Origin of the sequence: Acinetobacter sp. YH12023, from assembly GCF_013420135.1 — a bacterium.
GTDB classification, from domain to species: Bacteria; Pseudomonadota; Gammaproteobacteria; order Pseudomonadales; family Moraxellaceae; genus Acinetobacter; species Acinetobacter amyesii.
In genome coordinates, this window is record NZ_VOYU01000012.1 from 57,672 (window position 1) to 115,342 (window position 57,671).

General features: G+C 41.0%; 51 protein-coding genes and 1 tRNA gene (2 of these 52 cut by a window edge). 25 read left to right on the plus strand and 27 right to left on the minus strand.

Features of this window, described 5'->3' with window-relative positions; genetic code table 11:
• Positions 1–212 carry the 3' portion of a hypothetical protein gene (locus FTT92_RS13265; protein ID WP_180022426.1) on the plus strand. Its footprint begins 10 nt before the window's first position, so the window shows 212 of its 222 coding nt (coding positions 11–222); the start codon falls outside the window, past its left edge; the stop codon is at positions 210–212.
• A gap of 154 nt (positions 213–366) precedes the next feature.
• Here FTT92_RS13265 and FTT92_RS13270 read toward each other — a convergent pair whose 3' ends face one another.
• Positions 367–1,122 (minus strand): glycosyltransferase family 25 protein, encoded by a 756-nt coding sequence (locus FTT92_RS13270; RefSeq protein ID WP_180024549.1) that lies wholly within the window; start codon positions 1,120–1,122, stop codon positions 367–369.
• Positions 1,123–1,223: 101 nt separating this feature from the next.
• Between FTT92_RS13270 and FTT92_RS13275 the strand changes: the two genes are divergently transcribed.
• On the plus strand, positions 1,224–2,108 hold the full coding sequence (locus FTT92_RS13275; protein ID WP_180172344.1) for a hypothetical protein: 885 nt from the start codon (positions 1,224–1,226) through the stop codon (positions 2,106–2,108).
• A 1-nt stretch (position 2,109) separates the two neighbouring features.
• On the opposite strand, the gene FTT92_RS13280 is transcribed toward FTT92_RS13275, so the two are convergent.
• The 8 genes from FTT92_RS13280 to FTT92_RS13315 all read right to left on the minus strand — a co-directional run bounded on the left by FTT92_RS13280 (position 2,110) and on the right by FTT92_RS13315 (position 12,583).
• Positions 2,110–3,102 carry a glycosyltransferase family 4 protein gene (locus tag FTT92_RS13280; RefSeq protein ID WP_180172345.1) on the minus strand — a complete coding sequence of 331 codons (993 nt, stop codon included), beginning with the start codon at positions 3,100–3,102 and terminating at the stop codon, positions 2,110–2,112.
• Between the two features lie 11 nt (positions 3,103–3,113).
• On the minus strand, positions 3,114–3,758 hold the full coding sequence (locus FTT92_RS13285) for a YrbL family protein (RefSeq protein ID WP_180085526.1): 645 nt from the start codon (positions 3,756–3,758) through the stop codon (positions 3,114–3,116).
• Positions 3,742–4,761, minus strand: a complete 1,020-nt coding sequence (locus tag FTT92_RS13290) for a glycosyltransferase (protein WP_180085528.1) — start codon at positions 4,759–4,761, stop codon at positions 3,742–3,744. The genes FTT92_RS13285 and FTT92_RS13290 overlap by 17 nt, the downstream gene beginning before the upstream one ends.
• A gap of 179 nt (positions 4,762–4,940) precedes the next feature.
• Positions 4,941–6,419 carry a phosphoethanolamine transferase gene (locus FTT92_RS13295; protein WP_180094880.1) on the minus strand — a complete coding sequence of 493 codons (1,479 nt, stop codon included), beginning with the start codon at positions 6,417–6,419 and terminating at the stop codon, positions 4,941–4,943.
• An 87-nt stretch (positions 6,420–6,506) separates the two neighbouring features.
• Positions 6,507–7,400 (minus strand): mitochondrial fission ELM1 family protein, encoded by an 894-nt coding sequence (locus FTT92_RS13300; protein WP_180172346.1) that lies wholly within the window; start codon positions 7,398–7,400, stop codon positions 6,507–6,509.
• An 83-nt stretch (positions 7,401–7,483) separates the two neighbouring features.
• Positions 7,484–8,410, minus strand: a complete 927-nt coding sequence (locus tag FTT92_RS13305) for a branched-chain amino acid transaminase (RefSeq protein WP_078191262.1) — start codon at positions 8,408–8,410, stop codon at positions 7,484–7,486.
• A gap of 18 nt (positions 8,411–8,428) precedes the next feature.
• On the minus strand, positions 8,429–11,188 hold the full coding sequence (gene glnE, locus FTT92_RS13310; protein ID WP_180172347.1) for a bifunctional [glutamate--ammonia ligase]-adenylyl-L-tyrosine phosphorylase/[glutamate--ammonia-ligase] adenylyltransferase: 2,760 nt from the start codon (positions 11,186–11,188) through the stop codon (positions 8,429–8,431).
• A gap of 117 nt (positions 11,189–11,305) precedes the next feature.
• A complete protein-coding gene (locus FTT92_RS13315) occupies positions 11,306–12,583 on the minus strand; it encodes a sensor histidine kinase KdpD (protein WP_180066678.1) in 1,278 nt (425 codons plus the stop codon).
• Between the two features lie 1,122 nt (positions 12,584–13,705).
• Between FTT92_RS13315 and FTT92_RS13320 the strand changes: the two genes are divergently transcribed.
• Positions 13,706–15,940, plus strand: coding sequence for an NADP-dependent isocitrate dehydrogenase (locus tag FTT92_RS13320; RefSeq protein ID WP_180172348.1), 2,235 nt, complete (start codon positions 13,706–13,708; stop codon positions 15,938–15,940).
• Positions 15,941–16,121: 181 nt separating this feature from the next.
• Here FTT92_RS13320 and FTT92_RS13325 read toward each other — a convergent pair whose 3' ends face one another.
• Together FTT92_RS13325 and FTT92_RS13330 are read right to left on the minus strand one after the other, a co-directional pair.
• The gene (locus tag FTT92_RS13325) at positions 16,122–16,622 is read right to left on the minus strand and encodes a hypothetical protein (protein ID WP_180172349.1); all 501 of its coding nucleotides are present in this window, start codon (positions 16,620–16,622) and stop codon (positions 16,122–16,124) included.
• 297 nt (positions 16,623–16,919) lie between these two features.
• Positions 16,920–17,006 (minus strand) — tRNA-Leu (locus FTT92_RS13330).
• 178 nt (positions 17,007–17,184) lie between these two features.
• On the opposite strand from FTT92_RS13330, the gene queA reads away from it, so the two are divergent.
• The 8 genes from queA to secF all read left to right on the plus strand — a co-directional run bounded on the left by queA (position 17,185) and on the right by secF (position 25,446).
• Entirely contained in the window at positions 17,185–18,225 is a 1,041-nt protein-coding gene (queA, locus tag FTT92_RS13335) for a tRNA preQ1(34) S-adenosylmethionine ribosyltransferase-isomerase QueA (protein WP_180024560.1), read from the plus strand.
• Between the two features lie 21 nt (positions 18,226–18,246).
• Positions 18,247–19,275 (plus strand): hypothetical protein, encoded by a 1,029-nt coding sequence (locus FTT92_RS13340; protein WP_180172350.1) that lies wholly within the window; start codon positions 18,247–18,249, stop codon positions 19,273–19,275.
• A gap of 54 nt (positions 19,276–19,329) precedes the next feature.
• Positions 19,330–19,896, plus strand: a complete 567-nt coding sequence (locus FTT92_RS13345; protein WP_078191268.1) for a LemA family protein — start codon at positions 19,330–19,332, stop codon at positions 19,894–19,896.
• A gap of 80 nt (positions 19,897–19,976) precedes the next feature.
• Entirely contained in the window at positions 19,977–20,873 is an 897-nt protein-coding gene (locus FTT92_RS13350) for a DUF4303 domain-containing protein (protein ID WP_180085545.1), read from the plus strand.
• 80 nt (positions 20,874–20,953) lie between these two features.
• Positions 20,954–22,084 (plus strand): tRNA guanosine(34) transglycosylase Tgt, encoded by a 1,131-nt coding sequence (gene tgt / locus FTT92_RS13355; protein ID WP_078194179.1) that lies wholly within the window; start codon positions 20,954–20,956, stop codon positions 22,082–22,084.
• 106 nt (positions 22,085–22,190) lie between these two features.
• Positions 22,191–22,520: a preprotein translocase subunit YajC gene (gene yajC / locus FTT92_RS13360; RefSeq protein WP_078191271.1), complete on the plus strand. Its 330-nt coding sequence runs from the start codon at positions 22,191–22,193 to the stop codon at positions 22,518–22,520.
• A gap of 54 nt (positions 22,521–22,574) precedes the next feature.
• The gene (gene secD, locus FTT92_RS13365; RefSeq protein ID WP_111885819.1) at positions 22,575–24,473 is read left to right on the plus strand and encodes a protein translocase subunit SecD; all 1,899 of its coding nucleotides are present in this window, start codon (positions 22,575–22,577) and stop codon (positions 24,471–24,473) included.
• A 10-nt stretch (positions 24,474–24,483) separates the two neighbouring features.
• Positions 24,484–25,446, plus strand: a complete 963-nt coding sequence (gene secF, locus FTT92_RS13370) for a protein translocase subunit SecF (protein WP_180085547.1) — start codon at positions 24,484–24,486, stop codon at positions 25,444–25,446.
• Positions 25,447–25,508: 62 nt separating this feature from the next.
• Here secF and FTT92_RS13375 read toward each other — a convergent pair whose 3' ends face one another.
• From FTT92_RS13375 to cysM, 5 genes are all read right to left on the minus strand, one after another.
• Positions 25,509–26,159 carry a hypothetical protein gene (locus FTT92_RS13375; protein WP_180172351.1) on the minus strand — a complete coding sequence of 217 codons (651 nt, stop codon included), beginning with the start codon at positions 26,157–26,159 and terminating at the stop codon, positions 25,509–25,511.
• 80 nt (positions 26,160–26,239) lie between these two features.
• Positions 26,240–28,546 (minus strand): bifunctional (p)ppGpp synthetase/guanosine-3',5'-bis(diphosphate) 3'-pyrophosphohydrolase, encoded by a 2,307-nt coding sequence (locus FTT92_RS13380; protein ID WP_078194183.1) that lies wholly within the window; start codon positions 28,544–28,546, stop codon positions 26,240–26,242.
• Positions 28,547–28,579: 33 nt separating this feature from the next.
• On the minus strand, positions 28,580–29,968 hold the full coding sequence (gene rlmD / locus FTT92_RS13385; RefSeq protein ID WP_180172352.1) for a 23S rRNA (uracil(1939)-C(5))-methyltransferase RlmD: 1,389 nt from the start codon (positions 29,966–29,968) through the stop codon (positions 28,580–28,582).
• 6 nt (positions 29,969–29,974) lie between these two features.
• Positions 29,975–30,793 (minus strand): 3'-5' exonuclease, encoded by an 819-nt coding sequence (locus FTT92_RS13390; protein WP_180085553.1) that lies wholly within the window; start codon positions 30,791–30,793, stop codon positions 29,975–29,977.
• 32 nt (positions 30,794–30,825) lie between these two features.
• Positions 30,826–31,746 (minus strand): cysteine synthase CysM, encoded by a 921-nt coding sequence (gene cysM, locus FTT92_RS13395; RefSeq protein WP_078191278.1) that lies wholly within the window; start codon positions 31,744–31,746, stop codon positions 30,826–30,828.
• A gap of 153 nt (positions 31,747–31,899) precedes the next feature.
• Here cysM and FTT92_RS13400 point away from each other — a divergent pair, with 153 nt between their 5' ends.
• The 5 genes from FTT92_RS13400 to rsfS all read left to right on the plus strand — a co-directional run bounded on the left by FTT92_RS13400 (position 31,900) and on the right by rsfS (position 37,824).
• Positions 31,900–34,707, plus strand: a complete 2,808-nt coding sequence (locus FTT92_RS13400; RefSeq protein ID WP_180172353.1) for an ATP-binding protein — start codon at positions 31,900–31,902, stop codon at positions 34,705–34,707.
• 111 nt (positions 34,708–34,818) lie between these two features.
• Positions 34,819–35,607 (plus strand): crotonase/enoyl-CoA hydratase family protein, encoded by a 789-nt coding sequence (locus FTT92_RS13405; protein ID WP_180009005.1) that lies wholly within the window; start codon positions 34,819–34,821, stop codon positions 35,605–35,607.
• A gap of 32 nt (positions 35,608–35,639) precedes the next feature.
• Positions 35,640–36,509, plus strand: a complete 870-nt coding sequence (locus FTT92_RS13410; protein WP_180172354.1) for an NAD(P)-dependent oxidoreductase — start codon at positions 35,640–35,642, stop codon at positions 36,507–36,509.
• Between the two features lie 42 nt (positions 36,510–36,551).
• A complete protein-coding gene (locus tag FTT92_RS13415; protein ID WP_078191282.1) occupies positions 36,552–37,349 on the plus strand; it encodes a hydroxypyruvate isomerase family protein in 798 nt (265 codons plus the stop codon).
• A 73-nt stretch (positions 37,350–37,422) separates the two neighbouring features.
• Positions 37,423–37,824 (plus strand): ribosome silencing factor, encoded by a 402-nt coding sequence (rsfS, locus tag FTT92_RS13420; RefSeq protein WP_078191283.1) that lies wholly within the window; start codon positions 37,423–37,425, stop codon positions 37,822–37,824.
• 93 nt (positions 37,825–37,917) lie between these two features.
• Here the strand turns inward: rsfS and FTT92_RS13425 are convergent, their stop codons facing one another.
• The 5 genes from FTT92_RS13425 to FTT92_RS13445 all read right to left on the minus strand — a co-directional run bounded on the left by FTT92_RS13425 (position 37,918) and on the right by FTT92_RS13445 (position 43,144).
• Positions 37,918–38,535 carry a hypothetical protein gene (locus tag FTT92_RS13425; protein WP_180172355.1) on the minus strand — a complete coding sequence of 206 codons (618 nt, stop codon included), beginning with the start codon at positions 38,533–38,535 and terminating at the stop codon, positions 37,918–37,920.
• Positions 38,536–38,548: 13 nt separating this feature from the next.
• The gene (locus FTT92_RS13430) at positions 38,549–39,880 is read right to left on the minus strand and encodes an ammonium transporter (RefSeq protein WP_180172356.1); all 1,332 of its coding nucleotides are present in this window, start codon (positions 39,878–39,880) and stop codon (positions 38,549–38,551) included.
• Positions 39,881–40,226: 346 nt separating this feature from the next.
• Positions 40,227–41,681: an NAD(P)(+) transhydrogenase (Re/Si-specific) subunit beta gene (locus FTT92_RS13435; RefSeq protein WP_078191286.1), complete on the minus strand. Its 1,455-nt coding sequence runs from the start codon at positions 41,679–41,681 to the stop codon at positions 40,227–40,229.
• A gap of 3 nt (positions 41,682–41,684) precedes the next feature.
• Positions 41,685–42,005, minus strand: a complete 321-nt coding sequence (locus FTT92_RS13440; RefSeq protein ID WP_078191287.1) for a proton-translocating transhydrogenase family protein — start codon at positions 42,003–42,005, stop codon at positions 41,685–41,687.
• 11 nt (positions 42,006–42,016) lie between these two features.
• Entirely contained in the window at positions 42,017–43,144 is a 1,128-nt protein-coding gene (locus tag FTT92_RS13445) for a Re/Si-specific NAD(P)(+) transhydrogenase subunit alpha (protein WP_180024569.1), read from the minus strand.
• 939 nt (positions 43,145–44,083) lie between these two features.
• On the opposite strand from FTT92_RS13445, the gene FTT92_RS13450 reads away from it, so the two are divergent.
• Both FTT92_RS13450 and FTT92_RS13455 read left to right on the plus strand, forming a co-directional pair.
• A complete protein-coding gene (locus FTT92_RS13450) occupies positions 44,084–45,001 on the plus strand; it encodes a DMT family transporter (RefSeq protein WP_180172357.1) in 918 nt (305 codons plus the stop codon).
• A gap of 123 nt (positions 45,002–45,124) precedes the next feature.
• Complete coding sequence (locus FTT92_RS13455) at positions 45,125–46,321, plus strand: MFS transporter (protein WP_180172358.1); 1,197 nt, start codon at positions 45,125–45,127, stop codon at positions 46,319–46,321.
• A gap of 52 nt (positions 46,322–46,373) precedes the next feature.
• Here FTT92_RS13455 and FTT92_RS13460 read toward each other — a convergent pair whose 3' ends face one another.
• The 3 genes from FTT92_RS13460 to FTT92_RS13470 form a co-directional block, all read right to left on the minus strand.
• A complete protein-coding gene (locus FTT92_RS13460; protein ID WP_180022580.1) occupies positions 46,374–47,018 on the minus strand; it encodes a HEPN domain-containing protein in 645 nt (214 codons plus the stop codon).
• Between the two features lie 97 nt (positions 47,019–47,115).
• On the minus strand, positions 47,116–47,526 hold the full coding sequence (locus tag FTT92_RS13465) for a hypothetical protein (RefSeq protein ID WP_180010992.1): 411 nt from the start codon (positions 47,524–47,526) through the stop codon (positions 47,116–47,118).
• 194 nt (positions 47,527–47,720) lie between these two features.
• Positions 47,721–49,136 carry a methylenetetrahydrofolate reductase C-terminal domain-containing protein gene (locus FTT92_RS13470; protein ID WP_180094848.1) on the minus strand — a complete coding sequence of 472 codons (1,416 nt, stop codon included), beginning with the start codon at positions 49,134–49,136 and terminating at the stop codon, positions 47,721–47,723.
• A 284-nt stretch (positions 49,137–49,420) separates the two neighbouring features.
• Between FTT92_RS13470 and dusA the strand changes: the two genes are divergently transcribed.
• Entirely contained in the window at positions 49,421–50,452 is a 1,032-nt protein-coding gene (gene dusA, locus FTT92_RS13475) for a tRNA dihydrouridine(20/20a) synthase DusA (protein WP_180172359.1), read from the plus strand.
• Between the two features lie 118 nt (positions 50,453–50,570).
• On the opposite strand, the gene FTT92_RS13480 is transcribed toward dusA, so the two are convergent.
• Positions 50,571–51,092, minus strand: a complete 522-nt coding sequence (locus FTT92_RS13480; RefSeq protein ID WP_078191306.1) for an Asp-tRNA(Asn)/Glu-tRNA(Gln) amidotransferase subunit GatC — start codon at positions 51,090–51,092, stop codon at positions 50,571–50,573.
• Between the two features lie 391 nt (positions 51,093–51,483).
• Positions 51,484–52,755 (minus strand): bifunctional phosphopantothenoylcysteine decarboxylase/phosphopantothenate--cysteine ligase CoaBC, encoded by a 1,272-nt coding sequence (coaBC, locus tag FTT92_RS13485; RefSeq protein WP_078191307.1) that lies wholly within the window; start codon positions 52,753–52,755, stop codon positions 51,484–51,486.
• Between the two features lie 112 nt (positions 52,756–52,867).
• Here coaBC and radC point away from each other — a divergent pair, with 112 nt between their 5' ends.
• Together radC and FTT92_RS13495 are read left to right on the plus strand one after the other, a co-directional pair.
• The gene (gene radC / locus FTT92_RS13490; protein ID WP_180172360.1) at positions 52,868–53,569 is read left to right on the plus strand and encodes a DNA repair protein RadC; all 702 of its coding nucleotides are present in this window, start codon (positions 52,868–52,870) and stop codon (positions 53,567–53,569) included.
• Positions 53,570–53,644: 75 nt separating this feature from the next.
• Positions 53,645–54,556: a bestrophin family protein gene (locus FTT92_RS13495; RefSeq protein ID WP_078191309.1), complete on the plus strand. Its 912-nt coding sequence runs from the start codon at positions 53,645–53,647 to the stop codon at positions 54,554–54,556.
• 98 nt (positions 54,557–54,654) lie between these two features.
• On the opposite strand, the gene FTT92_RS13500 is transcribed toward FTT92_RS13495, so the two are convergent.
• Complete coding sequence (locus FTT92_RS13500; protein WP_180172361.1) at positions 54,655–55,506, minus strand: PHP domain-containing protein; 852 nt, start codon at positions 55,504–55,506, stop codon at positions 54,655–54,657.
• A gap of 44 nt (positions 55,507–55,550) precedes the next feature.
• On the opposite strand from FTT92_RS13500, the gene FTT92_RS13505 reads away from it, so the two are divergent.
• The 4 genes in view from FTT92_RS13505 to mnmC are tightly spaced (at most 37 nt apart) and all read left to right on the plus strand, a layout consistent with a single transcriptional unit that may run on beyond the window.
• Positions 55,551–56,162 (plus strand): inner membrane-spanning protein YciB, encoded by a 612-nt coding sequence (locus tag FTT92_RS13505; RefSeq protein WP_180172362.1) that lies wholly within the window; start codon positions 55,551–55,553, stop codon positions 56,160–56,162.
• Positions 56,163–56,190: 28 nt separating this feature from the next.
• Positions 56,191–56,493 (plus strand): YciI family protein, encoded by a 303-nt coding sequence (locus FTT92_RS13510; RefSeq protein WP_078191312.1) that lies wholly within the window; start codon positions 56,191–56,193, stop codon positions 56,491–56,493.
• A gap of 5 nt (positions 56,494–56,498) precedes the next feature.
• A complete protein-coding gene (locus FTT92_RS13515) occupies positions 56,499–57,014 on the plus strand; it encodes a hypothetical protein (RefSeq protein ID WP_180172363.1) in 516 nt (171 codons plus the stop codon).
• 37 nt (positions 57,015–57,051) lie between these two features.
• Positions 57,052–57,671, plus strand: the start of a protein-coding gene (gene mnmC / locus FTT92_RS13520) for an FAD-dependent 5-carboxymethylaminomethyl-2-thiouridine(34) oxidoreductase MnmC (RefSeq protein WP_180172364.1). It continues 1,336 nt past the right edge of the window; only the first 620 of its 1,956 coding nucleotides appear in the window; it begins with the start codon at positions 57,052–57,054; the stop codon falls past the right edge of the window.

Here is a 57,671-nt window from a genome sequence, read left to right on the forward strand (position 1 = left end):
GTCCTGAAGTCCGTCGTCGTGCAATCGTGTTGATTGTTTTTTCTGTCGTACAATGGTTGTTCATGCGCTACATTTTAGCCAATGAATTATTCAACTTAACCACCTATAACCGAATCGTTTTATTCTGTGTCAGCAGCCTTGCAGGTGCATTATTAATCTTTGTCGGTTTGATTTATATGGTGTTGAAAGGTAATGCGGAAAAGGACTCTTAAAACACTCTAAAGTCTCTTTTATAAAATTAAATAGTTTAGAAATTTTATAAACTGTTAACTAAAAATTTGACCTACTTTATATTTACATGAAATTTTATTTAGAAATAAAGTAGGATATAATTTTATAAAAACAGAATAAATTATTCTTATTCAATTATTTATACTTACTTAAGAATATTTTCATAATTTTCTTTTTATATTTATTTATATATCTTTTTTTCTTACGTATTGTTAATTGTATTTGCTGTCTTTCTTTTTGCAAGTGACTATCTTTATCTACATCTAATATAGGAGGATGTTCAAAAAGATAAGATGCATAAAAATTTACTTGAGGGTATTCAACAATTAAGTCTGCCCATTGATCAGAGAGGTTCGGTGATTCATGATATTTAACTAAAACTTCTGCCATTGCTCTATCTATAACATAAGCATATGCGGACGCCATATTTTCAATAAAAAAAGGATGAATCTTCAATATATTGCGCCCAAATATTTTTTGCTCAATAAATCTACCATAGACATTTTTAGAACAACTGAGCTGAATACCACCTAAACTAAGAAAAAATGTAGATTTTAAGCTCAATTTTTTTATATGTGAATAAAACTCATCAAAATCAATCTCACTTAATAGTGAAATTGCATCATCTTCAAATACAAATGCCAATTTAGCATCTGTATCTAAAAAGTCTTGATAAGCTTTTAAATGAGAAAGTGTACAACCTAATTCACCTGGCGTTAAAGGTCTAGTTTTTCCTAATACCCCCAAATGAAAATACTCATCAACTGTTAATTTTTTACCAGCAACGCCAATTTTATTAAATGAACTTGAATTTCTAAATATTCTTTGCTGAAAAAAGCCCACTAGTCGTTCACTATTTTCTTTCTCAATAGAAATCACATATTTTTTCATGAACTGTTTCAAAATAAATGCTAAATTTATAGCTAAATCATATCATTTGTCTGTTTAATTATTCAATTGTTCGAGAATCTTAATTAAAAATAGAGTTATATATGCGGTTTATTGTAAAAAAATGGTTTTCATTTCTACAAAAAAAAAGAGAGTTAAAATTTAACTCTAGATGGTATCTCCGCTTTGGCAAACTACACCAGCCTTTTAAACCACAGCAAATTCCATCCTTACATGAGATTCATGCACCAGAAGGGCACGTTTATGCCGATCCATTTATCGTAGAAGAAAATGGACGTACATATATTTTTATTGAAGAAATTTCACCTGAGCATCCTGTTGGTTATTTATCTGTCATGGAAGTTTTTCAGGATGGTCAATACAGTCCACCTACTCCAATTATTCAATGTTCTTATCATCTCTCTTATCCCTGTGTATTCAAACACGAAGATACGTGGTATATGATTCCTGAAAGTGCAGCCAATAAAAGTATCGAGTTATGGAAATGTACAAATTTTCCATTTTCATGGGAATTTGATCGCATATTAGTAAATGATGTAAACGCTGCGGATACTACCCCTTATTATCAAAATGGAATGTGGTATCTATTTACTGCAATCAAAAATAAATATTCAAAAAAGTATGGCAATGAACTCCATATTTTTTATAGTGACCATCTACTGAGCAGCGATTGGAAATCACATCCCCAAAACCCTGTTAAAAAAGGAATTGTGCAATATCGCCCAGGCGGTCACTTGACCACAATTAATGATAAGTTAGTCCGTCCATCACAGGATTCTCTCAAGCGCTATGGTGGGAGTTTAGACCTCAACGAGATTACCAAACTTTCCCCAGAGCACTATGAAGAAAAATTTTGGATAAAATTAGATAGTGAATGGCATCCAAATGATAATGGCTGTCATACCTTTAATATTTTTAACCAGCATATGGTGATAGACGCAATTCGTGAAACGCCTAAAGATTTGTAACTTAGTTTCGATACAGATTTTCAGTTTGTGCCAACATTGACTCAAATTTTAGGTTCTGTTCTGCTTTTATAAATGCTTTCTCAAATAGAGGAAGCATTTGTGCTTTTGGTTTTAACGCGCTAGAAATTAAACTCGCCATCTGTTCAACAGAGTCCGGTTCACATATAAACTGCTCATCAATAAAGTCGGCAACCATTCCCACATTAGAAGATAACACCGGTGTATGACTCAATAATGCTTCGGCCAGTGTAATCGGCCCCCCTTCTTTCAAAGAAGAAATCACTAAACAGTCTGCTTGCGTTAATAGCTCTGGAATGTCTGAACGAAAACCCAGTAATTTCACGCGGTCATTTAAATTAAGCTGAGCAATTTGAGTTTTTAAAACTTGATATTGAGTTCCATCCCCCACTATCCATAGTTCGCTATTGATGTTTCTCCATGCTTCAATCAGGATATGAAACCCTTTGACCGTTTCTAAACGTCCAATCGCTAAAGCAATAATAGGCTTATTTTTCTTTATAACTATATCTTTGACTGGGCTAAGGAGTTGATTCCCGCCATTCCAAATCACTTGAACCGACTGTGAAGCAGGAAACTCCTCTTTAATTTTTCCACTTACAGCAATGATCTGATCAAAGGCCATAAATGGTTTTAAATTACTCTTCATACCATGCACGGTCACAATATTTTTACACGAAAATTGCTTCAACCAAGGGGCTAAAATGCTTGCTGCTTTACTTGCCTGCACATGCAAAATATCGGGTTGCAGCTGTTTTATTTTTTCAACTAACTCATAAATAAGAAATGGATTCCATCGGCTTCTTGAAAAATCAACAGCGTGCAATGTAATATTCGCACTGAGCTTTTGCTGATAAGATTGATCTGCAATTAAATGAACTTCATGATGTTGTGCTAATCCATGACATAAATCCAGGGTATGTTTTTCAAGCCCCCCCATACCACCATTTGTTGCCATAACTTGTACAATTTTCATGGTTACCCCGACTACATAGTTTTTCGTATTAACTGTTTAAGACGCTCTGCACGACGACGAATTTTCTTATGCATCAATACTCTAGACCAGTAAGATAATGGAATAATTTCTTTGCTCTTGAATGTGGATTTCACATCAATACACTTTAATCGAATGCCTTCATGATGGTGTTGGACAACTAAATTACCCGAATTTAAGTCAAACAGAGGAATATTATATTGAATCAGCCAATCGGTTAATTGATCTATCGATTGAGATACGCCATCTATATTTAAAGGCATTTTATGCTTTAAATAATGATGTAGGCTCAAAGAAATTTCCCCATGTTCATCTCGAATTAATTCACAACTTAGAATCAGTTGATCTTCAATAACCTCCAGTTTTAAACACGCTGCAATAAATCTATTTAATTCATTCTGATCAATATGAGCTTGTAAACGTTGATAAGCGGACCATTCAATATAATTTTCATTAAACCGATAAAACTGAGTACTTAAAAAACGCTGTAGCCTTTGACGCCAATTCTTAATTTGACGGCGTTCTTTAGGCAAATCTATTTTCAAACATATCTTGGGGTCAAATGGAGAAACAACACAATAACGATTTGCACCTTCGCCCAGATACTGTGCAGATTCCAACTCAGCAATTGAAAACATGTGCCTTCCATTCATAGTCTTCAGTATAAGGCTGCTTAAAAATTGTCTCTAACATAAACTTTGTTACGCGTTTAGAGTTATAACTAGAATGTGTCCGGCTCCAACCTGCTTTTGCAACTTCTTGAGCTTCTGCCGGATGATGTGCAAAATAATTGATTTGATCTGCCAATTCATCAACATGACTAAAGTAGACCACTTCTTTATCCGAAAATAAAGTTTCAAATCCTGGAATACGAGGTGTAAAGGTCAACAGACCATTACCTGTAAGTTGCGTGATACGGTCTGAAGTATATAAGTCTAATGAATTAGCCCGTGAATAATTTAATCCCATACGAGACTGACTGAGGACTTTAAAATAGCCCGCCCCAAAAACCTTTGGATCTTGGTCAAATCCACAATAACGCGCCGGAATATGTTTAATTTTCGCTTGCAAACTACGGATAAACTTGGTTCGCTCTTGATCAGATGATGAACCGCAGAATACCAGCTCATTTTCAAATTCATTTTTTTCAAAATTTTTTAGGCTATCGATAGTATCTAGACTCATATTTGGCATATAAGCCACTGTATTTCCATGACCCAACGTTTTGAGGAGTTCACCACTTGTTGTCACAAAAATAGTATCTAAATATGGAGACCATTCTTTAATAAAATTCGCTTTCTTTTCCACACAAATCCAGTCCACATACCAAAATGCAATTTTAGTTTGTGGATAAACTGATTTGATTGTTTTTAATGTTTCACAGTTCAATAAAGAAGAATGTCCAATTAAAATTAAATCTGGCTCAAAGTTTTCAACAATTTTTATAACTTCTTCATTCGCCCACTTTTTCCCAATTTTTTTCGTTCTCCATACTGTTCCATAGTACGCCATATCATGAAAAGAGAAATCATAAACATGATGACCATTTAAAACCAAACCTGCCGAGATTTTTCGATCAGTATTGTAGAATTCTGCACCTGATTTTTTAAACGCAAAATTATTAATATGTAATATTTTCATAAATTAACTCAGTAATGATCTAACTGCATCGAACAACAGATTTCTAAAACTTACCAACAATAAAAAACCTAGACTATTTTACAAAAAAATCTTTCAAACTTTAATAAAAATTTATGTGTAATTTTCCTACGATCTAAACAGTAAGATTTTAATTTTATTTATTTTTATTTAACTCCAGATCATCTCATTTCATTTTCATCTAAATCTTGATAAGAAACATACTCATCCCAATCAAAAACGGTGACATTTTGATTATCTTCGATATTCGCCAACGATTTTTTAGGATCTAATAATGGTGTTTTCACCCCCAATAAATCTGCATAAATATGCATATAATCATAGGCACTCACAGTCTTGTTATAGTGGTTTTTTGCCTGTGCATCGCTACGTAATACAAAAAATGGAACCTGATAATTATCTTTAAAATCATTATCTACATGATATGAATCTTCATCCACGGTCATACCATGATCTGAAAAATACGTCACACTGAAACTACGCTGATCAGCCTTCAATGAAGTATATATCTGTTCTATAAAGTGATCCAACTTATTGATAGAAGATAAATAACAATTAATCGTTTCAGGTTTATTCGCATACATACGTGGTGCCTTAAACAGACGTTCACACGCATCCGGATGTGAACCCATCATATGAATAAAAATTACATTTTTTTGATTGGCATATTTTTTTAACTGGGCCTGTAATATTTCGACCATTTTGTCGTCATCAATATTACTCGACATATAGTTACCACTTTTCAGGAAGAACTGATGATCGGCATGAATCGCAATTTTAGAAATCGCCGTATCATTTTTCCCCATAAATCCCTGATTTGAAATCCACATGGTGTTATAACCCGCTTGTTTTGCTAGCGTTACAACATTTTTTGCAATCTGCGGTTCACGATTTTGATCAACCAAAGTCAGCGTACGAGTCAGACTAGTTACCGTATTCGGTGCAGTTGCGATGTAATGATCTACAACATCCAGCGGCATCTGATTTAAAAAAGGTGTGGTATCGTCTTTCGAACCGTAGAGTGATAAATGGTCTCGCTGAACACTCTCACCAATGATAATCACTTGATTATCATAGCTAGCATTCACCTGCTGAATTTGCCAATCGACATCTTGCACATTATCTTCAAGGAGCTTGGCCTCTTCTTGTTTATATTTAACCGTCGCCAGTGCAGTTTGAACACCAAACACACTGACGCAGTTAGCAATAAAGATAAGTGCCAAAATCAGCTTGCGATAATTTCCCTGATTAGCTTGATTAAAAAATAAAATATAAAAACAGAGACTTAAAAAAATAATTAAGGCAAAAACAATATATTTAGGATTAACTACAGATAAAAATTCAAAGGCTTCATTGGTATTGCTTTGGAACATCGATGCCACGATTCCCAAAGACATGTGCCCTTGTAAGAACCCCGTCCCACTTGCAATATACAGGCTAATGACAAAAAACAGCGCAAGGAAAATGTACTTAAAAATACGACTATGTAATTGTTTTACAGCAATGAAAAAAAACGTACTCGAAAGAACCAAAACAAAGAATAAAGGAGCATCTTTGATTTCAGATAAATAGTCCCAAAAACCTAAGCCAATACAAAACCCAATCGAAAGCAAAAGCGGAAACAAATAGGTTTTTAGCATGACCTGACAACCCTGTAATATTATTCAAACATTTCCAAGATAGACTGAAATGTTGGTAGAAATTTTTCGTCGGGTATTATCTATACTTTAGGGACCGAGTACAATCTTTTTGGCGATACGGTCAGTTTCTTTAAATTCGCTAGCGAGATTCAAGTCAGTTAAAGTCGTCTGTAATGACACCAAACCTTGTCTTAAAATTTCATCTACAGACTTGGTAATCCGGTCTTCCTTCAAGCGATCCACTTCAATCACCCCGACTTTACAACCCGCGGTGAGAGCCTCGTAAATCATTGAAACACTATCTTCAGTTACCCAAACCGCTTCGGCTTTTTGCATTTCTTCGAAAATCCAACCTTGCGGAGTGTCTTCAACTGGGAAAATCTGTACTTTTTCAATATTCTTTAACTGTTTTAATTCTGCTAAAAACGCTTTTGGTGTGCGCCGTGAAGTGGTCAAAATGATTTCTGAATTTGGATTCTGCTCGACTATCTGTTCAATTGCATGAAGTACTTTAGCTGCATTCCACTGATGGCGTTTTGAAGAGCCACCCAAAGCGATCAGGATTCGACCATGCTGATGCCGTTCTTCATTTACAATAGGATTTAACGCACCTTGTGTCGTTAGTACTTTATTAGATGCCTGAATACCATCGTGCTGTGGAATTACTGCATAATCAAACCATGCAAACGGCAAGCTTGGCTTCATTAAAATAATGGTTTTGGCTTTGTTATACACTTTGCCCAACAGCCATACTCGAAAATGTGTATGGCTGCCGACGCCAAAAATATAAGTTGGCTCGTGTTCTACGGCATGAAGCTGATGGCTAAATAGCGCAGAAATAAGTGTCACTATAGGCAAATCATCAATTGAAATTTCTTGAAATGTGACTGCTTCCTGAGATTGGCGCTGCATGGCCTTAAATAAACCCAAAGCTTGTGAGCGATGTCCTGCTTTACCATCACTGACATAAACAATATGCATAGTCACTTTCCCAAAAATTCAATGTCTTCAAGCCAATAAAAAAGGCGAAACTTAGTTTCGCCTTTTCATCTTAACCGATCAGCTTATTTTACGTAAGTTAACCAGTGCGCATATTTAGGGTCTTTACCCTGAACCGCATTAAAGAATGCAGTTTGGATTTGCTCAGTGATTGGACCACGACAACCTTCACCAATTTGACGGTCATCATATTCACGGATTGGCGTCACTTCAGCAGCAGTACCTGTGAAGAATGCTTCATCAGCGATATAGAATTCGTCACGTGTAATACGACGTTCAACCACTTCAAAACCAAGGTCTTTCGCAATCGTAATAATGGTTTGACGGGTAATACCATCAAGTGCACCACCCGCGATGTCAGGAGTATGAATCACGCCATCACGAACTAAGAATACGTTTTCGCCTGAACCTTGACATACATAACCTTGTGGGTCGAGTAACATTGCTTCGTCATAGCCAGCATGTGCCACTTCTTGGTGTGCAAGAATGGACAAAGTATAGTTACCAGATGCTTTTGCTTTACACATGGTCACGTTTGGATGATGGTGCGTAAATGAAGACGTTTTAACACGAATACCCTTCGCCATCGCTTCATCACCAAGGTAAGCACCCCAGCTCCATGCAGCAACAACGGCATGAATGGTATTGTCAGTTGCCGCAATACCTAATTTTTCTGAACCAATAAAAATAATTGGACGTAGGTAGCAAGAAGCCAATTTGTTTTCACGAACTACATCAATTTGAGCTTGTTCTAATGCTGCATGATCAAATGGGACTTTCATTTGATAAATTTTTGCAGAATTTAATAAACGCTTAGTGTGTTCTTTTAAACGGAAAATAGCCGTTCCATTCGGAGTTTCATAAGCACGGACGCCTTCAAACACACCCATGCTGTAATGCAATGTATGTGTTAATACGTGAGTTTTCGCCTCACGCCAGTCAACCAATTGTCCATCTTGCCAAATAAAACCATCACGATCAGCCAAGTTCATGGCACACACTCCAAATTTTTATACACAGTCATTTTTATCCAATGCAAACGTTGCAGTTGGATCAATTAATCTTTGCCATAGCTTGCAAACGACCACTCGGGTATCGTGCCAATCGTCAGCTGAAACTTGCATGGATTGATTCGCAAGTGCTAAACGGTGGCTCTCGGCTCGTTCACGGAGATAAGCTTGAATCAATGCTGTCGCATCGGCGCTGGATAAGCAATCCGTTCTTGCGGCATCCTCAAGGATTCGTACGTTGTCAGAGTAATGGGCGAGATCGGGATTCGACCCACTCCATGCTAATACTGCATACTGTGCCATAAATTCGATGTCAACGATACCACCTGCATCTTGTTTTAAATGAAAAATTCCATCTTTTTGCTGCTCTTTAGAAGAACCTAGATGGTCTTTCATTTTTTGGCGCATTTTGAGCACTTCTGCACGAACATTGTTCTCATCTCGTGGCTGCGTCAAAATATTGCAGCGCAAGTTTTCAATTTCAATCCGTAAACTGTGCTCGCCTGCAATGGTTCTGGCACGTACCAAAGCTTGATGCTCCCAGACCCAAGCATTTTTATGTTGATATTGCTCAAAAGCTTTTAAGCTGGTCACCAATAACCCCGCCTCTCCCGAAGGTCGTAAACGTGTGTCCACTTCATACACTCGACCATCTAGGGTTTGCGTGGTCATTAAGGACATAAATTTTTGTGCAACCCGCATGGCAAATTCAAAGCCACTAATTGGTTTCTGTCCATCGGTATCGGCTTGTTCATCCATATAGTGAATAAACACCAAATCCAAGTCCGAACCATAACCCAGCTCGATGCCACCCACCTTGCCATAACCAATCACCGCGAAAGCCGTGTGATCAATCGAACAACGCTGCCCTTCTGCATCAATTGGATAGCCATGTTTTTTGGCAACAATTTGATATGCCAAATGCAAGGTTGCATTCACTGACACTTCAGCAATATCGGTCAATGCATCCGACACTTTCATCAACGGACTTTCTGCCAAAACATCACTAGCAGCTACTGCTAAGACATTGGATTTTTTAAATAATCGAAGAACACGCATTTGGTCTTCGACTTGATCAATTTCAATTCGAAGCAGTTGTTGACGTAGAGAGTCTTCTAAATCTTTACGCTTTGGCAGCTCAAAATCCATCGACAAAAACTCGTCCAACAGCACGGGATAATGCGTCAATTCTTCGCAGATCCAAGGACTCACTGTTGCCATTTTCACTAATCGTTGTAATGCCCCTTTGCTCTCAATCAGCATCACCAAATAGACCGTACGGCGCAGCACCGACTCCACCAAAGGCATGAGACGTAGTAAGGCCACCTGAGGTTTATCTGACTGTAATATCGCCTCAATGAGATGTGGCCAAAAGGTTTTTAAGCGCTGTACAGCTTTGGCAGGTAATTTTTTCAGCGCATGTCCATACCAAAATTCGTGAATTAAATTTTTGGCATCATCATCTAGAACATCGTTCAACTGGGCTTCTAAATGACTAAAACTTTCCAATAACGGATCGGGTTCTTTTTCTTTAATAAGATGCTCAAATTGGTAAATGACTTTGGCACGTTTCTGATTGAGCACATTCAAAAAGTCATCCCAAGATGCAAAACCTAAAGTATCTAAAATGCGCTGGCGGGGTTCAGGCTCATGGGGCAACGATTGGGTTTGCTGATCATTTAGCGCTTGTATCGCATGTTCAATACGACGTAAAAATAAATATGCATCTTCTAGATCAGCAACTGCGGTTTTTTCTAATAATCCAACTTCACCTAAATGATGCAGACTCACTAAACATTGACGGTCTTGCAACTCGAGTTTTGAACCGCCATAGATGAGCTGAAAGACTTGAACAATAAACTCAACTTCACGAATTCCGCCTGCACCGAGTTTAATATCATCTTCGATATTACGACGTAGCACTTCACGTTCGATCATGGCTTTCATGTCACGCATAGCTTCGAAAGCGGTGTAATCGACATATTTGCGGAAGACGAAAGGTCGGGTCATTTCCAGTAACTCGGCGCCTTCTTTACCGCCCGTGACGATACGTGCCTTAATCCAAGCATAGCGCTCCCATTCACGTCCATGCTGGCTTAAATATTTTTCTAATGCCGCATGACTGATTGCCAAGGCAGAACCATCACCCCATGGGCGAAGGCGCATATCCACACGGAAGACAAAACCATCTGCCGTAATATGGTCAAGCAAGTAAATTAATTTCTGGCCCCACAAAATACAGAACTGCTGTACATCGATACATTTTCGACCATTGGTTTCGCCCTGTTCATCAAAGGCAAAAATAAGATCAATATCACTTGAAAGATTAAGTTCCTGTGCACCCAGTTTTCCCATGGCAACCACAATCAGGTCTTGAACTTTCCCCTTATAGCCTAGCGGTTCGCCATATTTCGCAATCAACGGATTCAGCGCAAAATCTTTTGCCGCACAGATGGACGCATCAGCAAAGTCTGAAAGCTCTCGAGTTAAGGTGACGACATCGGTGAGTTGATTGGCATCTTGCCAAATCCAACGAAACATCAGACGTGCGCGCAGCACACGAATTGCACGCATCCAACTATTTTCATCTTGGATATCGGCAAGGCTGCTTGCGACAAAATGTTGAATTTGTGCTGTACTGAGCGAGGTTTGAAACTGATCAATTGCATAGTCTTGTTCTAAACTGGCCTGATGGATTCCGAGCACCTGTTCAGCATATTGACTGGCACGTAATGTTTTCTGCAATTGCTCCGCATTCATTTCACAAACCCTAGCGTGATTTTTTTCTAGTTATAACAGTTGATAACGCTTAGGGAAAAGTATTTTTAGGCTTTTATACCAATAGATGCGTATTAAAGTTCACTTAAGGTTCCATCTTTATAAGGTCGCATCTTTCTGTGCACTGCTACTCTCGGTATTTAGGGTTTGATGCAGGCTCGTCGCCTGTGGCAACCAGACTTTAAATTGTGTGCCTTCACCTTCTTTCGAGTTCACTACAATTTCACCCTGATTTAAGTCCACAAAACGTTTACAAAGGACTAAACCCAACCCCGTACCACGTTCTCCTGCCGTACCTTTAATACTAACCGTCAGTTTTTGCTGAAATAAATCATCAATCTGAGCTTGGGTCATCCCCAATCCAGTATCTTGAATAGTGAATACAACCCGTTCTCCATCTCGATCGGCTGAAATCGTCACCACACCTCTACCATCGGTATGGGTAAATTTCAATGCGTTTGACACCAAGTTTTGCATCACTGATGTGATCATATTGATATCTGCATTGACTTTAATGCCTTCAGGCACGGCATTGATCAGTCGAATATTTTTCTTCACAGCCAAGCTATTTAAGACATCACTTACGATTTTTGCAGACTGATGTAAATCAAAATTAATCGGGTGATAAACAAAGCGACCACCTTCTGCCATGGCCCAGTTCAACAGGCTTTCTAAGAGGTTATACGTCGATTGTGTGGTGTCATATAAATAGTCTGCAATATTTTGCACACTCGAATCATCTAAGGTATGACGCTCCTGTGCCAAAACTTCAGAAAATCCAAGTAGACCATGAAAAGGTGCTCTTAAATCATGCGCAATAATTTGGAAAAATTTAGTCTTACTAAAATTCAGTGCCGACTGCTGTTCATAGGCTTCTTTTAATTCGGCATTTTCAACACGAAGTTGAATAATATTGACTAGACTTTGTACAAATTCTTCAACGATCTTTAATTGTTTGGCTTCAAATGCAGTAACTTGATCATCGAATAAAATAACTTTACCGATAGATTCTTGATCATATTTTAAATCAAAAGCTACTAAACGCTGATGCCCTAATCCAAGTTCTTGCATATAGTCGGAATAAGCTTGGTAATTTTCAGCGTCTCGGTCTATACGAGAATGTTCAGCAAAAAACTGATCTAGACGATCATCATCAGCTTCGGCCATAAAGGCCTTAAATATGTGCTCTGACGCATACCATATATAAGGTTCATTTTTAAATGCGAGGACAGCATTATCGACTTGCACAATACCACGCGCGAACTTTAAAAATTCTGCAATGCGGTTGTCGTCCGTATAAACCCCCATCAATAAAGACAAACGACAGGCAGTTAATAATTCGGTTTGTGTACCAATATCCAGTAAACGTAAAGCCATCCCGTTGCTCTCCTCAGGGTTTATCTTAAAGATAAAAACCAACTGTTATGTTCAAGATTAATAGCAAAAATAGCCCAAACACTCAATAACAAAACCCAACAAAAAGACAAACATCATTTACGAATACGCTATTTAATCGAACTTTCATCCAATTAGAAAATAAAAATATCTATAAAGAACATAACATTAAAGGTAAAACAAAAATTAAAACAATAAAATTAGAAACTTAAATTAATTTAAATTTTATTGACTGTTTATTTTAAATCGTACTTTTCGCGTTTTATTCAAACTAAAAACATGACCAAAAGAAATATTCATTTACATAAGACCTAAAAAACTGGGTTTAATTTTCTTTAAATACATCACAAAAAATAGTGAGTTTTATGACTATTCTATGACCAGATTACTCATCAGGATGCTCGTTTCAGTCAGCTACACTAAATGAATCTATTTTTAAGTTTTTCTATTAGACTAATTTATTAGTTTTTATCAGTTGTGTGTGTCATTTGAGCATTAAACCATACTTGCTCGCTTTTACTTTATTAAACTGAGCTAAAGATTCGTTTCATGCTTCTAATGCACATGAACTCATTCACCCAAATGACTGAAGCTGAAAAAGTGCCATGCCTTATTCATCAGATATATAAGTTATCGCATAAACATTCCGCGACCATTCAAAGTCAAACGGGGCATCAAACTCACGTCGTTCTTTAATAAAGTCCCCAATCCTGACTAATTTTCGAACTTTCGCACCAAATCTACACCTAAAAGTTAAGGCATTCGGTTTGACCTATCAAACGCTTTGCTTTACAACTAAAACTCGAACGAGCCATAAAGAACAGATCAGCCCCCAAAAAATGATATAAATTTAATCGTTCAATAGCTTTAAGCTATGAATAACAAGCTTTCAATATTTCCCTTCTCGGTTTTGCGCTAAAATTGGGCGTCAAACTGCACTTCTTTTGTATCATTTTTCTACGAAATGACCACATCACAGGATCTTGCGTTGACTGAAAAGCAATGAACCCCGATACTTTCATAGTTTTATTTAAGCAAATCGGTTCATAGAGGCGAGCCACAAGCTCGGACCTCAAAGACACAATCTAAAGCAAGGGGCTATATATGGCTGGTGGAAAGTCAACTATCATCTACACACTGACCGACGAGGCGCCATTATTGGCGACTTACTCTCTGCTGCCGATCATTGAAACCTTTACTAAACCTGCTGGCGTTGAAATCGTTAAACGCGATATCTCAGTTGCAGCACGTGTACTCGCTGAATTTTCAGACTATCTAAGCGAAGAACAAAAGGTGCCAAATAACTTGGCAGAGCTTGGACAATTAACCCAAGATCCAAGCACAAACATTATCAAACTTCCGAACATCAGTGCTTCAGTTGGCCAATTAACTGCTTGCATTAAAGAATTACAGTCTAAAGGTTTTGCAATTCCGAACTACCCAGAAAACCCAGCGACTGAGGAAGAAAAAGAAATCAAGGCACGTTATAGCAAATGCCTAGGTTCTGCTGTAAATCCTGTACTTCGTGAAGGTAACTCTGACCGTCGTGCGCCTACTGCAGTAAAAAATTACGCGAAGAAACATCCGCACTCTATGAGCGAATGGAAGCAGTGGTCACAAACTCACGTTTCTCACATGGATGAAGGTGACTTCTACCACGGCGAAAAGTCTATGACTTTAGACCGCGCTCGCAATGTAAAAATGGAATTGATCACTAAGTCTGGTGAAACTGTTGTTCTTAAGCCTAAAGTTGCGCTTCAAGACGGCGAAATCATCGACTCAATGTTCATGAGCAAAAAAGCACTTTGCGACTTCTATGAAAAAGAATTAGATGATTGTAAAGAAGCAGGCATTTTGTTCTCTCTACACGTAAAAGCGACCATGATGAAGGTGTCTCACCCAATCGTTTTCGGTCACTGTGTGAAGATTTACTACAAAGATGCATTCGAAAAACACGGCAAATTGTTTGATGAGTTAGGTATTAACATCAACAACGGTATGTCTGGTCTTTACGAAAAAATTGAAACTCTTCCGACTTCTCTTCGTGAAGAAATCATTGCTGACTTACATGCTTGCCAAGAACACCGTCCTGCACTTGCAATGGTTGATTCTGCAAAAGGTATCACTAACTTCCACTCACCTAATGACGTAATTGTAGATGCATCTATGCCTGCAATGATCCGTGGTGGCGGTAAAATGTGGGGTGCTGACGGCAAACAGTACGACTGTAAAGCTGTAATGCCTGAATCTACTTTCGCGCGTATCTACCAAGAAATGATCAATTTCTGTAAATGGAATGGTAACTTTGACCCACGCACTATGGGTACTGTACCTAACGTTGGTTTGATGGCGCAAAAAGCTGAAGAATACGGTTCACACGACAAGACTTTCGAAATTCCTGAAGCAGGTATTGCAAACATCACTGACCTTGAAACAGGTGAAGTGTTGATGTCTCAAAACGTGGAAGAAGGCGACATCTGGCGTATGTGTCAAGTGAAAGACGCTCCGATCCGCGACTGGGTGAAACTTGCAGTAACTCGTGCACGTAACTCTGGCATGCCTGCGATCTTCTGGCTTGACCCATACCGTCCACACGAAAACGAACTCATCAAGAAAGTTCAAACTTACTTGAAAGACCACGACACTACTGGTTTAGACATTCAAATCATGTCTCAAGTACGTGCGATGCGTTACACACTTGAACGTGTTGCTCGCGGCCTAGATACAATTTCTGTAACTGGTAACATTTTACGTGACTACCTCACTGACTTGTTCCCAATCATGGAGCTTGGTACTTCTGCGAAAATGCTTTCTATCGTGCCTTTAATGGCAGGTGGCGGCATGTACGAAACTGGTGCCGGTGGTTCTGCTCCTAAACACGTACAACAGCTTGTTGAAGAAAACCACTTACGTTGGGATTCTTTAGGTGAGTTCTTGGCTCTTGCGGTTTCTCTAGAAGAAATGGGCATTAAAGAAGACAACGCGAAAGCTAAACTTCTTGCAAATACACTTGATGCTGCGACTGGTAAATTGCTTGACAATGACAAGTCTCCATCACGTCGTACTGGCGAACTTGACAACCGTGGCAGCCACTTCTACCTTGCTAAATACTGGGCTGAAGAACTTGCTGCGCAAGACGAAGATGCAGAGCTTAAAGCGAAATTCGCTCCTCTTGCTCAAGCACTTGCTGAAAACGAAGAAAAAATCGTTGCAGAACTTGCTGAAGTTCAAGGTAAAGCCGCGGACATCGGTGGTTACTACGCTGTAGATACAGCAAAAGTAAATGCTGTAATGCGTCCAAGCGCAACTTTAAATGCTGCTCTTGAGGCTGCTCAATAAGTTGATGCAAAACTAACGCGAGTTAGTGATGTAAAAAACCAGCGCGAAAGCGCTGGTTTTTTTATCCCTGAATAAACCTTTTTTTAGGAACTGAGATTAATTTTCTCTAATTCCAAGAAATTCTTAGCTGCTTCAGGTTTTAGGAAATGCCATCAAACAAACATTGAAATGATAAAAAATGTCATAAAAAACAAATTAAAAGGTAATTCAATTCACTAGGTAACGTTGAGATACTCTCACTATAAACAAAACTAATATAAGTAATAACAATATATGGAGCACAACCAATAGCATTAATGAAAAAATATAAAATCGTCCCGCAATACCCATACCATTTTATCTTATTCTTTGTATATTTTTTCTTCAGCTCATATTTACGACTTACTTCATCTTTTTCCAAATACTCCTGCCCCCTTTTATATAATCTAACGGCCCTATCTTTATCACAGCAAGACAAAATGTATTTAAGCAAATCTATATCTTTATTTTTATTTTTATTTTTATTTTTATTTTTATTTTTAACATTTAAATAATTTGCTAACTTTGCGACTTTCAAATGATATTTCAACTCATTAGAAAACTCAGTTAAAGTATCTTCCTTGAGAAGATTTTCTTGTTCATCAATATATTCATTCTTTTTTCGCCGCTTGTAATCACTATAATCTCTTAACCCTGAAATCACGCCAGATTTAGCAAGAAATTAAATACTAGAGACCATCACCACAAGAAAAATAAGTACACAAATAAATTCCAACCCATAAATACTTTCCAATAATTATAATGCAAATTGATTCAAGTTTAGTTCTGCATTTAAATTTGCTGACATATACACCCCTATTTTTTATTAAAAATTTATTTCTCAAATCATTTATAAGTTATCCAAAAGCTTTAGAGCATAATTACCAAATATCTTATTTTTAATTTCCTTCAGACAATAAAAAACCCCAAGTCTTAATAAGCTTGGGGTCTTTTAGAATTTTGGTCCCGAGGGTCGGACTCGAACCGACACATCATCTCTGATAGTGGATTTTGAATCCACCGCGTCTACCAATTTCACCACCTCGGGAAGGTGTTGAAACGTATAATAAACTGTTTCAAAAACTTGTCAACGCATCATGTTCTCATTTGATTAAAAATAAACCGTATAAGAATTTTTAGATGGATAATCCATCAATTTCAGCGTTAAAACTCAAAAAAGCTTATACTAAGCCAAATTTCATTATCCCCTTTTCAGATTTTTTAACATGCAACTTTCTGACTTTAACTTCAATCTCCCTGACGAACTCATTGCCCGCTATCCGCTTGAAACACGTAGTGCATCACGCCTGCTCCATCTCGATCTCAATGGTGAATATCACGACCATCATTTCACTGACATTTTAGACTTGCTCAATGAAGGTGACTTATTGGTACTAAACGATACCAAAGTGATGAAAGCCCGCTTAAAAGGCAAACGAGCAACTGGCGGTGCAGTTGAAGTCTTAGTTGAACGTATTCTTGACCCAAAAACCGCACATTGCCACATTAAAGCCAGTAATACGCCTAAAGAAGGTGCAGAATTATTTATTGGTCCAGACGAAGTTAAAGTGACCGTTCAAGGCCGTCATGAAAACTTATTTGTTGTGGAATTTTCACAGCCTATTTTACAAGTTTTAGATTTATACGGTGCTTTACCGATTCCGCCTTACTTTAACCGTGAAGCAGAAGCGATTGATACCGAACGTTACCAAACTGTTTTTAACGATCCGACCAAATTGGCTTCAGTTGCAGCACCAACAGCAAGCTTACATTTTGATGAAGCGCTACTCAAAAAATTGGCGGACAAAGGTGTGAATAAAACCTTTGTCACTTTGCATGTGGGTGCAGGTACATTCTTACCCGTACGTACCAATGACATTGAAAATCACATCATGCACAGCGAATGGTGTGACGTATCAGAAGAATCTATGGCTTTAATCCGTGAAACAAAAGCACGTGGCAATAAAGTCATTGCTGTCGGTACTACAGCGACTCGCGCGACTGAAAGTGCAGCTCAAGCCAATGGCGGCGAACTCAAGGGTTGGACTGGTGATACACAGATCTTTATCTACCCAGGTTATGAGTTCAAAGTAGTCGATCGTTTAATTACCAACTTCCATTTACCTGAATCTACCTTGCTGATGTTAGTGTCAGCGTTGTCCAGTCGAGATAATATTTTGAATGCCTATCACCATGCCGTCGAGAGCCAATATCGCTTCTTTAGTTATGGTGATGCGATGTTAATTGATAATATTAACCACAAATAAAATTACGCCGAAATCATCCCTATGCCGATAGATTCTGTAAAGCACTCCATCCATATTCGTCGAAAAAAGAATGCTGTGGTTTTTCAGAATATCGCTCGGCTCTGGGATATAGGCCGAAACGCCAAAACACACCAAGAGCTCCTCGATGGACTGCATCCATGGAATGCTCCCATTACACTCAAATTTGAAAATTTACTCCCCCTAGCTTTAGCTGCGTTGGGTATCGGCTTCATGCTGTTCATCGTGATTCAGCCCGATCATGGCTGGGCACAGCTTTGCTTTGCTGCGGGGTTGGCCATGGTGTTCTGGGCTTATATTAGCTATGAAAAAGATGACCCGCTCGAAGATGTTATTGCGTTTTTGGAAACCGAATGCATCGCAAAAAAATACCAATTGGCTTTTAACCGACAGCCTCAATACATTTCGATGCCACTGAATAATCTACAATTTATTGGCAATCTTAAACGTATGTTCCCCGTGTTTAAACAAGGCAGCCTTTCGAATGATATTCAGACCTTCGCGAGCACTGTTTGGGAAGATGAAAATCAGCAACAGCATCAGGTCATGGTCTTTCATTATCACTATGTGAATGAACTGAAAGTACGTGACAAAGACGGTGATGAAGTCACGGTTAAAGAAATTCATAAAGACCTGTGGGGCGTATTTGTTTTTGATATTGGCATCCATGGACTAGCCGTATCTGCAACAGGCAAAAACTTTGGCTATCCCTATAGTTTTCCTTGGCACAGCAGTGACATTCAAACCAATCAAAAATTAAAGTTTTATGGCGAGAACCAAATGGAAATCGCTAAATTGCTCAGCCCGGGCTTTGTCCTCCGACTAGCGGATTTTTTTCAAAACCGTGAAGGTGATCTGCTATTTCATCCGAGCCACCGAGTAATGTGCTATCTTGGCTCTACAGATTTATTTAAAGTCAGTAGTAAAGCAAAACGAATTCAGGATGTTTCGGCATTGCGTGGACATCTCAGAACCTTTAAATTAAATGCTTTAGAAAATTTGAAAAACGATTTAACGCAGTTTTTAAAATAGATTTCATACAATAATGTTTTAAATTACGACCTTTTATCTTGAGGATAAAATTTTATGGGGCTTTTGATCTTTGTTTTAATCATCATTGCATTGGTGATTGGTGCAATCATGATTCGCAACAACATTGTCCGACATCACAATGCAACCATTCGTGCATGGTCAGATGTAGCCAGTTATGAACGTCAAAAAATCAAAATTTTAGATGGATTACAGCCTTTGGTGGAGCAATATTCCAATTTTGAACAAGGGACTTTGGCAAAAGTCACTGAACTCCGTCAAAATATTATGAATTTGAACGTAAACAGTACCGATGTCAGCCAATTACAGCGTATCGAAGCCTTAAATCAAGATCTGATGCGCAGTCTGAATGTTGTGGTTGAAAACTATCCTGAGCTCAAAGCCAATGATATTTATCTGAAAATGATGAATGAAATTGAAGAACAAAACGAAAATGTCGGTGCGGCGATTACTATTTTTAACCGCAACGTCGAGTTGTTCAACAACCACATTCAAGTGTTTCCTAACAATATTATTAATACGCTATTGCTGAGTAAAAAAGCGGTTCGCCCTTTCCGCGATCAAGCTGCCAGCCAAAATTTTGATTATCGTCCGAACTTTTAAGTTCGGGCTTTAATGCACAAAAGTAAAAAAATAATGATGAGGTGATCAAGCACCTCCAAAACTAGAAAGAAAAATAAAATATGCAAAATCAAATTAATGCACTGAAAAATGTGCTGATTCAGGCGTTTTTCAAACTCTATGAGCAGCACCAAGACGACCATATTTACGCATGTACGTTGGTGTTCAATCCCTATTTTTCCATGGACTATATCGCAGTCTCTACGCAGCGTAGTATTTTTGCCGAAGATGAAGATTCTGCTCAATATCTTGCAGCGCATGATCGATGGAATGTGTCGAAATGGCGCTATCGTAGCCTACTGGCTTTAAGTCAAGACTTGGCGCAGTTTAAACTGACATCTGTAAATGAAGTGGGCCATTTAAACCTTGATCCATCTTCTATAAAAATTACGATAAAGTCTGAATCGGCTAACCATCTTTCAATCTTGCTCAATGCCATACAACAAACAAAATTCGACTTGGTTCAGTCCTACGGCATAGAACTGGACAATATTCTGTTTTTTATCACGGTCCCGACACAGCCCGAAATAGAAATTTATTCAGCTCAGGTTTTAAATCCTCCAAGTACACAACTTGACGATTTTCTCAAATCCAAACACCCCCTCAAGCTCGACAGTTTACCCAAGCGTATGAAGCTGTCTCAGTATGATAAAGACCTGCTGATTGATTTAGCACAAATCGTTGAAATACAACCTTATAACTATTTACATGTAGCTAATGAAGTCTATCTTTTAAGCTTAGAAAAAAGCTATGCAACCACGAATCCTTATATTCAAAAGCTTATTGACAGTATCGTGGCCATGACATCGGACCCGAAAGGCACATTTGCGATGGAAAAAGAAGAAATTTTGCAGCGAATTAACCAGTTCTATTTTAATGCCAAGAGTTCAGATGAAGCCTTGTCACAAGACGCAATCTATAAATTTACAGACTTAACACCCGACAAAGCTAGCGTTTAACCGCAGAATCAAGGAAAATAGAGCACTTTTAGCACTCTTACCATCAGCGAACTGTTTTTTCGCCTTGATCTGGACCTTGTATGAAGTTTGAAAAATTGGCGCAATCGGGCCGTGCTCGTCGCGGCCGTTTAACCCTTGAACATGGTGTTGTTGAAACACCTATGTTCATGCCTGTCGGTACTTACGGTACTGTAAAAGGCATGCTCCCACGTGACATTAAAGAAATTAAATCCCAAGTTATTTTGGGCAATACCTTCCATTTATATCTTCGCCCAGGCCTAGATGTCATTCGTGAACATGGTGGTTTACACCAATTCATGAAATGGAATAACCCGATTTTGACAGATTCAGGCGGTTTCCAAGTCTTCAGTCTTGGCGCTATGCGAAAAATTAAAGAAGAGGGCGTGACTTTCCGCTCTCCGATTGATGGCTCTAAAGTCTTTTTATCTCCTGAAATTTCGATGGATATTCAGCACACACTGAATTCAGACATCGTTATGATTTTTGATGAATGTACGCCTTATCCTGCGACACATGAAGAAGCGCAAAAATCACTGCAGCTTTCATTGCGTTGGGCGAAACGTTGTAAGACTCAACATCATGACGTGCTGAAAAACCGTAATGCACTATTTGGTATTATCCAAGGCGGCATGTATGAAGATTTACGTGATGAATCTTTAAATGGTCTGAAAGAAATTGATTTTGATGGTTATGCCATTGGTGGCTTGTCTGTTGGCGAACCTAAAGAAGAAATGATCAAAGTATTGGATTATCTTCCAGAGAAAATGCCTGCGGATAAACCACGTTACTTGATGGGTGTCGGTAAACCAGAAGATATCGTAGAAGCAGTTCGTCGCGGTGTCGATATGTTTGACTGTGTAATGCCAACACGAAATGCACGTAATGGTCATTATTTTGTGACTGACGGTTTAGTGCGTATTCGCAATGCCAAATATCGTCATGATCAAAGTCCGCTTGACCCACATTGCGACTGTTATACCTGTACAAATTTCACCAAATCTTATCTCTTCCATCTTGAGAAATGCGGCGAAATGCTCGGTTCGATGCTCGGTACTATTCATAACTTACGTTATTACCTACGTCTAACTGAAGCGATGCGTGATGCTCTCGATCATGGCACTTTTGATGAGTTTGTTGAAGACTTTTATCGTCGTCGCGGCATGGAAGTGCCACCTTGTCCTCAAGATTAATTCTTTCAGTATTTGCGCTGAAGAAAAAGACAAGGTAAATTGCTGAACAAGTCCAATTTATTTATCAAAGTATTGATAACCAGTTTTTTTAGTTTAGGAAAATGAAATGAGCCTTTTTATTTCTACTGCTCACGCGGCAGGTGAAGCTGCACAGCAACCAAGCATGATGGCAAACCTGTTGATGATTGCGGTATTTGTCGCAATCTTCTACTTCTTGATCTGGCGCCCTCAATCAAAACGTGCAAAAGAACATCGTGCACTAATTGAAAGCCTAGGTGTTGGTAGTGAAGTTGTTTTTGCGGGCGGTTTAATGGGTAAAATCACAAAAATCGAAGGTGATTTTGCAGTTGTTGAACTGAACCGTGGCGTAGAAGTAAAAGTACAACGCGCAAGTGTGATTTCAGTTCTGCCTGAAGGCACTCTAAATAACCTTTAATCAAAAAATAAGTCGTGCACCCGCACGGCTTTTTTCATTTTAAGAAGAAAACGAATGCGTTACCCAGCATGGAAATATCTACTGATTCTAGTGGTACTAGTCATCAGTACATTATATGCCCTGCCAAGTTTGTATCCTGATGAACCTGCTGTTCAAATTTCAGGTGCCAAAGCCGGTACCCAGATTGACCAAAGCATCGTACAAAAAGCAGAGCAGATTTTAAAATCTGAAAATATTGCCAGCCATGACAATAGCTTCACCAATAATGCCGCTTTATTACGTGTTGATTCGAGCGAACAACAATTAAAAGCAAAAGAAGCACTGCGTCGTGGGCTCGGTGAAAATTATGTCGTCGCACTGAACCTTGCGCCTACTACGCCAGAATGGCTACAAAAAATTGGTGCTAAACCAATGAAGCTGGGTCTGGATTTACGTGGTGGTGTACATTTCCTACTCGAAGTGGATATGGATAAAGCCATTTCACAACGTATGGAAACGTCTGCGGCTGACTTACGTCGCCAACTTCGCGACAATAAATTAAAATTCAATAGCTTATCTTTGAACAACAACACCATTACGATGCAATTTGCAAATAATGATGACCGTTCTGCAGCTATGGATTTCCTTCGTCGTAACGGCAATGAATATACTCAACAAGCGGTTGCAACAACTGAAGGTTCAACACTGCGTTTAAGCTACACAGATACACGTAAACAAGAAATTCAGTCTTATGCTGTCAACCAAAACTTAACGACTTTACGTAACCGTATTAACGAGTTAGGTGTAGCGGAAGCATTGGTACAAACCCAAGGTAGCAACCGTATTGTGGTTGAATTACCGGGTGTACAAGATACTGCTGAAGCAAAACGTGTACTTGGTCGTACTGCAAACCTTGAGTTCCGCTTAGTTTCTGACTTAAATGATCAATATATCGATCCTTACACAGGTCAAGCAAAAGGCTCATTACCGCCAGGTACAGAAGCATTTGCTTATGAATCTTTGGACAGCGGTCGTCAATTATTGCTTAACCGTAACCGTATCTTAACAGGTGAACGTGTACAAAATGCGTCATCAGGCTTTAGCCAAGATACAGGTGGTGCTGAAGTAAATATTACTTTAGATACTGCGGGCGGTAAGTTGATGTCTGAAGCTACTCGTAATGCTGTAGGCAAACGAATGGCTGTTTTGTTCATCGAGAACAAACAAAAAATTAGTTATGTTGCAGATCCTGCAACAGGTACACAAACTGAAGTTCGTACACCTTATACCGAATCTGTAGTCATCAATGCGGCAACTATTCAAGCTGTATTGGGTTCTCAGTTCCGTATTACCGGTCTAGATTCACCTCAAGAAGCATCTGAACTTGCATTGATGTTACGTGCAGGTGCTTTGGCAGCGCCAATGTACTTCGTGGAAGAACGTGTGATTGGTCCGAGTCTCGGTCAAGAAAACATCGACAAAGGCGTATTATCAACTCAAATCGGTTTCTTATTGGTTGCGATTTGGATGGTCGTCTTCTTCCGTGTGTTCGGTTTGATTGCCAACTTTGCACTCGTGGTTAACCTTGCCATGATTTTAACCATCATGTCTTGGATTGGCGCGTCCCTCACCCTTCCGGGTATTGCAGGTATCGTAATTACCATTGGTATGGCGGTCGATGCCAACGTACTGATCTGTGAGCGGATACGAGAGGAAATTAAATGGGGTGCCTCGCCGAAACAGGCGATTGTTGCGGGTTATGATCGTGCGTATAACACCATCTTTGACTCCAACTTAACCACATTCTTGGTTGCTTTCATTCTGTTCGCAATTGGTACAGGCCCAATTAAAGGCTTCGCGGTTACCCTAATGATTGGTATTGTCTGCTCAATGTTCACAGCAATTACTGTGACACGTGCAATCGTACAAATCATTTATGGTAAAAAACGTAACCTGAAGAAGTTGAGCATTTAGGAGATCTAAGATGACTGAAAATACTCAACCGAAACAATACGGCCGTCCTGACAACGAGCGCATTATTCCGTTTATGAAGATTGCCAAACCGGCAGCCTTGATATCGATTATTTTAACGCTCGCAAGTATCTTTTTTATTTGCACCAAAGGTCTAAACCTCGGTTTGGACTTTACTGGCGGTGTGGCAGCAGAGTTGAACTATAGTCAACCAGTAAAATCTACCGATGTGAGCTCAGCGCTGACAAAAGCTGGTTTTAAAGACCCTGTGGTACAAACCTTAGGATCTGACCGCGACCTGATGGTTCGTATGCCAGTTCAAAAAGACATTGAAGCTGAAGACCTAACCAAAGCCATTACGACTGCTGCTCAATTGCCGGGCAATAAAGCAGAAGTACATAAAGTTGATGTGGTTGGCGGTCAAGTCGGTAATGAACTCTACGTGCGTTCTGCTGGCGCTGTAGGTCTTGCCCTACTGCTCATGCTGGTTTATGTCACTATTCGCTTTGAATTCAAACTTGCGATAGGTGCTGTACTGTCTTTATTCCACGATATCGTGGTGACCATTGGTATCTTTGCCATGATGCAGTGGCCGTTTGACTTAACAGTTTTGGCTGCGCTACTCGCGATTATCGGTTTCTCGCTCAACGATAACATCGTTGTATCTGACCGTATTCGTGAAAACTTCCGTAAGATTCGTGGTGCTGAGCCTCTCGAAGTTGTCAACAGTGCATTAACTGAAACACTTCGCCGTACCATTCATACCTCAATGACACTATTACTGGTTGTTGTAGCGATGATGGTACTGGGCGGTGATGGTCTGAAATGGTTCTCTGTTGCAATGTTTGTTGGTGTATTTGTGGGTACATATTCATCAATCTACATTGGTACAGCCTTCGCGTTATGGCGTGGCCTGAACCGTCAAGACTTCATTGTACAAGTGAAGCCTGAATTTGAAGAAGAAGAGATTCCTTAAGCTTTTCAACTTATAGTTCAGATCAAAACCCATCTTCGGATGGGTTTTTTTATGCGACTACCTTAAATAAATGAGCTAGGCAAAATCGCAATAATAGGATGTAACTTTTTAATATCGGATTGCAGGAATTCTACCTGTCGTTTTTGATCTAGACTTGCAAATTGCCATGTATCATCTGTTTGCTGTATCGCGTTTAAAATTAAATTTAAGCCATTTCGCAAATATACACAGGCTAGATCCGATCTCTCTACCCCTCGCCGTTCATCACAGACCACAAGCCAACCCTCTTGTAATACAGGGGTATAATACGATGCTGTGATGCGAATCAAATACAAGTCTTGAATGTTTTTAAATAATGCTGAATATTGAGATGAATCATTTGAAATCAGTTTTAACGAAAATGCCTGTGTCTCAACTACCTGCATTTCAAAAAGGACTAAGTTTGGTTGCTCTGTAGTACTTTTGGCTTGTTCTATAAATTGAACTTCATGATCCAAACTTCCCTTTATGAGTTCCAATTGTGTCTCTAACTCACGTGCAAATTTCTCTCCAATCTGCCGATGACTATTTAATAATTGGGAAATTAAAGGAACTGATAAGCCAAAATGTTCACATACGGCTTTACCATTTTTAAAAGGGCCAATTGACACCCAATGATCGATAGCTCGTGTTAAATTCTGTCGACGCTTTTCAAAAAGCTCTGAAGGCAGCATAAGCACTCAATTTTATAATTTCTCTCCCCCAATATAATAAAAAAACCCGCGCGCAGCGGGTTTTTTATACAACTTTATTTTTAGCTACCTTGTACCAATCGACGTGCGCTAATAATGCCTGGTTGTTGCTCTAAACGTGCCAACAGTTTCGACAACTGCGCCAAGCCTTTCACTTCAATCAACAGCTTCATATTGGCAATACCATCACTCTCGGAAATGGTATTCACCTGACGAATATTGATTTGGTCTGAGAAAATCACTTGAGTCAGATCTTTAAGCAAACCACGACGGTCATAAGCTTCCACCACGATTTGCACACTTTGACCACGAGTTGGCTGCATTTCCCAATCCGCTTCAACCGCACGTTCAGGCTCTTGCCCAATCATACGGATATAATCCGGACATGCGACCTTATGGATACTTACGCCACGATTCAGGGTGATATAACCAGCAATCGATTCACCATGCACAGGCTGACAACACTGAGCAATGTGTAGTTCTACATTGTCCAAACCATCAATCAAAATACCATGCGCCGAAAGCGTATGACTTGCACGTGGGTTCAAGGTTGGTTTTAACACCAGTTCAGGTTCATCCTGATCGAGGTGCATATGACGGTTAACCTGATTGATTAAAGCATGCAAGCTAATGTCACCACTCACCAAGCCAATCAATATATCTTCACCCAATTTCACATTAAAATGATTGCAGTAATCATTCAAATCGATACTTTTCGGGTGAATCGCCAAACGTGACAATTCTTTATTCAGAATCTCACGTCCCACTTCCAAGTTTTTACTACGGTCTTGCTGACGGAACCAATGACGCAACTTATCACGTGCACGAGCCGTCTTGATATAACCCAACGAGTTTACCAACCAATCTCGGTTTGGTTCTCGATCTTTCTTGGTTAAAATCTCGACCTGTTCCCCAGTTTTTAGGGTATAGGTTAAAGGTACATAACGTTGGTTTACTCGTGCTGCATAGCATTTGTTGCCCACTTCAGTATGCACATGATAGGCAAAGTCGAGCACAGTTGAACCGCGTGGTAATTCTTTGATATCACCATCACGACTGAACACATAGATTTTCTCAAAATCTTCAAACTCTTGGATTTGTTCGAAGTTTTCAGAAGCCTCATCTTCTTTATGGGCGCTAGCATCATTTCGTTCTTGATAATGTTCAAGCACTGCACGCAAAGAATGTAAGCGATGATTAAATGAATAATCTGTGGTTTTAGAACCTTCTTTATAGTTAAAGTGCGAACACACCCCGAGCTCAGCTTCTTCGTGCATATTATGCGTACGAATTTGCACTTCTAAAGATTTGTTCTCTGCAATCACGGCCGTATGCAGTGAGCGATAACCATTGGCTTTCGGGTTAGTAATATAATCATCGAACTGATGCGGAATATGACGCCAAATCTGATGAACGATCCCTAGTGTGTGATAACACTCAGGTACATTATCCACCAAAACGCGAACTGCTCGAATGTCATAAAGCTGATCAAAGCTCAGGTTCTTACTCTTCATTTTTCGATAAATCGAATAAATGTGTTTCACCCGACCATTAATCTCGGCCTCAATGCCATGATCTAATAGTTCTTTACGCAACTTTTCTGTCACGAACTGAATATATTGCTCACGCTCTAAACGTTTTTCATTCAGTAAAGAGGCAATTTCTTTATAGCGTTCAGGTGCTAGATAACGGAAAGCAAGATCTTCAAGCTCCCACTTAAGCTGTGCAATCCCTAAACGGTGCGCGAGCGGCGAATAAATGGTTAAAATTTCTCGTGCGACACGCTCTTGTCGCTCTTTGGTTGAGTGCGCTAGCTCACGTAATGCATAGGTACGTTCAGAAAGTTTGATTAATACAACACGAACATCTTCGGTCACCGAAATCAGCATTTTATAAATGCCGGTCAAATGTTCACGCTGGTTATTATTAAAATGATCTTCTAGACGTTTATTTTGCTCAATCAGGTCAGACAACTTACCCATAGCAAGCGTGCCTTTCACCAAAGCATGCACTTGATCGCCAAATTTGCTTTGGACTTCTTCTAAACTGGTTACGCCTTCACGAACACTTCGATACAGCATAGCTGCTGATAACGTATCTTCATCCGCATACAGATGAGCAAGAATATCCGCCATTTCAATACCCGTATAGAAGGTATTCGAGCGATGGTTGACCGTTGTTTCAAGTTCATTCTGTAAGGTCAGATGTGCAACTTCTTCGAGTTGCTTTAGAGGAGCCCCGTCAAACATGCCACTCACACGCTCTAGCCATTCAGCTAAATCATGCTGTGCTTGCTCGGCATGTTCTACAGTCGTTTCCTGAGACAGCTCATTGAGACGTCCAGGTAATTGTTCACGTACTGTGACCATACCCTACTCCTAGTTTTCTACGCTTCATAACTTTTAATCGTTTATCTGATTTTCTTTTTCGAACAAAGCAATCGATTCGACATGCCCTGTATGGGTAAACATGTCCATGACACCCGCTTTTTTCAAACGGTAGCCTTGTTGTACCAGCATTCCAGCATCGCGTGCTAGTGTTGCAGGATTACATGACACATAAACGATTCTTTTTGCACAAAATTTGGGCACATAACGCATTATTTCTTCTGCACCAGAACGTGGTGGGTCTATCAATAATGCATCAAATCCTTGTTTTGCCCAAGAATGATGCGAAAAATCTTTTGTTAAATCTTGTGAATAAAATTTCAGTTGCGAAAGGCCATTGTTTTGTGCATTTTCTGCACCACGCTGAACCATTTCTTCACTCCCTTCAACTGCAATGACTTGACCCGTTGAACCCACACATTGAGCAAGTGGTAAAGAAAAGTTTCCTAAGCCACAAAACAGATCTAGAACTCGCTCACCTTGTTGTAACTGAAGCAATTCACATGCCAGTTTCACCATTTGCGGATTAATCGTGGAATTCACTTGTGTGAAGTCCTGAGGATTAAAGCCAAATTCCACAGCAAAGTCACTTAGACCATAGTGCAGACGCATCGGTGCATCGGGATGATCCACACGATGTAAGCTGTCTGGCCCTTCAGGTTGTAAGTACAGTTGCCACTCTTTATGTAACGCAAATTTTACTAATTGGTTGACATCTTCCGCGCAAAGTTCCGCCGTATGACGAATTAGGAGGGCAATTTCTTGATCTCCCATGGCCAGTTCCATATGCCCAATATCTGCTTTACCTTGCAGACTTTGTAACAATTGTTTGAGTGTGGTGATGGAGCCAAACTCACGATCCAACACCATACAACGGTCAATCGAAGTCAGTTTATTTGACTGGCTTTCACGAAAGCCAACCACAAGCTTATCTTTTGCAGATAGGTAACGCACACCAATACGTGCTTTGCGACGGTAATCTTCACGCAATGAACGTAAAGGAGCTAACCATTGATCAGGTTGTATCCCAGCAAAATGTTGCAAATGTGATTGTAAAACATCTTGTTTTAAACGAATTTGCTCGTCGGGATGGATATGTTGCATGCTACAACCACCGCAGACCCCATAATGTGGGCAGGCCGGTTTTACTCGTAGTGTAGACTCTTCACTCAGCAACTCCAGACTGTCTGCTTCTTCAAGGCGCTTAACGACATTGGTAATACGCGCACGCACGGTTTCACCCGGCAAGGCATAACGGATAAAGACTTTCTTACCGTGTTTTTCTGCAGGATGATCTGGATGCGTCCCAAAGTGCGCTATGCCTCGCCCCTCATGTGAAAGCGATTCAACCTGAAATGTATAAATGGGTTGTTGGGCTTTTTGGGGTTTGGCTTTGTGTTTCATGCGTACCTAATGTGTGGAAGATAGGAAATCAGATTGGGTGAATTCGGTGCGCTGCGAGGTTTGCTGCCATACCGATAAAAAGTCAGCGTGTTGCGGCTGAGTTTGTAAATATTGAATCGTACTTTGAATCAGGTGCTGATGATCATTTAACAATAACTGTCCTTTCAGCAACAGCCAGCGTAAATAAATCAACCATGTATTGAGCACATCACCTTCACAGTAGCTGGTCAGTTCCGTCCACTGTTGTTCGCGTACATATTCAGGCACATGGTAGCCACCATCACCACGTTTACCGGGGAAACCGAGTAAATGTGCTGCATCGTCAAGTTTTTGAAAATGACGACCATGGAACATGGCCATGACATCCATCAAATCTACATGACGATGATGATAACGATTCTGGTAGTTATTATAGCGCTTTTGCGTATCAATCTCGCCCTGATCGAACAAACTTGGTGCAGATAGTCCGTGATACATGGCACGGAACAAAATTACAGGCAAATCAAACTGCGAACCGTTCCAACTGACCAAGGTCGGATGACGCTTTTCAAAAATAGAAACGAATTTTTTTAAAATTTCCGCTTCGCTATTGTCTTCACGGCTAAATGAAAACAACTTCATGCCCTTTTCATCAATCCATAGTCCAGAGATACAGACAATTTCATGCAAGGCCAAACGCTGAAAATCCGTGCCCGCCTCTTGGCGACGCAGTTTAGTCAGCGCTGCATCTAAATCCACCTCAGGCAGATCCAGTCCATACAAATGCGCACCTGACTTCAAATCTGTCAGTGTTTCGATATCAAAAATTAAAACAGGTAAACGCATAAGTACTCACCAGTGCCGATCGGCCACTGTAATTATTCAGGATCAACAACAGAGAATAGACCAGTAGACAAGTAGCGGTCACCACGGTCACATACGATGCAAACAATCACGGCATCCGGATTTTCTTCAGCCAATTTAACTGAAGCCCATACCGCACCACCCGATGAGGTACCTGCACTGATACCTTCTGTACGTGCTAAACGACGAGCCGTTTTTTCCGCTTCAATTTGCGGAATATCCATAATGCGATCAACACGTGAAGGGTCAAAAATCGTAGGAAGATATTCTTGTGGCCAACGGCGAATACCAGCAATATTTGAGCCTTCAGACGGTTGTAAACCGACAATTTGAATATCCGGATTTTGTTCTTTTAAATATTTCGAAATCCCCATAATGGTCCCAGTGGTTCCCATTGAGCTGACGAAATGTGTAATTTTACCGCCTGTTTGTTTCCAAATCTCAGGCCCCGTAGTGAGGTAATGTGCTTCCACATTGTCCGGGTTACCAAACTGGTTTAGGACTAAACCTTTGCCGTCTTTTTCCATTTGAAGGGCAAGATCACGTGCTTCTTCCATGTTTTCAGATTCGATCAGTTCAGCACCGTAGGCACGCATGGCATCTTTACGCTCTTGGCTAGAACTTGCAGGCATGATCAAGGTCATTTTATAGCCACGCATTGCTGCAACCATAGCTAAAGCAATCCCTGTGTTTCCGCTCGTCGCTTCAATCAACGTATCACCCGGTTTAATCTGACCACGCTTTTCCGCTTGCATAATCATGTTATATGCAGGGCGATCTTTGACCGAACCCGCTGGGTTATTGCCTTCTAACTTGGCTAATACTGTTGCTTGAGTATGACTTGCCAGACGCTGTAAACGCACTAACGGCGTGTTGCCGACGTAATGGTCTAATAAAAAATCGTCTGCTTGAAAATCAGGGGTTGTATTACTCATTATTCACACCTATATCGAGGTGCGCCTATTGTATGAAAAAATGCCTTTGCCTGCACCCATTTGCCTCGCTTTTTCGCGAAAGTGATTAAAGCACAATCAGTTTTAAATAATCCATGCTAATATTCGGGGCATAAGGAATAAACTGCTTAAACCATGTCAAATATCAACAAAAAGCTTTTTAAACGCCTACACTTAAATCATGCCTATGGTCAGTTGATTGCACTTATTTTCGTGCCGATCACCATTTTGGCTTGTGTCGGTGCGATGTTGGTAATAACAGAAACCTCCAATGCAGCCAAAGCACAACAAAAACAAATGGCTGTCGCGATTCTGACACGCTATCAACCCACGTCAGAATCTGCGATTGATTTGCTGAATCATTACCCTTGGCAGTTTGATCAAGCTCGTAATGCCATGCAAAGCATGTTGAACGAAAAACATTTGATTCGTGCCGCGATTTTAGATCTTAAAGGCAACAACCGCCTGAGCATCGGCTTTCAAGATCAAGATATTTGGCCTGCTTTTGACAGTAAAGCATCTTTTATTGGACCGATTGCACATCAGGGTAACCATATTTATGCCCTGAAAATTTCAGATTCAACTCAGACCCCAGCATGGTTAAGCATTGAACTGGACAATCAACCGCTGCAAATTGCCCGCTATCGCGTGTTAATTGTGTTGATTGCAACAGGTTTATTGACACTCTTATTACTTTTGCTGTGTTTGAATTTTTATTCACGTCGTTGGATCGCACCAATGTACGAAATTCGCATGCAGTTACAACGTTTAAATGCCGACACTCTAGATCAGCACATGATCATTAACAGTACTGGAGAACTCCGGTTATTACAGCGTGATATAGCCAATGTGGTTAAACGCTTACATTTCAGTTTCTTAGAGCTACGTGAACATACCGAACAAACGGAAGATGACTTAAGACGCACGCTTGATACTTTAGAAGTACAAAATATTACCTACCGTCAAGCACGTGACCAAGCAATTCAAGCCAACCAATCAAAATCAGTGTTTTTGGCCAATATTTCCCATGAACTGCGCACACCGCTGAACAGTATTGATGGCTTTATTCATCTTTTACTGCGCCAAGGCAACCTCAGTAATGAACAAAATTTATATCTACAAACGATTCGTAAATCTTCTGCGCATTTATTGGCTTTAATTAATGACGTGCTTGATTTCTCGAAAATCGATGCAGGCAAACTAGAACTCGAAACTGCGCAATTCGACTTAGAAGAAGCCGTCTTTGATGTGATGGATATGTTGTCGCCATTGGCAGCACAAAAACACATCGATATGACCTTCTACTATGCGGACAATGTGCCGAAATTTGTGGTTGGTGATGTCCTACGCTTCAAGCAAATTTTGACCAACTTAATTTCAAATGCAATTAAATTCACTCCAGATGGTGAAATTATTGTCCGTGTCCGTATGGAGCATGATGACATCGGTCAATGTCTGCTGCACTTTAGTGTGCAAGACAGTGGTATCGGCCTAAGCGGTACCGACCGTAAGAAACTGTTTGAATCCTTCTCGCAAGGTGATGCATCTGTTACCCGTCAATTTGGTGGTACAGGTTTAGGTCTTGCCATCTCCAAACAATTGGTCAGCCTGATGCATGGACAAATTGGTTTTGAAGATAACCAAGAACGTGCCCCAACGGAAAAAGGTTCAACCTTCTGGTTTACTGCGCGCTTTGTGGTCGATGAAGAAATTGAAATTGTGCATCCACAATTTAGCAATCTACAAGTCGTTTCCTACTTAGCACATCCAGCAACCGCCAATGTCCTGCGTCATTACTTAGAAAATTATGATGTTAAACATATTGAAACGCAGTCGATCCTAGATTTATTTAGCCGACTCAATCAGTTGCAAACCAATGAAAATACTTGGTTAATTGTTGACCATAGTGGTGACTCCGAAGCTTTACTCAAAGAAATTCGTCATCGGTATAGCGGTAACTTAGCTGTTTATGGCTACCAAATGATGCTCGATCCAAGCATGTTGAACGAGTACCGTGCTCGCCCATTGCATCAACCACTCAGCCGTACAGCGCTGATTCAGTTATTGAGTAATGAGCCTTGGTTTGATCAAGAGCAGCATGAAGAATTTAATGGTCAAGGTCTGCACATTTTGGCTGTCGACGACCATTTGCCAAACCTGATTGTGCTTGAAGCCCTGCTCTCTGAGTTAAATGTGAAAACCACCAAGGCTTTGAGTGGACAAGAAGCCATTGAAATCATTCAAGCTCGCCAACAGCAAGGGTTGGGGGCTTTTGACCTCATCTTTATGGATATTCAAATGCCTGTGATGTCAGGTGTCGATACCACGCGTGCCATTCGTTCTCTTGAGTCGACTTTTGAAAATCATAAGCGCCTTCCAATTATCGCTTTGACGGCACATGCGCTCTCTGATGAAAAGCAAAAGCTCCTACAAAGCGGTATGGATGACTATGTCACCAAGCCTATTCAAATGGATCAAATTATTCAAATCTTGACCCAATGGACTACCGATAACTTTAAGAAAGTGCCCGTTTTAGAGCGAAGTTCGGTGATTGAAGCCCTAGAGCCAAGTATTTTAGATTGGCAGCAAAGCTTGCAGTTGGCCGCGAATAAAGAAGACCTTGCGGTCGATTTACTGAAAATGCTCGTCGATAGCTTTGAACAAGAAATCCATGAAATGGCACAGCTCATCGAAGATGAAGATTTTCCACAATTAGAGCATGTGCTACATCGGCTTTATGGCGCAACCCGCTATGTGGGCGCTCCGACCCTCCAAGAGGTTTCAGGTCAATTTGAGCAATTTGTATCGACCTTACGTAAGGAACGCCGTAAAGCGGATGATGCTTTTGTTCAAGAAACCCTGAACCGTTTTGATGAGTTAAAAAATGTCATGGGGCAAGTTGAACACGCAGCTCAACAAATCTTAGCCAAACAAAATAATTAAGCGCAGTCCGACTAAAGTCAGTGCCGTCCAGCTTCTGTTGTGACTGCACTGTCATGTATCCTGTCAGGGTGCATGCTATGCTCGGGCGCAGAAACAACAAGAGTAATTACCATGGCTTTATTACGTGTAGAAAAAAATAATGGCATTGCAACGGTTTACTTAAACCGTCCAGAAAAACGTAATGCAATGAGCTTTGCATTGCTCAAAGAATTGGTCAGCACCGCTGAAAAATTAAAAAAAGATCGTAGCTTACGCTGTGTCATTTTAACGGGTGAAGCCAATGTATTTAGTGCTGGCATTGATTTGGCTGACCTAAATGATCCGAAAAATCGTGCCTACGCCGCATGGGAACTATTAAAACCCGGTCAAAGTTTATTTCAAAAAGCCTTTCTGATTTGGCAACAACTCCCTGTGCCGGTGATTGCCGCACTTGAAGGCTTTTGTTTTGGAGCAGGCATGCAACTTGCCTTGGCTGCCGATATCCGTATTGCCCACCCGAAAACGCAAATGTCGATTATGGAAAGTCGTTGGGGCTTAGTTCCTGATATGGGCTTAACTCGCTCACTCAAAGGTGTGATAGGACTAGATTTAGCCAAAGAATTAACCTTAACAGCACGTATTTTTGACGCAGAATATGCCAAGGAAATTGGCTTAGTGACACATTTAAATGAACAGCCCTTGCTTCAGGCACAGCAGTTAGCCGAAGAATTATCACAACGTTCACCAGATGCCTTGGCAGCGGCAAAACAAGTGCTAGATGCCATGGAACATAGTCCAAAACGATCTTTACGCTTAGAAAAAATCTGGCAATTAAAATTACTGCTCGGCAAAAACAGCCAATTGGCACGTAAAAAAGACAAGAACCCAGAGGTTCAGTTTTTACCACGCCAATATAAGTAAAATAGTCACACAGGATAGATTGAGTACAGCACATGGCGTTTGATCGTAATACAAAAATTGCATTTCTAGGTATAGGGCTGATGGGTAGCCGTATGGCCACGCGTCTCATTCAGGCAGGATTTGAAGTTGCGGTGTGGAACAGAACTGCTGCTGCGTGTGATGAGTTGATTGCGATTGGCGCGACGGCGCTTCAATTGGAGAATATTGCCCATTATCCTGTGGTTTTATCTTGTCTCGCAGATGATGCTGCTGTTGCCGCGGTGTATGCAAGCATCGAAAATCATTTAGCGGCAGGACAAATTATTGTCGATTTCTCAAGTCTTTCTGTGAATCAAACCCATCAATTGGCTCATGCTGCAAAGTTGAAACAAGTCACTTGGATTGACTCGCCTGTTTCGGGGGGCACAGCAGGTGCTGAACAAGGCACCTTGGTCATCTTTGCCGGTGGTGATGCTCAAACGATTCAAGATTTGAGTCTGATTTACAATGTTTTATCTCAACGTGTTACTCGCATGGGCGACTCAGGTACAGGTCAAGCCACCAAAATTTGTAATCAGCTGATCGTCGCGGCCAATAGCACGTTAATTGCAGAAGCCGTTGCATTGGCCGAGAAATCAGGTGTAGACACCACGTTATTAGCACCAGCACTTGCCGGTGGATTTGCAGACTCAAAACCTTTTCAGATTTTAACCCCACGTATGGCAACGCATCAGTTCGAACCCGTGCAATGGAAAGTTCAAACTTTATCTAAAGACCTGAATAATGCAGTCCAACTGGCCGCCGAGTTTGAATTAAGCATACCTGTTGCCAGCCTAGCTTTATCGCAACTTAAAGCCCATCAGGACAATGGTTTTGCAGAAAAAGATTTAGCCACCATCATTCAACATGTCGAAAAAAACTAACGACCCTCACTTTAGAAGTAAATTGCTTCAAGGACGATATGCATGACTCAGCTCGCTGTTAATTTATCCATGATTTTTACCGAAGTGCCGTTGTTAGAGCGTTTTGCTTTGGCTCGTGAACATGGTTTTAAGCATGTAGAAATTCAGTTTCCGTATGAGCTGAGTATTGAGCAGATCCAAACCCAACTCACCATCAATGATTTAAGCCTGTGTTTAATCAATGTCCCTGCGGGTGATTTGATGCAAGGCGGTGATGGTCTTGCGGGAGTTCCGGGGCGTGAAAATCAATTTCATCAAGCCTTAGAACAATGCATTCGCTATGCCACTGCGTTAAATGTACCAAGTGTCAATATTTTAGCCGGCAAACAGCCACAAGATGCTGACCTGCTCCCATGTTTAAATACCTTGTCGAGCAACCTCAAACTGGCGTGCCACATGTTGTCTGAACATCATATTCAACCGGTATTTGAAATGATTAATGGCACTGATATGCCGCGCTTTTTGGTCCAAAATATTGCCCAAGCTCAGGAAATGCTTGAAGCTGTACAACACTCTACTTTGAAGATGCAATATGACTGCTACCACATGGCGATGATGGGTGAAGATATTCTCAGTACTTTGGCAGAAAATATTCAGGATATCGGTCACATACAGTTTGCTGACTGTCCGGGGCGACATGAACCTGACTCAGCGCAGATTCCATTTGCAGAGATTTTTAAATGGTTAGATCAAAGCCAATATACAGGTTACATCGCGGCTGAATACCGACCACGAAGCAACTCATCACATTCTTTTGCGTGGAAAGACAAATACTTCCCTCATTTAGCCAATGGTCAATGACGTGTTGATTTGAAATTCAGCAACAAAACCGCTATATTAGATCATGTATAATTGTAAGGAAATCATACCCTCTATGAATTTAGAACCATCGCCCAGCGCTTCTAATTCTCTCGATCTCGCAAAATCAACGCAAATCAAAGACGTACAAGCGTGCTTAGCTGTTGTACGTGAAGCACTTGAAGATGTAAAAGCCAAAGATATTATTGAACTTGATATCAGCACTATCAGCAACGTAGCAGATGCGATTGTTATTGCGAGCGGTACTTCAACTCGTCACATTAAGTCTCTTGCAGACAACGTGGCAGAAGAAGCACGTAAAGCTGGATTCCGCCCGATTGGCGTTGAAGGTGAACGTGATGCAGAATGGATCCTGATTGATCTCGGTTTTGTAGTGGTACATGTGATGTTACCTACAGCACGTAAATTCTATGATCTAGAAAGCTTATGGCGTACAGCTCCAGAAACTGTAGCTTAAGCTTCCAGAAAAAAGCGACCTAAATAGGTCGCTTTTTTTATCCCTTGATTTCATACACGGACAATCAGCTTCATGGTGTTTTACCCCCCTACACTAAAGCAGTTGGTGTAAATCCACCTCAGGATAGTTGGCTTTAATTTTCAGCTTGGTTTGTGCATAAACTTGGTCCGCACGCATCGGTCCATAAAAGTCACAATACACTTCATAAATGCTTGTTAAAACTTTGGCATAACTGGTCAAGGGCAAAAACTCGACAAAACTCGCCGTATTAATTTGTGCATTTGCTGCAATTGCCAGCCCAATTTCTTCTAATTGCTCAATCACATCTTGGATGAAATCAGCTTGATCTTTAGACTTCACCGTCAGCATGACTGACTCGATAAAGCCTAAAAAAGCTTCGCTAATCGTTTCTGCAATGAGCTCGTCTTCTTGCTCCTGCTCCTGCGATTTTTCAACCCTTAACAGTTCCTGCTTTTCTAAGGTAGATAACTCATACAAGACTTGCTTCAGCATATCTTTACGATAAAAGCGAAGCTCCTCTGTGGTACAGATATCATTTAAGAAGCGATTCAAGACAAATGACGGTTTCATGCTGTACTGCTGCTCCCAGTGCCGTAGCGCACTGTCGAGTAACGTCCCATGAATAAATTGTTGTAAGCCTTTTTCTAAAGCTTCGCGGCGTTGTGCCAAATTCAACAGTTCGGTGCTCATTGCTTTACTCCTGTTAATGACGCTTGGTCATATCATCCGTTTCAAAAGTCACATCTTTTTGAAACTCGGGATAAGACAATTCAGCATGTTCGGTATAGTCCAAACCCCGTTGTTCATGTTGCTTACTCACCCGTAAGCCACCCAACAATTTGTCCAAGACCTTAAATACAATGAACGCAACGCTAAAGCCCCATAAAAAGGCTGCAATCACCCCAAGCCCTTGTATCGCGATGACATCGCCATTAAACATATTATTTTCAAGGAAGATCCCTGCCGCCAATGTTCCCCATGCGCCACAGAAACCATGTACCGTCACCGCATCCACCACATCATCCAGTTTCATTTTTTCCATGAGCATTGGCAGGAAGGTCACCATGACACCTGCACATAAACCGGTGATGACCGCATAGAGTGGAGACATCGTTGCACAGCCTGCCGTAATGGCAACTAAACCACCCAGTGAGGCATTGATCGTACTGCGAATCAAAATGGCTTTAGATCGGATGAGGCAGAGCAACATATATGCAACCGCTGCCGCACACGCAGCAAGATGCGTATTTAAAGCAATACGTCCTACGCTGACATTGGCATTAATGGTCGAGCCTGCATTAAAACCAAACCATGCTAACCATAAAATAAAACCACCTAATGCCACTAATGGTAAGTTATGCCCCGGTAAATAATGGCTTTGCCCATTGCGTCCAAATCGTCCCAAACGTGGACCCAATACGATAATGCCCGCTAAGGCCACCCAGCCACCCATCGAATGCACCACGGTCGAACCTGCAAAATCGATAAACCCGAGTGCTGTTAACCAACCGTCTCCGCCAAATAAACTGCCCCATGCCCAACTACCAAAGACAGGATAAATCAAACCGGATACAACGGCCGCACTCACCACATAAGCGACAAAATGAATCCGCTCTGCCATCGCACCACTGGCAATAGTGGTTGCCGTTGCAGCAAACATCATTTGGAAAAATAGGAGGTTCCAGTGCCAATCATCCAGTTGATCGGGTGCAAAATGACTTAAGCCAAACCAGCCCGTGGTATTAACCCCAAACATCAGACCAAAACCCACCAGCCAAAACACCAGACCACCCAAGCAGGCATCCATGTAGTTTTTCATGAGTACGTTCACGGTATTTTTACTGCGAACTGAACCACTTTCGATCATGGCAAATCCGGCTTGCATAAAGAACACCAAGATACCACCCAGTACCACCCAAATACTGTCGAGTGAAATACGAATGTTTTGAATATTACTGGCGATTTGCGGGTCAACTGCCCATGCAGTCGATGTCAGGACACTCAGAAACAGTGCCATCAAGTATGTTTTTTTCATGATTATTCCCCCAAGAATAACCATGCTGTGCAAAAAGAATACCAAATTTCAGACAATTAATTATTTTTCAATGCATTGCGTCACAAAATAAGTTCGCGACAATATTTTGAATCACTGAGATTGAATTTAATGAAATAAAACAGCGCATCAATCTGCACCTTTGTTTCAAAACACGCATCAATTTGATTCAAGCACCTGATGCGCTAAATATTTGTGCACTTTTAGTGTGAAGCATCAATTAATCAAAAGCGAAGAAAATAAAAGCGAAGAAAACAAAAAACCACCCGAAGGTGGTTTAAATCTTCCTCAATCCCGCTTTATCACAGCGGGACTTTGGGAGCATGGATTAATGACCGCCGCCATTAATGGCTTTTGTCATATCTTCCACAACTTTCTTCGCATCACCGAAGATCATCATCGTTTTATCATTATAGAACAAGTCATTGTCTAGACCTGCGTAGCCTGTAGCCATAGAGCGTTTGATCACCATAATGGTACGTGCTTTATGCGCTTCAAGGATTGGCATACCGTAAATTGGAGAACTTGGATCGTCTTTTGCCGCTGGGTTGACAACGTCATTCGCACCAATCACCAGTACTACATCTGTTGCTGGGAAGTCTGAGTTGATCTCGTCCATTTCAAGAATGTCTTCATATGCAACATCAGCTTCAGCTAAAAGTACGTTCATGTGGCCCGGCATACGACCTGCCACAGGGTGAATCGCAAAACGAACTTTTACACCTTGCTCTTTTAGGATTTCACACAATTCTTTCACGGCATTTTGTGCACGACCTTGCGCCATACCATAACCCGGTACGATCACCACGCTGTCCGCATTTGACATTAAGAAACCAGCATCGTCTGCAGAACCTGAACGGTGATTACGCTGTGCTTTTTCACCATTATCCGCCGCCGCTACTGCTGTACCACCCATTGCACCACCAAACAAAACGTTGATGATTGAACGGTTCATGGCTTTACACATGATGTAAGACAGAATTGCACCCGATGAACCAACCAGTGAACCTGCAACAATCAGCATGTTGTTTTCAAGCGTGAAACCAATCCCTGCTGCAGCCCAGCCTGAGAATGAGTTCAGTAACGATACCACCACTGGCATATCACCACCGCCTACTGGCGCAATCCATACCCAACCAAATGCAAGTGCAAGAACAGTCATTGCCCAGAATGCGTTCATGTTGCCTGTGGTAAAGAAGTAGATACCACACGCCAACATCGCAAGGAAAATTAAGGCTTGAACAGGTTTTACCCATCCACCTGAAATGGTTTTTGCCCATTTCTTCGCAGCCAATTTACCGTAAGCAAATACCGACGCTGTGAATGTAATCGCACCAACGAAACAGCCTACAAACAATTCAAATAAATGAACTTTGCTCATGTGGGCATGTTCTACACCCGCTGCTGTTAATACCGCTTCATTCTCCGCGAATGCCGCAGTCAATTGGTTGTTATGTAGAATCGCAGCGATCGCAATCAGTACCGCAGCCAAACCGACCAATGAGTGCATCAGTGCCACAGTTTCAGGCATTTGCGTCATCGGAACTGTTTTTGCACGTGCAATACCAACGACCGCACCCAACACCATTGCACCCACAATCATCCAAATCACTGGATGATCTGCGACAAAGAATGTGGTGATTACAGCAATTGCCATTGCGATCATGCCATAACGGTTACCTTGAATCGCAGTTTTTGGACCAGACAAACCACGCAACGTTAAGATAAAAAGAACGGCACCAATCAGGTAGAACCAATCCGCATATTCTTTAATGAATTCCATGGATTAACCCTCTTTTTTCTTTTGCTTAGGTTTGAACATTTCAAGCATACGTGCAGTCACCGCAAAGCCACCAAAAATGTTGATACTTGCAAGGAAAACGGCAATCGCACCTAAAATACTCACCACGTTAATGCTTTGGAACTGTACGCTTGCATCCACAATACCTGGGATACCAACGGTTTGAATCATCGCACCAACGATAATGATCGATGACAAAGCATTGGTTACAGCCATTAATGGTGTATGTAGTGCAGGTGTTACCCCCCAAACCACGTAGTAACCAACAAAGATTGCCAAGACAAAAATAGTAATCGTTTCAACCATGATGATTCTCCTTAACCACGTTTCAGCAGCACTTGGCCGCCATGAGTGACAAGTAGTGCTTTTTGAATTTCTTCTTCAGGGTTAATTGCGAAGTTCTTTTCGCTATCAAACAGGGTTTCAATGAAATTCAAAACGTTACGTGCGTATAGTGCCGACGCTTCAGTCGAAACTGTTGAAGGAATATTTGGAATACCGAGAATTTTCACGCCATTTGCAGTCACAACATTTTCGCCGCAGACAGAACCTTCAACGTTCCCGCCAGTTTCAACCGCCATATCTAGAATGATTGAGCCCGGTTTCATTTTGGCAATAGTTTCTGCTTTGATTAAACGTGGTGCGTCACGACCCGGCAATAATGCAGTCGTAATCACGATGTCAGCATTCGATACGGCTTTATCAACAATAATCGCTTGGTCGCGAATGTAGTCTTCACCCGGCATCCAGCCATAACCATTTTTCGCAGCATCAGCTGCTTTTTGTTGCTCTTCTGGTGACATTGGTACGTCTAACCATTTACCACCCAAAGATTCAACTTGGTCACGTGCTGTAGGACGTAAGTCAGTTGCTTCAACTACGGCACCTAAACGTTTTGCTGTTGCAATAGCTTGTAAGCCTGCAACACCTACGCCCATGATCACAACACGTGCAGGTTTCACTGTACCTGCTGCTGTCATCAACATTGGGAACATACGTTGATATTCTGCCGCAGCCAAAAGCACAGATTTATAACCTGAAAGGTTGGCTTGAGATGAAAGTACGTCCATGTTTTGCGCACGAGATAAGGTCCGTGGCAAAAGTTCCAATGCAAATGCAGACACGTTTTGTGACGCAAATTGGTCAAGTTCGGTGTTGCGGTAAGGGTCAAACATCCCCACAACGGTGGTACCCGCTGTGAGTTTTTGAATTTCGTCACCTTTAGGCGCACGAACTTTCAAAATCATTTGACTACCGGTATAGGCATCATCCGTAATTTTGGCACCAACTTGTTCATAGGCACTATCGATGTAAGCAGCGTTTACCCCTGCTCCACGTTCAATAACGACGCTATGACCAGCGCTGATCAACTTCTTTACTGTTTCAGGCGTCGCAGCGACGCGATTTTCACCGACAACAGTTTCGGCTGGAATTCCGATCTGCATGAGCGTTCCTCAAGCTAATTTTTCTTAAGTAAACATCGCAATCCGCGATGTCTCCCCTCAGGATGTGTTTTTGTACAATTTTTGGATTCTAATTGAACTTTTTTAAAATACTACCCAATATTTATTTAATAAATACCCATATTTTGAACTCATGATTCATGAAAAGAATAGTGCGATATTTCATTTATTCAGTTTTATTTGTCGATTTATTACTCATTTTTATCCTATTTATAACTTTTTAATATTACTTAAGACCAAAAACATAAATAATTTCGCTGGTTTTAGTGCAGATTGTTTCAGTGCGTTGATCATTGTGACATTTTCATTCGACAACTAATGACCTGAACGTGTCGTGAAAAATCGACTTAAGTCAGGTAAAGCCGCTATTTCATTCAGACTGCATCAGCTCGTTGACTCATTTGACAGTTTTGACGTGCTGACCTGCATTGAAAACTGACTTTTTTCTGCCACAGTCTCGTCAAATCGGTCAGCTTGAATATCCGATGGATTTTTGCGCACATTTCGGGTTTATTGAGATCTTGCTCTCCCCACCTGATGCTTCGCCTTAACTTAGAATTGCCTTTTTTAGCTAAAAAAATAATTTTTTGAATATTTAGCATCATGATATCGCTACTGACTTTCTATCCCAAAAAAACACTATTGCACCATTTATGTGCAATTTTCACCTTAAATGTTTCAGCCTGATATATTTGACCTGCCGAGTCATGTTGAGATTAAAAAATTCAAAACCAAATTGGTCATTTCTTCCACTGTTTTTCATGTTTGATCTAGCAATCCCTTATGCATAAAGGAATAAGTCCTATTCTTTTTTTGCATTTTTACTCACACGATGCATTTTTTATAATCAAAATGACAGTTCAAACTTGTCGGAACAATGCTGTCGAATTCGTTCAGTCGTCATGAGGCACACCTTAACTTATGTCAAGAAACCTTAGTCCGCACTTGATCGGTGCAATTTTTGCGCTGATTGCTGCCTTCTTGTTTAGTACCAAAGCAATTTTTATTAAGCAAGCCTATGCACTTTCTCCTCTTGTCGATGCCACTGTCCTCATGGCCTTACGCATGATGAGTGCATTGCCGTTTTTCTTGGTCATTACATGGCTGAGTCGACGTTCTTATCAAACGATTCAACGAAAAGATTGGGTGCTCTTACTCATTTCAGGATTAATCGGCTATTACTTTTCGAGCTGGCTCGACTTCCGTGGCTTGATGTATATCAGTGCTTCGCTTGAACGAATTATACTTTTCCTATATCCCACATTAACCGTGCTGGCTTCCGCTGTTTTATTCAAAAAGCCACTAAGTTTTAAAACAATTCTTGCCCTGATTTTAAGTTATGGCGGGACAGTTTTAGTGATGCTACAAGAACAAAATGCCACACCACATGATCAGTACTTTTGGCTCGGATGTAGTTTGGTTTTTGCCAGTGCCGTGCTATTTGCAATTTACTTATTACTCACGCCAGGCCTCATGCAAAAGTTTGGTTCTTTACACTTTACCGGTCTAGCCCTGAGCATTGCCTGCGTTGGGACGATTATTCATTTTCTATTTGCAACACCACAGCCCATTGCCTTGCTCCAACAACTCCCGAGTCAAGTCTGGCTGTATGGTTTAGCGCTCGGACTATTGGTTACTGTGCTTCCAACCATTTTGATGATGCAAAGTATCGTCCGACTTGGGGCTGCACAATCGGCTATGATTGCCTCTATCGGGCCCATTTTAACGATTTTACTGGCTGTCGCGTTGTTGAATGAACATTTAAACCTATGGCAATGGGTCGGTTGCGGTCTGAATATGCTGGGTGTCTTGATGATCAGTCTCAGTAAGAAATCCTAAACCCCTACTTGTATACTATTCACAGAGAAACACTTTAAGACCTGTTTGATTTTCCTTATAGTGACCACAACAGCGTGGCAGCAAATTCTTTGTATACGCTTCCGCCCAATATCTGGACAATTTATGAAAGCCTCGATCGACATTAGCCATGATAAAACCCTGTTGTGGCTTATGGCTGCTGCATGTGGTTTATGTGCGGGTGCCAATTATTATTGCCAACCTTTAGTCGCTTCTATCCAACAGAGCTTTCAGATTCCACAATCAGAAGTGGCGTTAACCGTCACCTTTGCGCAAATTTCTTATGCTTTGGGTCTACTGTTTATTGTGCCGATTGGCGATATTGTGAATAAAGCCAAATTTATTCCTCTGCTCATGCTTGGAGCGACTGTGGGTTTAGCCCTCTGTGCTTTTTCAACCAATCTATACATGCTTTGGGCAGGAACCATTATCACCGGGCTATTTTCAGTGGCTGCTCAGGTCCTCATCCCTTTGGTCACGGTTGCGATTCGACCTGAAAAAATTGGGGCAGTTGTTGGCTTTTTAATGAGTGGGTTATTGGTCGGCATTCTGTTATCAACCAGTCTCTCTGGCTTATTGTCCTATCTATTTCATTGGAAATCGATTTACATCCTCAGTGCTCTCTTGATGTTGGTATTAGCCGTCTTACTCAAAAAACGTTTGCCCGTGGTCAGCATCACACGGATGCCCTACAGCCAAGTTTTCCAATCCATGGGCGCATTACTCAAACATGAGCCACGGTTAATTTTCCGTTCTCTAATTGGAGGCTGTGTCTTTGCCGCGATGAGTATGCTGTTTTCCACCATTGCCATGTTACTGACTGAGCCACCTTTTCAATTGGCCGATGTTTGGGTCGGTGTTGTGACTTTAGTTGGTGTATTTGGTGCCCTATCGACACAGTGGATTGGGCGTTGGGCGGATTTGGGTTTCAACCGAAAATTAACTTGGCTCGGTTGCAGCATCTTGGCCCTCAGTTGGGGACTGCTGTATTTGGGTGGATCATCTATAGCTTTTTATATTTTGGGCTATGGTTTAATCAATCTAGGTTTGGCAATGGTGCATAGCTGTAATCAAAATATTATTTTCCAACTCAACCCGATTGCACGCTCTCGAATCAATTCAATTTACATGACTTTTTATTTTGTCGGTGGTGCATGTGGTTCAGCTTTGGGCGTATTTGCATGGCATCATGGCGGCTGGACCACCACCTGCATGACAGGGATTGCCTTAGTGATTGCTTCTGGTTTTTTTGTATTGATCGATCAACTCTATACTTCGCGGCAACTAAAATATCCACAATGAGAAGTATTCATCACCGCAATAAAGCCACAATAAGTGGCTTTATTTTTACAAATTAACTGACCTGCACCACAGGATAAAAGGGTTTGCCTAAATCCAAGGTTTCTGCATTTTCCAAAAGAATCACCATAAACACCGGTAAGAGTGCCAACAGTATTGTGCAGCCGTCTTGAAGCTGTTTCCGATTGACCGAACTTTTATAGGTCGCGCCGCCATGAACCATTTGATTGCGTAGCGTATACATGCGATTGAACAGCACCATTAAAATATCAACGGAATCTTTTTCTTTAAGCGCGTGCAGTACTTTTTGTTTTTCATGCGCCAAGCCCTCTTTGCATGCGTCATGGCTAATTTTTTGATTTTGATAATCCCAAAATCCCTGATAAACATAGGGATTATCCAAAAACAACCGTATCGGCTGACTAAAACGTTCCCATAAAATATTGTAGATTTTATGCTCTGCATCCTTTTGGCAGATCACATATAAAAACTGCCTTAAGCTTTGCTTGTCCTGCGCAATCTGTAAGTCTTGCGCATATATTGCGTTGAAGGACACCCACAAACTTATAAATTGCAAATCGAGATCATCTTGAAGATCAATTGACTTTTTCAGCCAACTTAAACCTCGATGAATGCGTAAATTAAATTGGTCGGTATGTTCCGACTTTTTACTTTTAAATATTTCTTCAAGTAGCATCATGCCTGCTAAATTCCAATGGATAATTCGTTTATTTTTCTACCATTTGAACTTAGCGCAATTGTTTAGCAGCATGCAATCAAAATATCTCTGTATTCAACTATTTGGTCTCATCTTGTGTGAGATAGGTATAACGTTCTAAAAGACCATTTTCATCAAAAATCAATTCATAAGACATTTTCTTTCCATTAAAAACGGATTCGGCAGGTGTTCCGAAAAGCTCCCATAAACCCACAGTCGCCACATCTGCCGCACCATGCCAAAACGCACGCCCCACTTTACTGGCAGTCGAATAACCTTGGGTAAAGGTATAAATTTCATGGCGTTTGCCATTTTTATATTCAGAGGTGATCGGTGCGCCAAATTCAGCAATCACCAAGTTACGAGACAGCCCTTGTTGAATCATTTCGGTATTTTTCTTGTTTGGCTGCTTACTTGCCATGACAACTGAACAGCCTGTTGTGCCTGACAATGTGAAAACTAAAGCTATTCCTAAGCAGGTCTTTTTCATCATGTGGTATTCCCCAAATTCTTCAAATTTCTATTTTTAATTCTTGATTTTTGATTTTCATCTGCTGTTGATCTTAATTGTTTCTTTCATCTTTTTCATTTTTTTATACGACTATTCGTCTGATTTTTAGAATGATTAGCGCTTGAAAGATTCACATTTATGAAGGTTTCAGACTGAATAATGCTTTAAGTTAATTATTGTTTTGTTGGTGACGAATTCGGTGGAACAAACCAGTTTTTCCAAGAGCTACTATGGCGAGTTTCAATTGCAACGGTAGGGATGAGCTCTTGCTTCAGCATTTTTTCTTGACCCACGGCTTTCGCCAACCGCGCTTTGACCGAGTGTATACACTCACGGTCTTCAAACTCACAGCGGTCAAGGTTGGAGCCACCACAGGGTCCATTGGCTAATCCTTTGGGGCAGGTTTCTGGGCAAATATACAAGGTTTCACCTAAACGACATTGTCCGCAACTTTCACAGCCCACGATACCATGTTTACTGATAAATTCTGTTTTCAGCAAGGCTGCATCAGCTTTCGGTTTTTGCCATAATTTGGCCGCAAAAATATAAGATCCCACCCCTTTGGCCAGTTTTGAACTAAAAAATAACTCATGCATGACATGCATACTTTTATATTTCAAAACTTGTTCAACTGGAGCTTTATGGTTATTTGCGCCCGTCGGGTGGAAGTTCACATCTACACTAGAGCGCCAAAGCATTTTCCATTTTGCTAAACACTGTTCAAACGTTAATGTGGCAAATTGCAAAATTGCTTTTTGCAACTTCTCTTGCTCTTCCACTTTATGGCAAGCTGATAAATGAACCCCTGCATAGCCCAAATGCTGACACATTAAAATTTGTAAAGCGCAGCGTGCATAGACATTTTGTTCAGCTTGTATGGCGTCAGTTTGCTGTTCTTGTTGCAAAAAATTTAATACATCTGCTGAAAGCACGATGCCTGCGACTTTTTGCTTGGCCATAAAGCGGGCACGGGCAAATGTCAGCGGCATGACACAAGCCAGTACAGGCACACGTGGATAATATTGCTGCATATAGCGTTGGTAACTGCTCAACACATCCATGTCAAAGCCCAACTGTGTAATCACATAGTCAGCGCCAGCTTGAATTTTTTTATTCAGTTTAAAATACTGCGCATCCTTTTCTGCTTCTGCATATTTAAAAGGATTAAATGCTACCCCTAAATAAAACCCGCCATAGTCTTTGGCTGCCATGACTTGATTGACCGACTCTAAATAACGGCTCCGTAGAGTCGGATCATTTGCCCCATCCTGATGCTGCTTGAGTTTATCACCACTGAGCAAAAGTAAATTCTCTACCCCGTGCTGCTGAGCATCTTTCAGAAAAGTTTGAAAATCTGAGATATCTCGACCTTTCCCCGAATAATGCAGAATTTTTTCAATGCTTTGAGGGTAGTCTTGCATTGCTTCTAAAGGAGCAATATCCGTGTCACTTTGTACTCGGTCAGCCAATGTCATGCACACAGGAAAGCCTGCAAATGTCGTTGGGACCAGATGCGTTTTTTGCGTCGTTAGATATTCAAACGAGATACAAAACTGGCGTTGCAATAGATATTGGGAAAATAAAGACATAAAGGCAGGCAGTTAAATCTGCTGAGAAACCATACAATAAAGTTTATAAAATTATAGATTAATCACATAAAAATTTAAATTACTTAAGCCACACTTCCGACTTTTTCTAGCCTGACCTTGAATATGTCACGCTAGCAAGACCATGCCCCAAACCACAATTTATGCTAATATTGCGCGCGTCTTGAAATGCGGTTTTTTTCATCGTATTTCAGACAGCTTTTGGTATTTCTTCACCATTTTCCATTTCGTTCTTCCATCTTGTTCTTTTAAGGCGTGTTTTTTTAATGACTGATCTCCAACCCATTGAAAATAAACTTCAACCACGAATTAGTGTTGCGCCGATGATGGATTGGACGACTCGTGACTATCGTTTCTTTGCACGCTTGTTTAACCCTAATGTGATTCTCTACACCGAGATGGTCACCACAGGTGCGATTTTATTTGGCGGCGCCAACCGTCATTTGGACTATAACAACGAAGAACACCCGATTGTGTTACAGCTTGGCGGTTCAAATCCTAAAGATTTAGCGACCTGTACCAAGATGGCACAGGACTGGGGCTATGATGAAGTGAACCTCAATGTCGGCTGTCCGAGTGACCGCGTTCAGAACAATAAAATTGGCGCATGCTTGATGGCAGAGCCTGATTTGGTTGCAGAATGTATTACTGAAATGCGAAATGCTGTTGATATTCCAGTGACCGTGAAACACCGCATCGGGATTGATGACATGCGGTCTTATGAAGAAATGCTGCATTTTGTTGATACGGTTGCAAAGACTGGCTGTGACAATTTTATCGTGCATGCTCGTATTGCCCTGCTGCAAGGTTTGTCGCCAAAAGAAAACCGTGATGTGCCACCTTTACGTTATGAAGATGTTTATCGTCTGAAACAAGAACGTCCAAATTTATTGATCGAAATTAATGGCGGGGTGAAAACCTTTGCTGAAACACAGCAACATTTACAACATGTTGATGGCGTGATGATTGGTCGTGAGGCTTATCACAACCCCTACTTATTGGCTGAGATCGGTCAGCTTTGGGATCTCGAATTACCTAACCGTTTCGATATTATCGATCAGATGCTGCCATATATTGCGAAACGCATGGAAGAAGGTGCGCCACTTTCTATCATTACCCGTCATATTTTAGGTTTATTCCAAAACCTACCGGGTGCTCGAAAATGGCGTCAGGCTTTAAGTGGTGGCAATGCCAAAACCTTTGCCGATGTGGAAAATGCCATCCAAAATATTAAGGATGCAATGCAACGTACAGAAGACTATTTACGTGATCATCCTAAAGTCGTTTTAGAAGATTAATCTTCTAAAAGTAAAAGCCCACTTTTTTGCGGGCTTTTTTATTTTCATGCCTCACAAAGTACGTGTTTAGCAACATCGTCACAACTCAGCTAAATCATCTAAACAGTCACATCATTGCTCAATGACTATTGACCGTAATGTTCCCTTTGGGAAAAGGTTCATCATCATAGCCAGTCCATTGATAATCTGATGGATCTTCTTCCTCACGCAAACCCACATAGCTCTCAGGCGCCGATGTAACAGGCTCAACCTCCTCGGTTGGCTGTTCCAATTCCTCAACCAAATGATTCAACTCTTGATCTAACTGCGCCTGATATTTTGCAATTTCAGCTTCGTCAATGAAGGCAAATTGTTCTTCATCTATTTTCCATGCATAACCTTGCAAATCTTTGTAAATATCGACCAAAACAGTATAAGGCTGACCATCGTATTGCAACGTCGCCTGAGCCTTAAAACTTAATCCCTTACGTTCTAATACTTTTATATTTTGAATCCGTAAATGGTACTGCCGATAATCTGGATTCTGATCAAACTCGTGCTGCATCTGCTGCTCAATCTGCCGAGATAATTCATCTGTCGAGACAAAATAACTACAACCAGCCAAACTCAACAGTAAAAAAATGGTGAGCCATCGAAACATATTGCATCCCCCATGATGCATTTATTCTTGATGAAAAAGTCAGACCGATCACAGATTCCGATCCAAACATTCCTCATTGTTTGCTTCATAATAGCCAATAAAACACACAGTACAAGCCAAATTATCAAGATTTCTCAATTTTATATTTAATTTTGATATCAATCACTTAAATTGCATTTTTTCTGTTTTAAAACACTGACAGCCTTGGTCTCATGCTGACATATTTTTGTTGAAAATGACCATTTTGGTAGTGGTTTCCTAGCCTTCATATTTTCAATATGAAATCGATCCTATTATGATTTATTCAATATAAATCCTGAAATAAAACATCTTAAATGCGCCATAAAAAAATCCCCGAACATTGCGGGGATTTTTAAGGAATCAACTGAAATTATTCATCGTCCGTTTCAGGCTCATGATGTAGCGCATCATGTATAGCTTCCACCAATTGCTGTGCAATTTCTTGTTTTGACGCTTTCTCTAAATCACGTTTTTCCATTTGATATTGATCGGCGAAGAACACGGTCATGGCATTTTCGTCTGAAGCAAAACCAATATCTTTACGTGAGACATCATTGCACGCGATCATATCGAGTTTTTTCGCCACAAGTTTGCCTGCGGCATACTCCTCGACATTGCGTGTCTCGGCAGCAAATCCAACCATAAATGGACGTTTTGACTGCTGCGCAATCGTTGCAACGATATCTGGGTTTTTAATTAATGCCACATTGAGTTCATCACCAGCTTTTTTGATTTTATGCTCTGCAACTTCTGCCACGCGATAATCGGCAACAGCTGCTGTTGCGATAAAAATATCACAGCCTTCATCCAACATTTGCAGACTGGTCTCTAACATTTTAATTGCAGACTGCACATTAATCCGTCGCACACCATTTGGTGTATCTAAACTGACAGGTCCTGCGATCAGCGTTACTTTAGCACCAGCCGCATAACAAGCCGCTGCCAGTGCGAACCCCATTTTACCTGTGCTGTGGTTAGAAATATAACGTACAGGATCTATCGACTCACGTGTAGGACCAGCTGTAATCGCCACATGTTTGCCTGCAAGCATGCCAAATTTTTCAGCAATGGCTCGCTGTGCTTGATGAAAATAGGCCGTCACTTGATCCGCCAAATCTTCTGGCTCAGGCATACGTCCTAAGCCTACATCTCCACAGGCTTGAGAACCGGCATCGGGCATAATCACATGTACGCCATCTTCAACCAGTGTATTTAAATTACGCTGTGTCGCTTTGGCTGCCCACATTTGCTGATTCATCGCAGGGGCAACCCAAACGGGTGCTTTTGTTGCAAGATAAAGTGTAGAAAGAAGGTCATCTGCTAAACCCGCCGCAAATTTTGCCAGCGTGTCGCAACTTGCAGGAGCAACCAATACCAAATCAGCCCAACGTGCCAATTCAATATGCCCCATGCCCGCTTCTGCTTCGGGATTGAGTAATTCGGTATGCACAGGGTTGCCTGAAAGCGCCTGAAATGTTAGCGGGGTCACAAAGGCTTGCGCACCTTGAGTCATCACCACGCGCACATCAAATCCGGCATCTTTTAATCGACGGACAAGAATGGCACTTTTATAGGCTGCGATACCACCAGTGACACCTAAAAGAATATTTTTTGTGGGCATTACACTTAAATCAAAGCTCACGAACAGGCTACCTATCTGTTGCAGTGGCGCTCACAATAGCATTAAATATGCACTGACCCAACAATCTGCTGTGAAAAAGCCGATTGACTGATAATAAAAAAGTCTAAGAATAATGAATAATTCAATTAAAAATTGGCCTGAACAAGAGCGCCCACGTGAGCGCCTGATTCATCAAGGCGCACAAAGTTTATCCGATGCTGAGTTACTGGCTATTTTCCTACGCTCTGGTTCCCAGCAGCACTCTGCTGTCGAACTCGCACGACTCTTGATTCAACATTTTGGTCAGTTGCAAGCGCTAATGGATGCGTCACTTGAGGATTTACGCCAGTTTCATGGCATCGGAAATAGTAAATATGCGCAGCTCATGGCGGTAAAAGAACTCGGTAAACGCTATGTGAGTCAGCATTTTCAAAATGAAGCCTTAGAATTGCAACATTCTGAACAATTACAAAATTTTCTTCGCTTTGAATTTTTATCGGAACGTCAAGAAGTCTTTGGCGTGCTCTGCCTAGATGCGCATTTAAGAAAAATAAACTTTAAAAAACTTTTTTATGGCAGCCTCAATACCTGTGAAATTTCCATCAATCAACTGCTGCGATATGCCATTTCTGAACACGCCAGCAGTATTGTCATTGCACATAATCATCCTTTCGGTCGCGCAGAACCTTCTGCTGCCGATCTTGAATTGACTCGGCTCATTCAGCAGGCTTGTCAGCTGGTGGAAATTCGACTGATCGATCATTGCATTATCTCAACAGAAGGGAGTTTTTCCTTTGCTGAACATGGCTTGCTCCAAGCACACTCATCTGCATGAAACAGTTATTGACAAGTGCTTGAGCAAACCCGAAGATCATCATAATTTTTTAAAACTAGAAATTATCATTCGAACATGATCGTCCGTGACCAACCGAGTATTTTTAAACTGCTATTTTCTTGGCGAGGAACGATTTTACCTAAGGTTTTACCGCCGCTCGGGATCGTTATGTTGCTGTCTGCCATTGTGGGCGGCTTATCCTATGTCGATATCTTTCATTTTACCGAATTTCCTTTGGTCGGCTTTACCCTAATCGGTGTTGTGCTGTCGATTTTCTTAGGCTTTAAAAACTCAGCCTGCTATGACCGTTGGTGGGAAGCTCGGCGTTTATGGGGCATTTTAATTGCCAATGCACGCCATTTTGACCGTGACTGCCGTTTACTCAGTCAAGGCCGTCGTGAACGTGTGATCCAACATGTGATTGTGTTTGCCAATGTTTTGCGTGACCGACTCCGCCATCAAACCGCCAACCCCACTGAACTAGTTGAAACCAGCGGCATGAGCGCGAATGCCATCACTCAGTTATACCAACAAGCCAATGCACCGCAGTACACGTTGAGTTTGATTCAATGGGAGCTAATGCAGGCGCTTAAAGATGGTGAAATTTCAGATATTATTTATACCCAGATGAATCAGCATGTGATGGAACTCAGCACCGTACAAACAGGCTGTGACCGGATTGCCACCACGCCATTACCGTTTGCTTATTCGGTCTTGCTGAATCGAACCGTTTATTTTTTCTGTTTTGTCTTACCCTTTAGCTTGGGTTCTACTTTAGGTCTCGCAACCCCCCTTTTGGTCGGAATTTTAGCCTATACATTTTTAGGCTTAGATGCGCTGAGTTCAGAGATTGAAGAGCCCTTTGGTACACAAAGTAATGACCTTCCATTGGACTCGATGGTGCGTACTATTGAAATTGAATTACTGGGGACTTTAGGTAAACCCACCCCACCACCAATTCAAGCCAAAGATCATAATTTACTGTAATTGATCAATGAGTCTAAACCCTCGCTTACATAGCTTTGTCGTACACTTTTTTTTGTACATCGAAGATATGTAAGTGAGAGCAATCATCGCGCAAAGCTTTAAGCAAAGCTCTCCCAAATTCCAACTTGCCCCTCTTTCACTCGAGGGATATTGCCGAGTTTAATCCATGGCATATTGTCGCCATGAAAATCACTGCCAACAGAAATTTTTAAGTTAAAGGCGGCAATCATACGATCCACCATTTGACGAGTCGATAATGGCTCAATTGCTGGTGGTAATTCCACTGCATCACCGCCCGCTTCAGCAAAGATTTCAATCAAATAACGAATATTGGTCGCAGATAAATCATAACGCGTTGGATGCGCTAACACTGCAAAGCCACCACTGGCATGAATCACCTCAATGGTCTCAACAAGACTTGGACCTTCAAATTTTACAAAAGCTTTTTTGCCTTCTTTAATATATTTATCAAAAGCTTGTTGTGGACGTGAAACTACCCCCTTTTCCACCAAAGTTTTGGCAATATGAGTACGTGTTACCCGATCTGGTATATGGTCAACCTTGGCAATCACATCGCTATAAATATCTTGACCAATTAACGGTATCAGTAAGTCACAAATCTGCCGAGCACGTTCCGCTCGAATACGCTTTTGATCCATCAATAAGGCTTGTAAGGGCGCAGGATTTTGCATATTTAAAGCGACGATATGCACACCATAACTTTTTTTGGTCGCAGGTCTCGACCACTGGCTAGAAATCTCCACACCAGAGATTAATTGCAGCTTTAATTCATGCGCAACCTGCTCTGCAGCCAACAATCCGTCCATCGTATCGTGATCAGTCAAAGCCAGCGTATGAATTCCAATAGCACTTGCAGCCTGCACCAGAGCCTCTGGTGACAAAGTACCATCAGAAATATTACTGTGTGTATGTAAATCTACGCCTTGCATCTCTATACTATGTCATTTATTTGATCAGATTTAGATACTCTAACATGAAAGCACTTTTAGACTTTGTGCCACTCATTATTTTCTTTTATTTATATAAAACTGTAGATCCAAAAGATACGCAGCACCCATTATTACAATTGATTGGTTCTGCTGGGGGTGTCGATAACAATAACATTCTTGTGGCAACATCAGGTCTCATCATTTCCATGCTGGTGGTTTATGGTGCATTGTTTGTCATGCAAAAATTCCGTCTAGATAAACAACAATGGATTGTGTTGTTTATGACCGTGATATTTGGTGGTATTACCCTGATGCTAAGCGATGATTTTTATATTCGTTTAAAAGCCGTTTTACTGAACTTAGTTTTCGCAGGGGCGTTTTTACTTTCACCACTATTTAATAAAGATAAGAAACCACTCATCGAACGTTTATTTGGTCCAGTCTTAAATTTAACCGCTGTCGGTTGGAAACGATTGAACTATGCATGGGCTGCAATGTTCGTGGTGATGTCATGTTTACACACCTTTTTCGCTTATTTGTTTGCAGACGGAAAATATTGGGGTGAATTCACTGCTTTTGGTGACATGATCGTGATGTTTTCCTTTATCATTATTCAGTTTATTGTATTACGTAAATACTTTAAGACCTCAGAATAATCCATTCGGTCAAAAATCAGGAAAAGTCATGCCATTATTCGTCGTAAGCTGTACAGATAATGAAGGTACAGTGGAAAAGCGCCTTGCGGTTCGTCCTCAACATCTTGAACGTCTACAAAAACTTGATGATGAAGGTCGTCTGATTGTTGCAGGTGCGATGCCTAAAGATCCGGCAAACCCGCAAGCTGGTTTTTATGGCAGTACGATCATTGTCGATTTTGATAGTCGTGAAGCCCTAGACCAATGGTTGGCAGATGAACCTTTCCTCAAAGAAGGGGTTTATGGCCAAATTGATGTCAAACCATTTAACAAAGCATTTCCTAAAGGATAAGGTTCATGCGCGTCGTTGTTTCTAGTTTACTGGGCTTATCTTTAATTTGTTCAACTGCATGGGCTGAAGAACCGGCTCCTGCACCTGCTGTAGCCCCTGCTGCTCAAGCAACGACTGCAACACCTCCTCCCAATCCTGTGCCGCATACCATTCCTGCCAATAAACCGGGCATCATTAAAGTGGCGGCAACCGTCAATCCCAATGGTCAACCTCAAGATGCGAATCCATTGACCATTGAACAATTGGCAAAAAATAAAGCGCTACAAGATGCCAAAGTCAAAGCAATGGTCAAAGACCAATCTGCACGCTTACAACAGTTAGAAAAAGCTAACCTTGAAGCCTTGGCGCAAAACCAAGAATTACAACTTAAAAATGATAGCTTGGGCGTACAAGTACAAGTGCTGCAAAGTGAACGTAGCGCGCAGATGTTTTTATACGGCGGGACCACACTTGGTGTTGGCGTGATTTTAGGTTTCTTGTTGGCCAGTTACGTCTATACCAAACGTCGTCGTCAATGGTAATTCATTTTTCTACTTCAATTTAAAGGTTGCTTGAGTTTTGTCAGGTGCAATTCAGACTGCCGATCTCGATTGGCAAATGATCGATGGCATTGATATTCCAGTGTCTAAACAGTTTGGTGATGTGTATTTTTCGAAGGACAACGGCCTGCTCGAAACACGTCATGTGTTTTTAAAAGGGAATGACCTCGACACTCGCCTTGCGGTACTGAATGATTTTGAATATTTCAGTGTCGGCGAAACAGGTTTTGGTACAGGCTTAAATATTTTGGCTCTGTGGCAATTATGGCAACAGGTTCGTCCAGATAATCACAGTCATCTGCATGCTATTTCTGTAGAAAAATTCCCTTTATCTAAAGTAGACCTCATTCGTGCATTAAATGCATGGCCTGAATTACAACCTTTGGCACAGCAACTGATTGCGCAATATCCTGAACCTATTGCGGGATGTCATCGACTCAATTTTCCAGAAGAACGTTTTTCAATTGATCTTTGGTTAGGCGATGCACACGATGTTTTTCCGGTCGTGGCAAAAACTGCTACGGTCAATGCATGGTTCTTGGACGGTTTTGCACCCGCCTGTAATCCTGACATGTGGGAAGAAAACGTACTCAAAAATATCGTACGTCTATCGGACATTGGGACGACCTTCGCCTCATT

Excerpts from the sequence above, each read along its gene's own strand:
- FTT92_RS13460 (WP_180022580.1), bottom strand. The coding sequence starts at position 47,018 with ATGATGCTACTTGAAGAAATATTTAAAAGTAAAAAGTCGGAACATACC.
- glnE (WP_180172347.1), bottom strand. The coding sequence starts at position 11,188 with ATGAATGCGGAGCAATTGCAGAAAACATTACGTGCCAGTCAATATGCT.
- FTT92_RS13270 (WP_180024549.1), bottom strand. The coding sequence starts at position 1,122 with ATGAAAAAATATGTGATTTCTATTGAGAAAGAAAATAGTGAACGACTA.
- cysM (WP_078191278.1), bottom strand. The coding sequence starts at position 31,746 with ATGAGTAATACAACCCCTGATTTTCAAGCAGACGATTTTTTATTAGAC.
- FTT92_RS13300 (WP_180172346.1), bottom strand. The coding sequence starts at position 7,400 with ATGCATATTGTTTATGTCAGTGATGGTAAAGCAGGACATCGCTCACAA.
- FTT92_RS13465 (WP_180010992.1), bottom strand. The coding sequence starts at position 47,526 with ATGAAAAAGACCTGCTTAGGAATAGCTTTAGTTTTCACATTGTCAGGC.
- FTT92_RS13510 (WP_078191312.1), top strand. The coding sequence starts at position 56,191 with ATGCCATTATTCGTCGTAAGCTGTACAGATAATGAAGGTACAGTGGAA.
- rlmD (WP_180172352.1), bottom strand. The coding sequence starts at position 29,968 with ATGAAACACAAAGCCAAACCCCAAAAAGCCCAACAACCCATTTATACA.
- FTT92_RS13480 (WP_078191306.1), bottom strand. The coding sequence starts at position 51,092 with ATGTTTCGATGGCTCACCATTTTTTTACTGTTGAGTTTGGCTGGTTGT.
- radC (WP_180172360.1), top strand. The coding sequence starts at position 52,868 with ATGAATAATTCAATTAAAAATTGGCCTGAACAAGAGCGCCCACGTGAG.
- FTT92_RS13495 (WP_078191309.1), top strand. The coding sequence starts at position 53,645 with ATGATCGTCCGTGACCAACCGAGTATTTTTAAACTGCTATTTTCTTGG.
- rsfS (WP_078191283.1), top strand. The coding sequence starts at position 37,423 with ATGAATTTAGAACCATCGCCCAGCGCTTCTAATTCTCTCGATCTCGCA.
- FTT92_RS13410 (WP_180172354.1), top strand. The coding sequence starts at position 35,640 with ATGGCGTTTGATCGTAATACAAAAATTGCATTTCTAGGTATAGGGCTG.
- FTT92_RS13280 (WP_180172345.1), bottom strand. The coding sequence starts at position 3,102 with ATGAAAATTGTACAAGTTATGGCAACAAATGGTGGTATGGGGGGGCTT.
- secF (WP_180085547.1), top strand. The coding sequence starts at position 24,484 with ATGACTGAAAATACTCAACCGAAACAATACGGCCGTCCTGACAACGAG.
- FTT92_RS13450 (WP_180172357.1), top strand. The coding sequence starts at position 44,084 with ATGTCAAGAAACCTTAGTCCGCACTTGATCGGTGCAATTTTTGCGCTG.
- FTT92_RS13435 (WP_078191286.1), bottom strand. The coding sequence starts at position 41,681 with ATGGAATTCATTAAAGAATATGCGGATTGGTTCTACCTGATTGGTGCC.
- FTT92_RS13345 (WP_078191268.1), top strand. The coding sequence starts at position 19,330 with ATGGGGCTTTTGATCTTTGTTTTAATCATCATTGCATTGGTGATTGGT.
- FTT92_RS13455 (WP_180172358.1), top strand. The coding sequence starts at position 45,125 with ATGAAAGCCTCGATCGACATTAGCCATGATAAAACCCTGTTGTGGCTT.
- tgt (WP_078194179.1), top strand. The coding sequence starts at position 20,954 with ATGAAGTTTGAAAAATTGGCGCAATCGGGCCGTGCTCGTCGCGGCCGT.
- FTT92_RS13315 (WP_180066678.1), bottom strand. The coding sequence starts at position 12,583 with ATGGCTTTACGTTTACTGGATATTGGTACACAAACCGAATTATTAACT.
- FTT92_RS13275 (WP_180172344.1), top strand. The coding sequence starts at position 1,224 with ATGCGGTTTATTGTAAAAAAATGGTTTTCATTTCTACAAAAAAAAAGA.
- FTT92_RS13500 (WP_180172361.1), bottom strand. The coding sequence starts at position 55,506 with ATGCAAGGCGTAGATTTACATACACACAGTAATATTTCTGATGGTACT.
- FTT92_RS13290 (WP_180085528.1), bottom strand. The coding sequence starts at position 4,761 with ATGAAAATATTACATATTAATAATTTTGCGTTTAAAAAATCAGGTGCA.
- FTT92_RS13400 (WP_180172353.1), top strand. The coding sequence starts at position 31,900 with ATGTCAAATATCAACAAAAAGCTTTTTAAACGCCTACACTTAAATCAT.
- FTT92_RS13505 (WP_180172362.1), top strand. The coding sequence starts at position 55,551 with ATGAAAGCACTTTTAGACTTTGTGCCACTCATTATTTTCTTTTATTTA.
- FTT92_RS13425 (WP_180172355.1), bottom strand. The coding sequence starts at position 38,535 with ATGAGCACCGAACTGTTGAATTTGGCACAACGCCGCGAAGCTTTAGAA.
- queA (WP_180024560.1), top strand. The coding sequence starts at position 17,185 with ATGCAACTTTCTGACTTTAACTTCAATCTCCCTGACGAACTCATTGCC.
- FTT92_RS13350 (WP_180085545.1), top strand. The coding sequence starts at position 19,977 with ATGCAAAATCAAATTAATGCACTGAAAAATGTGCTGATTCAGGCGTTT.
- FTT92_RS13375 (WP_180172351.1), bottom strand. The coding sequence starts at position 26,159 with ATGCTGCCTTCAGAGCTTTTTGAAAAGCGTCGACAGAATTTAACACGA.
- FTT92_RS13415 (WP_078191282.1), top strand. The coding sequence starts at position 36,552 with ATGACTCAGCTCGCTGTTAATTTATCCATGATTTTTACCGAAGTGCCG.
- FTT92_RS13305 (WP_078191262.1), bottom strand. The coding sequence starts at position 8,410 with ATGAACTTGGCTGATCGTGATGGTTTTATTTGGCAAGATGGACAATTG.
- FTT92_RS13285 (WP_180085526.1), bottom strand. The coding sequence starts at position 3,758 with ATGTTTTCAATTGCTGAGTTGGAATCTGCACAGTATCTGGGCGAAGGT.
- FTT92_RS13440 (WP_078191287.1), bottom strand. The coding sequence starts at position 42,005 with ATGGTTGAAACGATTACTATTTTTGTCTTGGCAATCTTTGTTGGTTAC.
- FTT92_RS13340 (WP_180172350.1), top strand. The coding sequence starts at position 18,247 with ATGCCGATAGATTCTGTAAAGCACTCCATCCATATTCGTCGAAAAAAG.
- FTT92_RS13380 (WP_078194183.1), bottom strand. The coding sequence starts at position 28,546 with ATGGTCACAGTACGTGAACAATTACCTGGACGTCTCAATGAGCTGTCT.
- secD (WP_111885819.1), top strand. The coding sequence starts at position 22,575 with ATGCGTTACCCAGCATGGAAATATCTACTGATTCTAGTGGTACTAGTC.
- dusA (WP_180172359.1), top strand. The coding sequence starts at position 49,421 with ATGACTGATCTCCAACCCATTGAAAATAAACTTCAACCACGAATTAGT.
- FTT92_RS13295 (WP_180094880.1), bottom strand. The coding sequence starts at position 6,419 with ATGCTAAAAACCTATTTGTTTCCGCTTTTGCTTTCGATTGGGTTTTGT.
- FTT92_RS13445 (WP_180024569.1), bottom strand. The coding sequence starts at position 43,144 with ATGCAGATCGGAATTCCAGCCGAAACTGTTGTCGGTGAAAATCGCGTC.
- FTT92_RS13430 (WP_180172356.1), bottom strand. The coding sequence starts at position 39,880 with ATGAAAAAAACATACTTGATGGCACTGTTTCTGAGTGTCCTGACATCG.
- FTT92_RS13390 (WP_180085553.1), bottom strand. The coding sequence starts at position 30,793 with ATGCGTTTACCTGTTTTAATTTTTGATATCGAAACACTGACAGATTTG.
- FTT92_RS13405 (WP_180009005.1), top strand. The coding sequence starts at position 34,819 with ATGGCTTTATTACGTGTAGAAAAAAATAATGGCATTGCAACGGTTTAC.
- yajC (WP_078191271.1), top strand. The coding sequence starts at position 22,191 with ATGAGCCTTTTTATTTCTACTGCTCACGCGGCAGGTGAAGCTGCACAG.
- FTT92_RS13470 (WP_180094848.1), bottom strand. The coding sequence starts at position 49,136 with ATGTCTTTATTTTCCCAATATCTATTGCAACGCCAGTTTTGTATCTCG.
- FTT92_RS13515 (WP_180172363.1), top strand. The coding sequence starts at position 56,499 with ATGCGCGTCGTTGTTTCTAGTTTACTGGGCTTATCTTTAATTTGTTCA.
- FTT92_RS13320 (WP_180172348.1), top strand. The coding sequence starts at position 13,706 with ATGGCTGGTGGAAAGTCAACTATCATCTACACACTGACCGACGAGGCG.